The following is a 55,456-nucleotide window of genomic DNA, read 5'->3' on the forward strand; positions in this document are numbered from 1 at the left end:
CCCGTGACCACCGGTCAGGTGCTGCACGCGCCAGCCCGGGTCGTCCTGCACGTGGTAGGAACCGGTGCCGTTGTCGTCCTGGACCAGGTTGGAGGTGACGCCGTTGAAGTTGATGACGTAGACGGCCCCGTCCGGCTCCTTGGCCGAGTTGGGCGAGTCCCAGCACAGGTCGCCGACCCAGCCGGTGCCCGTGCCGTCGTTCTGGCAGCCCCGGTAGCGACGCTCGATGAAGCCGATGCCGCTCAGGTCCCAGCCGAGGCCGGTCCAGTTCGCCTGGGTGTTCTGGGCGGAGGTGAGGGCGTCCACCGACTGCGAGTTGTACGACAGGGCGAGCGACGGCGCCTGACCGGCGGGCGGCTTGGGCACGTCGAAGGGCAGGCTGTACGAGAAGGCGCCCGAACCGGTCGAGACGTTCCAGGAACCGGACGGCTTCAGCGAGGACGCCCGGTAGTCACCGGCGTCGGAGGACGACGTCGATGCCAGCGCGTACACCGTGGCACCCGAGGCCGTGGCGGCGCTCAGCGCCGAGGACGAGAGCGCGGACTTCGCCGTCCGGTCCGGCTGGATGACGGAGATGGACGGTTCGGGGTCGGCGTCGGCCTGGACGGTCGCGGTGATGGTGCCCTTGGCCAGGTCGTTGTGGACCGGCACGGGCCGCGGGTCGGCCGTCGAGCAGCCCTTCGCCTCCGGTGTCGTCAGCGCGCAGGCGGGCAGGGCGACCAGACGCAGCCGGGCGGCGAAGTCGCCGCCGTAGGCGTACCTGAACTTGGAGTAGTCGAAGGTGACGTTCACCGGGCCGGGCGTGCCGCGGCCGTCGCGCCGGGTGAGCTGGACGCCCATGCCGATGCCGTTCGTCCGCTTCAGCCCGGTCCGGTCCAGGACCTTGACGTCGACGTCCGTGGGGGCGGGGACCGCGATGGCGGACCGCTGCCTGGCCAGCGCCGACGCGGGAGCCGGCCCCACCTTCACTGCGGCCGTGTCCGGGGCGTCGCCGGCCGGTGCCACCGGCAGGGTCCTGCCCGGCTTCAGACCCGACAGGGCCAGGCGGGCGTGCGCCGCCTTGGGCCACACCGGCCGGACCGGCTTGGTCCGGGTCGGCTCAGCGCCGTCACGCGGCACACCCCCGGCCGCCCGCGCGGGCACGTCGACCGGCTGCTTGCGCCCGGCCGCGACCGCCTTGGCCGTACCCGCGGCCTGCGCAGCGGGCGCGGCCAGCAACGATGCCGCCAGCGCCATGGCCAACGCCCAGGAGGCGCCTCTTCCTTGTCTGTGCGCGCGTCGCACGGACCATCCCCAACCCGAAGAAGGCCGGGACCCGGGCCCCGGCACGTGTGCAAAGCAAAGGCCACGTGGCATCGGGCTGTCGATGAAGTGAAAGCCGCGTGAGGCCAGGCCAACGCTGCACGTTAGGCAGGACTCAGCGTCGGCGAACAGCCCCTCAAAACGGACCGATGAGCCACAACCCCCTCTTCACGTCACGTTTACAGTTGTGGTCTCGATCACGTTTGCTTTCGCGGTCCTGGCGAGGCCTCTGAGCTGGGCGGACGAGGCTGGCGCGAGGCCGGACGGCGTGGTTCAATCCACCGTCGCACACATCGTGCACACATCAAGGCCCCGATGGTGGGCCGACGCAACGTCCCGGAGATCACATGAAGCGCGAGACGTCCGGCGGTCCGAGCCGGCGCCAGATACTGCGGCGTGCCGGCGGGTTGACGGCGGCGGCCGTCGTCGGAGCCGTCGTCCTCGACCAGGCCGGCACCGCCTCCGCGGCCGTCGGCACCTCCAAGCGCTTCGACCTCACCGACGGATCCGACGAATGGTTCCGGGAGATCCCGCTCAACGAGACCCGGATCCTGCAGTCGTTCGCGTTCGACAACACCAACAAGCACCTGTACACGGCCCAGTTGGTCCAGGGCGGCCGCATCCTGCCCGGGGAGACACAGGCCTACAGCGGCACCGACCGGTCCAAGAACGGCGATCTGTGCATCACCCGCCTGGACTGGCAGGGCTACATCATCGGCCGGATGTACCTCAAGGGCTTCGGACACGGCGTGTCCATCGGGGTCGAGCCCTCCGGCAACAGCGCCTACCTGTGGACCGAGTGCGACTCCGTGCCCGACAGCGAGAACAACGGCTACGGCACGAAGATCGCCCGGTTCAAGTTCGCCAACGGCGCCGTCCTGCGGCCCGACTCCGCGCAGGTCACCCGGTTCACCCCGGTCCCCGGCTCCGACCACAACACCGTCGCCATCGACCCGGTCACCAACCGCATCGCCCACCGCCACCGCCTCAACGGCACCTGGAAGTACAGCCTGTACGACCTGGCCACGTTCAAGGCCGGCACGTTCACCCCGCTGGCCACCATCACCCAGCCCGCCGTGCTCACCGGGCCCACCTTCCAGGGCTACACCAGCATGGGCCAGTACCTGTACACCATCGACGGCACCGCCTACACCTACGACGCCGACGGCAACCGGACCAGCTCCAGCAACACCTACGTCACGTCGGTCGACTGGAACACCGGCACCGTCTACGAACGCCGGCTCAGCAAGGCGGGCGAGAGCCTGTTCTACCGGGAGCCGGAAGGACTGGCCGTCCAGATCCCCGACACGAGCACCCCGGCCGTCGCCCGCCTGCACCTCGGCTTCGGTTCCGAGGAATCCCTCACCCAGACCGACAAGAAGGCCAGCTTCTACTACAAGGACCTGCTCGTCTGACGCCCGGGAGGGGTACGCGTCAGTCCTTCAGCTCCGGCGGGCTGATACGGGACTCCTTGATCGCGGAACCCGTCGTGCCCCACTTCCTGAGGATCCTGTCGTAACTGCCGTCGGACAGCAGCCTGTTCACCGCCGCCTGGAACGCCGGCGCCAGTTTCGTGCCCTTCTTGAAGGCGAAACCGACGTCCAGGCGGTGGTACTCGTTGAGGAACTTCAGGCCCTGCTGGTGCGCCACGGCGTACCGCAGGCCGTTGATCGTGGACATCACGACGTCGCTGCGGCCCTGCTGGAGCGAGGACCAGATCGCGCTCGGCTCGGCGTACGTCTGCACCTGGTACGCCTTCTTGCCCGCGTCGGAGCACACGTGCTTGCCGGCCTCCAGCGTGGCCTCGAACGTCGTGCCGGCGCCGGTCGCGACGTTCAGGCCGCACAGCTGCCTCAGATCGGTGATCTTCCCGAGCTTGCTGTCCTTCCGGGTGGCGAAGCCCTGGCCGTCGTTGACGTAGGTGACGAAGTCGATGGTCTTGCGGCGCTCGTCCGTGACGCCGAAGTTGCTCGCGCCGAAGTCGTACTTGCCGCTGTCCAGGGCGGGCAGGATCGCCTCGAAGCTCGCCTGCTCGATCTTCAGTTTGATGCCGAGCACCCGGGCGACCGCCTTGGTGAAGTCGACGTCCTGACCGGTCAGGGTCGTGCCGTCGGCCAGGTACGTGGTGCCGGGCGGGGTGCCGCCGACGCTGACCGCGACGGTGAGGCCCGTGGTGCCGGCGGGCAGCAGCTTCGCCGCGGCGTCGTCCTTCCGCACGGCGGAGACGACGTCCGTGGTGGGCACCTCGTCGGACTTGGCCGCCACCCCGGAGGCGTCCGTGCCGCCCGGGTCACCGGAGCCGCAGGCGGTGAGGAGCAGCGCGGCCGAGGTGATGGCGACAAAGGGCATGAAATGGCGATAAGAGGGCGTGCGCATCGGGTAGCGGTCTCCTGAGGCGGAAGGGGTGCGGAACGCGAGGGGAGGGGTGCGCGTGTGAAGGCGGAGAACAAGCCGGGAACCGGCGGGAGAACGCGGGCAGGCCCGCCCGGAGGACGGGCGGGAGCAGGGGGTCAGCTCAACAGGAAGAGGACCACACGCGACCGAAGTCGATGTGGGAGCGGGTGACCAGCCACTGCTGTGGATGCATGGGCCAAGTGGAACAGGCATCCGGTTCCGCGTCAACCGACCTGAGACGTACTGCTCACAGTGCGGACAACCTTGACAGCATACGGAAACGCCCCCGTACTCTCGGTGTACGGCCCTGCTGAGGGGCTCGGCCGTGTCCGCGCCGCGCGGCGCGCCCCCGTGTGAAGGCACCACCCGTTCTGACGACTCGGCGCGTCCCCGGCGACGCGCGTCACGGAGCCTTCATGTCATCGGACACCCTCGCCAAGATCCCCACCGTCCCGGACACACCCGAGCCCGCCGACGTCCCGCGGATCGTCCCGCAGCGCCGGTACGGCCAGTGGGCGGCGGCCGTCGTCGTCCTCGCGCTGCTCGGGTTCGCCGTCGACTCCGTCGTGCGCAACAAGGCGTTCCAATGGGACGTGGTCGGCGACTACTTCACCTCCGACTCCGTCCTGCGCGGGCTGTGGCTCACGCTGTGGCTGACCGCGGTCGTGATGGTCCTCGGCTTCGCCCTCGGCACCCTGCTCGCCGCGTTCCGGCTCTCCGCCAACCCCGTGCTGCGGGCGGTCAGCTGGGGATACGTGTGGCTGTTCCGGTCCATCCCGATCCTGGTGCAGCTGCTGCTGTGGTTCAACATCGGCGCGCTGTACCCGCGGGTGTTCGGCGTGCGGACGGTCGACCTGCTCAGCCCGGTCGCCGTCGCGATCATCGGCCTCACCCTGCACGAGGCCGCCTACGCCGCCGAGGTCGTGCGCGGCGGCATCCTCTCGGTCGACCGCGGGCAGATCGAGGCCGCCCAGGCGCTCGGTCTGAGCCGGTGGCGGCGCTGGCGGCGGATCGTGCTGCCGCAGGCGATGCGCGCGATCGTGCCGCCCGCCGGCAACATGCTGATCGGCACCCTCAAGGGCACCTCGATCGTCAGCGTCATCGCCGTCAACGACCTGTTGTTCTCCGCCCAGTTGATCTACCACCGCACCTATCAGGTGATCCCGCTGCTGATGGTCGCCACCCTCTGGTACGCCCTCGTCACCACCCTGCTGGGCATCGCCCAGACGTTCGTCGAGAAGCACTACGCGCGCGGCACGGAGAACGCCCGATGAGGCAGCAACTGGTCATCGTCGGAGCCGGGCCGCGGGGGACCGGCCTCCTCGAACGCCTCGCCGCCAACGCGCCCGAGCTGTACGCCGGTCCGGGCCTCGACATCCACCTGGTCGACCCCCATCCGCCCGGCGGCGGGCGCATATGGCGGCAGGAGCAGTCGCCGCTGCTGTGGATGAACTCGCAGGCCGAGGACGTCACCATGTTCACCGACGACACGGTGGCCATGGCCGGCCCGGTGCGCGAGGGCCCCACCCTGCACGAGTGGGCCCGGCTGGACGGCCGTACCTTCCCCGACCGCCGCACCCAGGGCCGCTACCTGCGCTGGGTGTACGAACGGGCCGTCGCCGACCTGCCCCCGAACGTCACCGTCCACCACCACCCCCACCGCGCGGTCCGGGTCGACGGCCCCCGCGAGGGCCGCCAGCGGGTGTGGCTGGAAGGCCGCCCGCACCCGCTCCACGCCGACCTGGTGATCCTCACCCTGGGCCACCTGGACGGCGAACCCGACGCCGAGCAGGAGGAGCTGTCCGCCTACGCCCGTGAGCACGGCCTGGTGCACCTGCCGCCCGACTTCACCGCCGACAGCGACCTGACTGCCCTGGCGCCCGGCGAACCCGTCCTCGTCCGCGGCTTCGGGCTGGCCTTCGTCGACCTGATGGTGCTGCTCACCGAGGGGCGCGGCGGACGGTACGAGGGGGAGACGTACCGTCCCTCGGGGCGGGAGCCGGTGCTGTACGTCGGCTCGCGGCGCGGAGTGCCGTACCACTCGAAGATCGGCTACGACTGGACCGGCGACCGGCCCCCGCTGCCCCGCTTCCTCGGCCCCGCCGAGGTGGCGGAGCTGCTGGCCCGGCCCGCGGGCTTCGACTTCCGGCGCGATGTGTGGCCCCTGGTCGAGAAGGAGCTGGGCTTCGCCCACTACCACCGGCTGTTCACCGCCCACCCCGGGCGTACGGCGATGGCCTGGGCCGACTTCGAGGAGAAGTGGGCGGCGGCCGTGGACCCCGCCGAGACCCGGGCGCTCGTCGCCGCCGCCGTACCCGACCCGGCCGACCGGCTCGACCTCACCGCGCTCGACCACCCCCTGGAGGGTGTGCGGTACGCCTCGCACGAGGACTTCCAGGAAGGACTGCGGGGCTACATCGAGGACGACCTGCGACGCCGCCACGATCCCGCCCACAGCCCGGACCTCGGGGTGTTCCTCGGGCTGCTCTCCGTCTACGGGCAGCTGGTGCGGCTCGGGGACATCGGGTCCTGGTGGCACGGGTTCTTCAGCTACCTGGCGTCCGGGCCGCCCGGGCCCCGGCTGCGGCAGATGCTCGCGCTGTCCCGGGCCGGGCTGCTCCGGTTCGTCGGGGCCGGCATGACCGTCACCGCCGAGGACGGGGTGTTCCGGGCCACCAGCCCCACCGTGCCGGGCTTCTCCGTCGAGGCCCGGGCGCTGGTGGAGGCCCGGCTGCCCGCGCCCACCGTCCGGCGCGCCCGCGACAGCCTGCTGCGGGAACTGCACGCCGACGGCGCGGCCGAGACCCCCGACGGGCTGCTCCGGGTCGACCCCGGCGACGGCCGCGTCCTCGACCGTGCCGGACGCCCGCACCCCCGGCGCTTCGCGCTCGGCCCGTACACCGACACCCGCGCCCCCGGCGCCTTCACCCGTCCCCGCACCGGTGGGCCGGCGTTCCGGCAGAACGACGCGACCGCCCGGGCGGTGCTGGCCTTCCTCAGCGGCTCACTCGTAAAGGAACTCGCGCGATGAGCGTCATGGTCGACATCAGGTCGGTGCACAAGAGCTTCGGCCCGCTCGACGTGCTCCGGGGCATCGACCTCCAGGTGCGCGCCGGCGAGGTCACCGTCGTGCTCGGCCCCTCCGGCTCCGGCAAGTCCACGCTGCTGCGCGCCATCAACCACCTGGAGAAGGTGGACCGGGGCGAGATCAGCGTGGACGGCGCGCTGCTGGGGTACCGGCGGGCCGGTGACAGGCTGTACGAACTGCCCGAGCGCGAGGTGCTCCGCCAGCGCACCCGGATCGGGTTCGTCTTCCAGAACTTCAACCTCTTCCCGCACCTCACGGTCCTGGACAACGTCGTCGAGGCGCCGGTGTCCGCGCTGAAGCGGCCCCGGAAGGCGGCGGTGGAGAGCGCGCACCGGCTGTTGGAGCGGGTCGGGCTCGGGGACAAGGCCGACGCCTACCCGCGGCAGCTGTCCGGCGGGCAGCAGCAGCGGGTCGCCATCGCGCGGGCGCTCGCACTGGAGCCGAAGCTGTTGCTGTTCGACGAGCCGACGTCCGCGCTCGATCCCGAGCTGGTGGGGGAGGTGCTGGACGTCATCCGGGACCTGGCGGCGCGGGGGACGACGATGATCGTCGTCACGCACGAGATCGCGTTCGCCCGGGAGGTCGCCGACACGGTGGTGTTCATGGCCGACGGGCGGATCGTGGAGCGGGGTACGCCGGAGGAGGTGCTGGACGCTCCGCGGGAGGAGCGGACCCGGGCGTTCCTGGCGAAGGTGCTGTGAGGGCGGGGGCCGTCGTGGCGACACGGGGTCAGTTCCCTCTTGGGCCGGTCGGTGCCTCCGGCAGGAGAGACGTTTTTCATCGAGGAAAGGAACCGACGGCATGACGACGGACGCGTCCGACGCCTGGAAGCAGTGGCATGAGCAGCGCGTGGAGCGGGTCTCGGCGCCCTACGGGCCGCTCGCGCTGACCGCGACGCACTGGATCGAGGACTATCCGGATGGTCGAATTCCGGACATTCCCGGGAACTGGGTGGCGGACGAGGGCGGGGTGGTGCTCACGGCCGCCGGGACCGACGGCCTGACCGTGGACGGCCGGCCCCTCGCGGGCGAGGTCAGGCTGACCGCCGACCGTGGCCCGGAGGCGCGGGCTCGGGTCGCGCTCGGCGAGAAACGGCTGGTCGTGCTGGTGCGCGAGGGCGTCTGGGGAGTGCGGGTGTACGACCCCGGCTCGGCCGCCCGGCAGGCCTTCCGGGGCATCGAGGCCGGGCCCTACGACCCCCGCTGGTCGGTGCCGGGGCGGTTCACGCCCTACGAGGGCACGCGGACCGTCCGGCTCGGCAACGCGGACGGCCGCGAGCGCGGCTTCGACCTCGCCGGGGAACTCGCCTTCACCCTGGCCGGACAGGAACGGACGCTGAAGGTCGCGCGGCAGGGGGACGGACTGCTGTGGGCGGTGTTCGCCGACGCCACCAGCGGCGACACGAGCTTCCGGTTCCGCTTCCTCTTCTCGCCGGCCCCGGACGCCGAGGGGCGCACGACCGTCGACCTCAACCGCGCACAGCTCCCGCCGTGCGCCTTCGCCGACCACTTCATCTGCCCCTTCCCGCCCCCCGGCAACACGCTGGACGTGGCGGTCGAGGCGGGGGAGCGCCAGGTGAGCCGGTCCCGGTCGGCGTAGCCGGCCTCGGCCGAACGCGTGGGAGGGGGCCGACGGCCGAAAGGCACCCTTGTGCCGACCGGCCGTTCGGCCGAATACTCCCCCTCAGCGCTTGTCAGGGGCATGCATATTCGAATCCGGTCGAGCCCCTGGCTGCGCCTCACGGGCCCCGACCCCACGCGGGCCCCCGACTTCCCTTGGAGGGAACGACAAGTGAGGATCAAGCGCACCACTCCCCGTGGCGGTACGGCGAGACGGGTCCGGCTGACCGCCGTGGCCACCGGCTTCCTGGCCGCCGCCGCGTTCGCGGCCCCCACCGCGAACGCCAGCGACGTCCACACCTTCAGCGCCACCCAGCTCACCAAGGCGAGCGACTCCGTCCGCCAGGCCGACGTCCCCGGCACCGCCTGGGCGGTGGACAGCAAGACCGGCCGTGTCGTGGTCACCGTCGACAGCACGGTGTCCCAGGCCGAGATCGCCAAGATCAAGAAGCAGGCCGGCGCCAACGCCGACGCCCTGGTCGTCAAGCACACGCCGGGCAAGTTCAACAAGCTGATCTCCGGCGGCGACGCCATCTACGCGAGCAGCTGGCGCTGCTCGCTGGGCTTCAACGTCCAGGACTCCAGCGGGAACTACTACTTCCTCACCGCCGGGCACTGCACCGACGGCGCGGGCACCTGGTGGTCGAACTCCTCCCACAGCACCACGCTCGGCACCACGGCCGGTTCCAGCTTCCCCGGCAACGACTACGGCATCGTGCGGTACACCAACAGCTCGGTGACCAAGTCCGGCGCCGTGGGCAGCCAGGACATCACCAGCGCGGCCACGCCCTCCGTGGGCACGACCGTCTACCGCCGCGGGTCCACGACCGGTACGCACAGCGGCCGCGTCACCGCGCTCAACGCCACGGTCAACTACGGCGGCGGCGACATCGTCTCCGGCCTGATCCAGACCACCGTCTGCGCGGAGCCCGGCGACTCCGGCGGCCCGCTGTACGGCGGCACCACGGCCTACGGTCTGACCTCGGGCGGCAGCGGTGACTGCACCTCCGGCGGTACGACCTTCTTCCAGCCGGTCACCGAGGCGCTGAGCGCCTACGGGGTGCACGTCTACTGACGGCCCGCCTCCGCTGACGGACGACACCGGGAAGCCCTCGCGCGCGCACGGCGCACGGGGGCTTCCTGGTGCGTTTGCGCAGGTGAGAGACGCTCGAACGGATGTCGTACACATGTTCGGGAATGGGGGTATGGTGGGAGTGGGGAAACTGGGAACTGATGTTCGAGAACCGTTCGGGGCTCACGAGTGCGGGAGGTGTGCGTGCCGGGCTTCGCGCATCTGCGCACCGTCTCCGGGTTCTCCCTGCGGTACGGGGCGTCCCACCCGGAGCGGCTGGCCGAGCGTGCCTCCGAGCGGGGGATGGACGCCCTCGCCCTGACCGATCGCGACACCCTCGCCGGGGCGGTGCGCTTCGCCAAGGCCTGCGCCGGCACGGGCGTCCGTCCGCTGTTCGGAGTGGACCTGGCCGTGGCGACGGCGGAGTCCGTACGCCGTGACCGGCGGCGGACGCCGGTGCGCGGAGGCGCCTTCGTGGACGAGTCGGCCCCCCGCGTGACCTTCCTCGCCCGGGACGGCGCCCGCGGGTGGGCCGGGCTGTGCCGGCTCGTCACGGCGGCGCACGAGGGCGGGGGCACTCCGCTGCTGCCCTGGGCCGGCCAGCACGGCGACGGCCTGGTGGTGCTGCTCGGGCCCGGTTCGGACGTGGGGCGCGCGCTCGCCGCCGGGCGGCCCGACCGGGCGGCCGAACTGCTCGCGCCGTGGCGTGAGATCCACGGCGACGCGCTGCGCCTGGAGGCCGTCTGGCACGGCCGTACCGGCACGGGGGCCGGTTCCCTGCGGCTGGCGGCCCGCACCGTCGGGTTCGCCGCCGAGCAGGGGGTGCGGCCGGTGCTCAGCAACGCCGTCCGGTACGCCGATCCCGGGACGGGGCCGGTCGCCGATGTGCTGGACGCCGCGCGGCGGCTGGTGCCGATCGACCCCCGGGGGGAGCTGGACTCCGGCGAGGCGTGGCTGAAGGACCCGCAGACCATGCTGGGCGTCGCCGAGCGGGTCGTGGAGGCCGCCGGGTTCCGGCGGGAGACGGCCCACCGGCTGCTGGAACAGACCCTGGCGACGGCCGCCGAGTGCCGTGTCGACCCCGAGGACGACCTCGGCATCGGCACCGTCCACTTCCCCGAGGCGCACCTCGTCGGCGCCGGCCGGCGCACCGCGCAGCGCGCGCTCGCCTCGCGGGCGGCGGAGGGGATGCTGCGGCTCGGGTACGGGGGGCGGCGCGCGTACTGGGAGCGGATGCACCAGGAGCTGGACATCATCGCCCACCACGGCTTCGCCTCCTACTTCCTGACGGTGGCCCAGGTGGTCGACGACGTCCGGGACATGGGGATCCGGGTGGCCGCCCGCGGCTCCGGGGCCGGGTCGCTCGTCAACCACCTGCTCGGCATCGCGCACGCCGACCCGGTCGAGCACGGGCTGCTGATGGAGCGCTTCCTGTCCAAGGAGCGGGTGGTGCTGCCGGACATCGACATCGACGTGGAGTCCGCGCGCCGGCTGGAGGTCTACCGGGCGATCATCGGCCGGTTCGGCACCGAGCGGGTCGCCACCGTCTCCATGCCGGAGACCTACCGGGTCCGGCACGCGATCCGGGACGTGGGCGCCGCGCTGTCCATGGACCCGGCCGAGATCGACCGGATCGCCAAGTCCTTCCCGCACATCCGGGCGCGCGACGCCCGCGCGGCGCTGGAGGAACTGCCCGAGCTGAAGCGGCTGGCGGGGGAGAAGGAGAAGTACGGCAGGCTGTGGGAGCTGGTCGAGGCGCTCGACGCCCTGCCGCGCGGGACCGCCATGCACCCGTGCGGGGTGCTGCTGTCGGACGCCTCCCTGCTCGCCCGTACGCCCGTGGTGCCGACCAGCGGTGAGGGCCTGCCCATGTCGCAGTTCGACAAGGAGGACGTGGAGGACCTCGGGCTGCTCAAGCTGGACGTGCTGGGCGTGCGGATGCAGTCGGCGATGGCGCACGCGGTCGCCGAGGTGGAGCGGGTGAGCGGGGAGCGGATCGACCTGGACGCGGTGGAGCCGGGGGACCCGGAGACGTACCGGCTGATCCGGTCCGCCGAGACCCTCGGGTGCTTCCAGATCGAGTCGCCGGGGCAGCGGGACCTGGTGGGGCGGCTCCAGCCCGCCGGCTTCCACGACCTGGTCGTCGACATCTCGCTGTTCCGGCCCGGACCGGTCGCCGCCGACATGGTGCGGCCGTTCATCGAGGCGCGGCACGGGCGGGCGCCGGTGCGCTACCCGCACCCGGACCTGGAGGAGCCGCTGAAGGGGACGTACGGGGTCGTCGTCTTCCACGAGCAGATCATCGACATCGTCTCCATCATGACCGGCTGCGGGCGCGGCGAGGCCGACCGGGTGCGGCGCGGGCTGTCCGATCCCGAGTCGCAGGGGCGGATCAGGGTGTGGTTCGCCCAGCGGGCCGCGGCCAAGGGGTACGACGCGGAGACGATCGGGCGGACCTGGGAGATCGTGGAGGCCTTCGGGTCCTACGGCTTCTGCAAGGCGCACGCCGTCGCCTTCGCCGTACCCACCTACCAGTCGGCGTGGCTGAAGGCCCATCACCCGGCCGCCTTCTACGCCGGGCTGCTCACGCACGACCCCGGGATGTACCCGAAGCGGCTGCTGCTGGCCGACGCGCGGCGGCGCGGGGTGCCGATCCTGCCGCTGGACGTGAACGTGTCCGGGGTCGCACACAGGATCGAACTGGTGTCTGAATCACCGGCGGTGTGGGGGCTGCGGCTCGCGCTCTGCGACGTCCACGGCATCAGCGAGGCCGAGGCGGAGCGGATCGCGGACGGGCAGCCGTACTCCTCGCTGGTGGACTTCTGGGAGCGGGCCCGGCCCAGCCGGCCGCTCGCCGGGCGGCTCGCGCAGGTGGGCGCGCTGGACGCCTTCGGCGCCAACCGGCGCGATCTGCAACTGCACCTGACCGAGCTGCACCGTGGCGCCCGGGGTGGTGGCGGTGGCCAGCTCCCACTGGCCGGCGGACGGAAGACCGCGCCGGCCGGGCTGCCCGACCTGACCTCGGCGGAGCGGCTCAGCGCCGAACTGGGCGTGCTGTCGATGGACGCCTCGCGCAATCTGATGGACGACCACCGGGAGTTCCTCCAGGAGCTGGGCGTGGTCTCCGCGCGCCGGCTGCGCGAGGCCCGGCACGGCGAGACCGTGCTGGTCGCGGGCGCCAAGGCGGCCACCCAGACCCCGCCGATCCGCTCCGGCAAGCGGGTCATCTTCTCCACCCTGGACGACGGGACGGGACTGGTGGACCTGGCCTTCTTCGACGACTCGCACGACGCCTGCGCCCACACCGTCTTCCACTCCTGGCTGCTGCTGGTGCGCGGAGTGGTGCAGCGGCGCGGTCCGCGCAGCCTGAGCGTGGTGGGCTCCGCCGCCTGGAACCTCGCCGAACTGGTGGAGGTGCGCCGGGAGGAGGGACTCGACGGGGTCGCGGCCCGCCTGGCCGGACCGACCGGAGCGGACGGCTCGCCGGACGGGGACGAAGGCGGTCCGCTGCGGGCCCGGCTCGCCGGTTCCGAGGGGCTGCCCGCACCGGCCGGCTCCGCGGCCCGTGACCGGATGGCGGACCGGACGATCCGCATGCCCACGGGGTACGAGATGCACCCCTGGGCCGATCTGCGGCCCGCGGGCCAGGACGCCGCGCAAGGGCCGGCGTCGGTAAGGAAGTTGTGGCACCAGAGCCCGGGGAGTGCGGGATGACCATCCTCTGCGTACGTTTCCAGCTGCCGCCGGCGCACGAGGCCGTCCTGCCGGAACTGCTCGGGCTGCTGGAGGAGTTCACACCGGTCGTGGAGGCGCTGCCGCCGGACGGGGCGCTGGCCGATCTGCGCGGCGCCGAGCGGTACTTCGGGCGCGGCGCGGTGGAACTGGCCTCGGTGATCCGGGTGCGGGCCCTCGCGCGGTACGGCGTCGACTGCGCGATCGGCGCCGGGCCGGGCCCGATGCTGGCCCGCGTGGCGCTGCGCCACGCCCGGCCCGGGGTGACCCGCGCGGTGCCCGAGGACGCGGTCGCCGAGTTCCTCGCCGACAAGCCCGTCGCCGCGCTGCCCGGCGTCGGCGCGGCGACCGCCCGCACCCTGGACGAGTACGGCCTGGACACCCTGGGCCGGGTCGCCGCCGCGCCGCTGTCCACGCTCCAGCGGCTGATCGGCGCCAAGGCGGGCCGGGAACTGCGGGAGAAGGCGAGCGGCATCGACCGCGGCCGGGTCGTCCCGAACGCCGTCTCGCGGTCACTGGTGACGGAACGGGCCTTCGGCATCGACGAGCTGGATCCCGGCCGGCACCGCCGGGCACTGCTCTCGGCCGCCGAGGAGATCGGCTCCCGGCTGCGCGCGGTGGAGAAGGTCTGCCGCACCCTGACCCTCACCGTGCGCTACGCCGACCGCTCCTCGACCACCCGCAGCCGCACCCTGCGGGAGCCGACCGCGCACTCCGCGGACCTGACCAGGGCGGCCTACGGCATGTACGAGGCGCTCGGTCTGCAACGTGCCCGGGTCCGCGCGCTCGTCCTGCGCGCCGAGGGCCTGACCTCCGCCGACCAGGCCTCCCACCAGCTCACCTTCGATCCGGTGGACGAGAAGGTCCGCCGTGTCGAGGAGGTCGCGGACCGGGTGCGGGCGAAGTTCGGGCCGCGGGCGGTGGTGCCGGGGACGCTGGCCCTGGCGTGCGCCCTCAGTCGGCCCGCGGCGGCGTGAGGCGGGTGCCGTCGGCCAGCCGTGCCTCCAGGCCGATCGAGGTGGTGACCCAGGAGATCGCGGTGTGGCCGGTGGGATTCTCGACGGCGAGGGCCGCACCGGGGTGGACGATCACCGTGTCGCCCGCCGCGACCCGCTCGGTGTGACCGTCGAGGGTTGACGGTGCGGGCGGTTCCCTCGTCCCGGGCGGGATCTCGCCGCGCCAGGCGCACAGTTCCCTGCTCCCGGCGAGAGCCGATCCGTCCGGCCTGGTGACGCCGCGCCGGCGTCCCGGCGGGTCCCCGGTCGCCGCCGCGAGTTTTTACCGACGCGTAACTTCACACGTGCGCTACTCGCTCGTAACTTGACGAGTGAACAGCATCCCGTGATCCGGATCACAGGGTTAGGCCGTGCACCTCCCGTGAGCCGCAAGGAGATCACACGATGCTGCCCTGGAAACGCGTGCTCAGACCCCTCGCCGCCCTGCTCCTCACCGCCGCCGTCGCCGTCGTGCCGGCCGCCACCGCCGGCGCCGCGGACGCCCCCCACTCCGGCTGGAACGACTACACCTGCCGGCCCTCCGCCGCCCACCCCCGCCCCGTCGTCCTCGTCCACGGCACCCTGGGCAACTCGGTCGACAACTGGCTCGGTCTCGCCCCCTATCTGCAGAGCCGCGGATACTGCGTCTACTCCCTCGACTACGGCCAACTGCCCGGCGTCCCCCTCTTCCACGGCCTCGGCCCCATCGACGCGTCGGCCGGACAACTGGCCGCCTTCGTCGACAAGGTGCTCGCCGCGACCGGAGCCGCCGAGGCCGACCTGGTCGGCCACTCCCAGGGCGGCATGATGCCCCGCTACTACCTGAAGTTCCTCGGCGGAGCCGCCAAGGTGAACGCCCTCGTCGGCATCGCCCCCGACAACCACGGCACCGACCTCGACGGCCTCACCCACCTGCTGCCGTACTTCCCCGGCGCCGAGGACCTGCTCAAGGCCACCACCCCCGGCCTCGCCGACCAGATCACCGGCTCCGCCTTCCTCACCAAGCTCAACGCGGGCGGCGACACCGTCCCCGGGGTGCGCTACACGGTCATCGCCAGCCGGTACGACGAAGTGGTCACCCCGTGGCGCACCCAGTACCTGAGCGGGTCCGACGTCCGCAACGTGCTGCTCCAAGACCTGTGCCCGCTCGATCTCTCCGAGCACCTCGCGATCGGCCTGTTCGACCGGATCGCCTTCCACGAGGTGGCCAACGCGCTCGACCCGGCCCACGCCACCGCCACCACCTGCGCGTCCGCCTTCAGCTGAGGGGCCGCCGGGGTCTGTCCGGCCTGAGCCGCCGGACAGACTCCGGGACCCTCACCGGCGCCGACCACCGGACACGCGGCGCGCGGGCACGCCGAACTCCTCCGAACGGTCCGTGGGAAGGGCTCGGATCCCGTGGGGTGATCCGAAACTAACCCCGGGGAACCGTGGAATCACCCGCCGGGAGCGGGCGGAGGAGATTCTTATGGCCGGCTTAAGGAAGCGCTCAGACTGCGCTCAGGCAGACGGCGTGCCGGCATGACCGGCGTGATGCGGGAGCGGCTGCGCCGGGCCGGCTCCGTGTCAGCCGTCGGGCCACCAGGTGCGGGCGATGTCCTTGCGCACCTCGGGGCGCCCCGCCGGGCGCTCCTCCACCTCGTCGCGGATCCGGCGGCTGTCCGTCCTCTTCAGGGGCTTCTGCACGGTCGTACGGCGCATGGCTGCCTCCTTCAGTGCCTACCGGGTTCCGCGTTGTCACGGAGGTAGACGCTTTCGGCGAGAGTTCCTCATCGATGCCGGTTTGTCAGTGGCGGCTGTCACCTCCGCGCTGTCAGTGGCCTGTGTCACCCTCTGGGCATGACGAGCGAGAACGCGAACAGGGATGAGGCTGCCCCGGAAACGGACTGGGATGCGCAGGCCGCGGCCTTCGACGACGAACCCGACCACGGCCTGCGCGACCCCGAGGTGCGCGCGGCCTGGGCGGACCGGCTGCGCAGCTGGCTCCCCGGGCACTCCGCGGACGTCCTCGACCTCGGCTGCGGCACCGGCAGCCTGTCACTCCTCGCCTGCGAACAGGGGCACCGGGTGACCGGAGTCGACCGGTCCCCGGCGATGGCCGAGCGGGCCCGGGCCAAGCTCGCCGGGCGCCCCGCGACGATCCTGTGCGGGGACGCCGCGGCCCCGCCGGTGGGAGAGCGACGCTTCGACGTGGTCCTGGTACGGCATGTGCTGTGGGCGCTGCCGGACCCGGCCGGGGCGCTGCGGCACTGGCGGGAGCTGTTGCTCCCCGGAGGCCGGTTCGTGCTGGTCGAGGGCGTATGGGGGACCCTCAGCCCGGTCGGCATACCGGCCCTTCGGCTCACCGCCCTGCTCGAGCCGGTGAGCCGGGACGTGCGCGTGGAGCGACTGTCCGGTGACTCCCTGCTGTGGGGCAAGGACGTGGACGACGAGCGGTACGCCGTGGTGGCCACCGTGTGACCCCGGGCGGCCGGGCCGGCGGTCAGTCCAGCAGCTCCGCGAAGCCGTCGGGGCGGGCCGCCAGCGCCTCCAGCGCGTCGAGGGCGGCCACCGCGGCGGACGCGGCCTGCGGGTCCGTCTCCGCGAGACCGCTCGCGGCGAACTCGTCCTCGTCCAGACGCCGTACGTCCCGCCCGTCCGCGGAGCGCCACAGGTCCAGGTCGAGATCCTCCACGACCAGCTCCGTGCCGGAGCGGACCGCGGGACGCGTGATGTCGCAGTACCAGCCCTTCACCGAGCCGTCCGCGGCGCGGACCTCCTTCACCGAGTACCACCGGTCGCGCCAGTAGTACTCGGTGAACACGTCACCGGGTTCGAACCGCACGAACCCGAAGTCCCGCACCTCCGAGCCCGCCCACGGGGCGCGCACGGCGATCCGGTCGCCGTCGTCCCCCAGCAGTTCCGCCGGGTAACGGATCTTCGTACGGCCCGCCTTGACCAGGACGACCTCCAGCCGGGCCGGCTCAGCCGAGTTCGCGGACATAGCGCACCTCCGTCGCGCAGACCTGGTACCCGAGCCACTTGTTGACCGCGATCATGGGAGCATTGCCGGTGTCGTTGCCCGTGAAGGCCTCGGTGACACCGGCGGCGCGGGCCCGGTGCAGAGAGTGGACCTTGGTGAGCTTGGCCAGGCCGCGGCCACGGTGGGCGCGGGCGGTGCCGGTCATCGCCGTGGAGTAGCGGCCGTCGCCGTCGGTGTAGGCGACGGTGAAGGCGACCGGACGGCCGTCGACACAGGCGGCCGTGGTCAGCTCCCGGTCCAGCAGCGGGTGGTTCCAGTTCTGCGCGAGCCAGGCGTCGTAGTCCGTGAACTCGTAGTCCACGTCGCCCGGTTCGTCGAGCACCGTCTCCGCGTCCAGTGCGAACAGCGGCCGGGGGTCGTCCGCGAAGTCGGCGGCCGTGCGCAGTGCGACGCCGGGCGGCACTTCCAGGAGCGGCGGCAGCGTGCCGTGCGCCAGGTCCAGGCGGAGGAAGTGCGCGCGGCGGCCCCGCCGGTAGCCGCGCCGCTCGGCGAAGGCCTGGTTGGCCGGCTCGTCCAGGGCCCAGGCGAACAGCTTGGTCGCGCCCACCTCCGCCAGGTACTCCTCGGCGGCCCGGACCAGCAGCCGGCCGGCACCGCGGTGGGTCCGGTCCGGGCGGACGTAGACGTTGAGGGCGCCCTGGCCCGGGTCGGGGCTGTCGGGGATCAGGTGCACCTGTGCCGTGCCGATGATCTCGCCGTCCTCCTCCGCGACGAGCGGCCGGTAGCGGGCGTCCGGGTGCGTGTGGGCCGCCGTGTGCCTGACCGAGTCCGGCGTGAACAGGATGTACGGCAGGGCGAGGCGGCGGACGCGGGCGAAACCCTCGGCGTCCGCGGGGACGTCGGGGCGCAGGGGGCGCACGAGGACGGTCATGAGGAGGCACCGTACGGGCCGGGAGGACCGGGTGCCTCTCATTTTCCGGCGGGTGCGGGACAATCGCCCGTGTGAGCCTGAAGATCCGCATCGACGACAGCGCGCCCCCGTACGAGCAGGTGCGGGCGCAGATCAGTGAGCAGGCGCGGTCCGGCGCGCTCCCGGTGGGGTACCGGCTGCCGACCGTGCGGGGGCTGGCCGAGTCCCTCGGGCTCGCGGTGAACACGGTGGCGAAGGCGTACCGGGCGCTGGAGGGCGACGGGGTGATCGAGACGCGGGGGCGCAACGGCACGTTCGTGGCCGCCGCCGGCTCGGCCGCGGTACGGGAGGCCGCCCTGGCCGCCCAGGCGTACGTCGAGCGTGTGCGGCGGCTCGGGCTCGCCGAGGACGAGGCGCTGGGCGCGGTGCGGGATGCTCTGCGGGCGGCCTACGGGCAGGGCTGAGGCGCCCGGGGGAGGGACACGGACGGCGGGAGGGGTGAGCGGCGCGGACGTGCCGGCCGGACGGGGGATCAGCCCAGTCCCGCCGGCTCCGGTGTCCTCGTCACCGTCAGGCCCGCCCGGCGCGCCGTCCGGGCGAACGCCACCGCGTCCTGGACCGCCGCGCCTCCGGGGTCGTTGTTGAAGTACGCGTACACGTCCTCGGTGCCGGACCAGGTCGTCGCGACACGGTCCACCCAGGTCTCCAGCGAGCGGCGGCCGTAGCGCGGCCAGGGCCGGGCGCGGCCCTGGTGGAAGCGGACGTAGCCCCAGCCGGCGGTGCGCCACAGCGGGGTGACCGGGCGGGCCAGGACGTCCGCCCAGCACAGGGCCGCGCCGCGGGACGCCAGCACCTCGCGCACCTCGCCCGTCCACCAGGAGTCGTGGCGGGGTTCCACCGCCACCCTCGTACCGGCCGGGAAACGGGCCAGGCAGGCGTCCAGCAGCGGCGGATCGGCGCGCAGGGTGGGCGGGAGCTGGAGGAGGACCGGGCCCAGGCGGTCGCCGAGGCCCGCGGCGTGGCTCATCAGGCGGTGCACCGGCTCCTCGGGGTCCCTGAGCCGCTTGATGTGGGTGAGGAACCGGCTGGCCTTGACCGCGACCACGAAGTCCGGCGGGACCCGGACGCGCCAGGCGGCGAAGGTGTCGTACGACGGCAGCCGGTAGAACGCGTTGTTGATCTCCACGGTCGCGAACAGCCGGGTGTACTCCTCCAGCCACAGCCGTGTCGGCACCCCGGCCGGGTAGACCTGGTCCCGCCAGTCCTTGTACTGCCACCCCGACGTGCCGACGAACAGGGTCATACCCTCATCAAAGCACTACAGGTACAGGCCCGCGTCCGCGCCCTCCCGCGCCCCCGGCACCGAGGTCGGCGCGGTGCCCCGGCGCAGCGCGTACAGCTCGGCCAGGGTCGCGCCGTCCCGGCCGACGCCCTCCTCGGTGCCGAGCCACTTCACCGCCTCCGGACGGGTCAGCGGGCCGACCTCGATGCGGGCCAGGCAGCGGCCGGGGCGGACCACGGCCGGGTGCAGCCGCTCCAGGTCCTCGTTGGTGGTGACGCCGACCAGGACGTTGCGGCCCTGGCCGAGCAGGCCGTCGGTGAGGTTCAGCAGCCGGGACAGGGCCTGGCCCGCCGTGTGCCGGGCCTCGCCCCGGATCAGCTCGTCGCAGTCCTCCAGCAGCAGCAGGCGCCAGCGGCCCTTGCCCGCGCCGTCGTCCTCCCCGATGGCGATGTCCATCAGATAGCCGACGTCGGAGAAGAGCCGCTCCGGGTCCAGGACGCAGTCGACCTGGCACCAGTCCCGCCAGGACCGGGCGAGGGTGCGCAGGGCCGAGGTCTTGCCGGTGCCGGGCGGGCCGTGGAGCAGCAGCAGCCGGCCCGCGATGTCCTGCGGGGTCGTCTTCATCAGGTGGTCCATCGCGTCCGCCACCGGCGCCGTGTAGTTGGGCCGGACCTCGTCCCACGTGCCCGCGGAGATCTGCCGGGTGGTGCGGTGCGGACCGCGCCTGGGGGAGACGTACCAGAACCCCATCGTCACGTTCTCCGGCTGCGGTTCGGGCTCGTCGGCGGCGCCGTCCGTGGCCTGCCGGAGGATCCGCTCGGCCAGTTCGTCGCTGGTCGCGGTGACGGTGACGTCCGCACCCCGGTTCCAGCGGGAGACCAGCAGCGTCCAGCCGTCCCCCTCGGCGAGGGTCGCGCTGCGGTCGTCGTCGCGGGCCATCCGCAGCACGCGGGCGCCCTCCGGCAGGAGGGTCGCGCCCGAGCGCACCCGGTCGATGTTCGCGGCGTGCGAGTACGGCTGCTCGCCCGTCGCGAAGCGGCCGAGGAACAGCGCGTCGACGACGTCGGACGGCGAGTCGGAGTCGTCGACGTGGAGCCGGATCGGCAGAGCGTCGTGTGGGTTGGCAGACATGCCGCCATGATCCGTCACGGATGGGGCCCGCGCACGGTATTTCCCTCCCCTCGTCCCGGCGGTGACGGGTGGTCAGCAGACAGGGCATGCATGCGCAATAGATGAGCGGTGAACGTCCTGGGCCGATCCTGTTGAGATGGCGACAGTTTTGGCATGGACACTTCCTGTCAACACGCGTAGCTGCTACCACAGTTGCTGGCAGACATCCTGCTAAAGGGAGGTTCCATGAGACGTTCCCGACTTACCGGATTCGTGACCTCGCTCCTCCTCGCCGCCGGCCTCGGTCTCACCGGGGCCGCTTCGGCGCAGGCGTCCTCGACCGCCGCGACCGGCGGCTACGTCGCACTCGGTGACTCCTACTCCTCCGGGGTGGGCGCCGGCAGTTACATCAGCTCGAGCGGCGACTGCGACCGCAGCACGAAGGCCTACCCCTACCTGTGGAACGCCGCCCACAGCCCCTCCTCGTTCGCCTTCAACGCCTGTTCCGGGGCGAAGACGGACGACGTGCTGGCGGGCCAGCTCGGCTCGCTGAACTCCTCCACCTCACTGGTGTCCATCACCATAGGCGGCAACGACGCCGGTTTCGCCGACGTGATGACCACCTGCGTGACCAGCTCGGACAGCACGTGCCTGTCCCGCATCAACACCGCCAGGGCGTACGTCGCCAACACGCTCCCCGGCAAGCTGGACACCGTCTACAACACGATCAGCGCCAAAGCCCCGTCCGCCCGGGTGGTCGTCATCGGCTATCCCCGCTTCTACCTGCTCGGCCAGACCTGCCTCGGCCTCTCCGAGACCAAGCGCTCCGCGATCAACGACGCCGCCGACTACATGGACAACGCCATCAAGGCCCGCGCCACCGCCCACGGCTTCGTCTTCGGCGACGTCCGCACCACGTTCTCCGGCCACGAGATCTGCTCCGGCGACTCCTGGCTGCACAGCGTCAACTGGCTCGACATCGGCGAGTCGTACCACCCGACCGCGTCCGGCCAGTCCGGCGGCTACCTGCCGGTGCTGAACAACGCGGCATGACCCGTCCGGGCTCACCTGCTGTTCTCAGGGTGAGCCCGAGGGTGAGGCGGGGGTCCCGGACGACGGGGTCTCCGCCGCCGTCGTACGCCCGCCTCGGGAAAGGGGCTCAGCCCAGTGCGGACGCGGCCCCCTTGGCCACCAGTCCCACGCCCAGCGCCAGCACGACCAGGGCCGACCCGAGCGGCAGGGACCGGCGCGCCAGGACGGCCACCGGGTGGGCGCTCCAGCGCGGGCGCCGCTCCAGCACCCGCACCGCCCCCGCGCCCAGCCGTACGACGGCGAACCCGGCGGCGGTGAGCGTCAGCGCGAGACCGGCCCCGTACGCCACGACGAGCAACAGGCCGAACCAGGCCTTGCCGAGGGCGGCGGCACCGACCAGGACGACCACGGCAGACGGGCTGGGCACCAGCCCGCCGGCGAACCCGAGCAGGATCGTGCCGCGGAGTGTGGGCGCGGTGGGGTGGGTGTGGGTGTGGCCGCCGTGGGTGTGCGTGTGTCCGCCGTGGCCGTGCGAGTGTGTGTGTGCGTGGTCCCCATGGGCGTGTTCCACACCGTCGTGGTGGTGATGGTGGTGGGCGGCACTGTGTCCGCCGCCCACCGTGGCCAACTCCCGCTCCTCGGCCGCGTCCTGGGCCACAGTGACCGCCCGCACACGGTCGCGCCAGGCACGGCGGACGAGGGTGACGCCCGCAGTCAGCACCAGGACGCCACCGGCGAGGCCCAGCCAGGAGATCACCGCCGGTGTGGCCGCCGAGCCGGCCGTGACCAGGAGGCCCAGGGCGACCACACCGAGGGTGTGGGTCACGGTGACCGAGGCGGCCATCGGCAGCACGTCCCGTGGCCGGGCCCGGCCCCCGCGGGCCGCCGCCGTCGCGGCCATCAGGGTCTTGCCGTGGCCCGGCGCGAGCGCGTGCAGCGCGCCCAGGGCGACGGCGACGAGCAGGGCCAGACCGGCGAAGCCGACGGTGAGGTGCTGCCGGGCCACGAGGTCGTCAAGGGCCCGGGTCCAGCGGTCGGCGCCCCGGGGCAGCACCCCGGCACCCGGGGCCGCCTGCCGCTGCGCGTCCGCCGCGAGCGCCGGGCCGCCGGGCCGCACCCGCAGCGAGGCCGTCCCGGTGTCGGCGGGGGAGGACAGCAGGTCCTTGGGGTAGGAGGTCAGCTCCCGGGACACCGACTCCCGCGGCACGTCGCTTGAGGCGAGCGTCATGCGGTCGCCCCGCGCCGTGATCTCCCGCCAGCCGGGCCCGCCGGCGGCGCCCGCGCCCCGGAAGTCCAGGGTGACGGTGCTCGCGCGCGGCAGCGGGGCGGTCAGCCGGCACTCCACGCGCAGGGTGTCGAGGCCCGCCTGGCCGGGACGTGTGCGCGCGCTGCCACGGGCGGCGGTGAGGGCGGTCCTACGCCCGTCGACGCGCAGGCCGCTGTCGGCGGCGGCCCGTGCGCACCGCTGCCGGGCCCACGCGCCCAGTCCCAGCCGCTCGATGTCGGCCTTGGCCTGGGTCGCCGGGATCTCGGCGAGGTCCTCCACATGGTCGACGCGCAGCTGTCCGGGAGCGGCGACCAGGCCGTCGTAGCGGTTGACGGTGAAGTTGCCGAGGGGGTGCGCGTTCGCGGCGCCGGCCGGGAGGAGCGCCAGGGCGCAGACGGCGATCAGGACGCACAGGAGACGCGGTGCCACCCGGCGCGGACGCGGTTCGACGGGGCGTGGACGTGGGGTCACTCGGCTCCCTCCAGTGCGGCGCGGGCCCGCGCCGCACCCAGCGGTGAGAAGCCGGGGTTCAGTTCCAGGGCCGAGGCGAGCGAGGCCCGGCCGGCGGCCCGGTGGCCGGTGGCCAGCTCGATCACGCCCCGGTGGTAGCGGAAGGCGGCGCTGCGGTAGCCGGTGGCGGTGGCCCGGCGGGCGAAGGGCAGGGCTTCGGCGTCGCGGCCGTTGACGTGCAGCGCCCAGGCGAGGGCGTCGGCGGTGTGCACGGTGTGCCGGCGGGCCCATTCGGCGCGGGCCGCGCGCAGGGCGGCCCGCTTGTCGCCGTGGTCTGCCGCGGCCAGCGCGGTGTCCAGGTCGGCGTTGACGCCGTTGGCGCGGGCCAGCGCGCCCCAGGCGTCGACCAGCGCGTACTGCCGCCGGGCCCGCGCCCGGTCGCCGGCCGCGCCGCGCGCCTCGTACAGCTCGCCGAGTTCGACCAGGGGGCCGGGCAGCGGGGAGCGGGCGACCACCGTCTCCATGTCCGTGACCGCCCCGGCACGGTCACCGCTCGCCGCCCGCGCGCGGGCCCGGCCCTCCAGCGCCGGCAGGTAGCCGTCGTCGGCGGCCAGGGCGCGGGCGTAGAAGCTGAGTGCCGCTTCGTAGTCCCCCTGGTTCCAGGCGAGTTGGCCGAGCTGTGTGGCCACGTACGCCGTGTCGCCCGGCGAACCGGCGACGGACAGCGCCTGTTGCAGGACCCGGCGTGCCGTGGTCACGTCCCCGCGCAGCTCGTGCACGTACGCGTACCGGGTGAAGACCGGTACGCCCGGCTTGCGCGCGTCGGCGGTCCTCGCTGCCCCGGCGGCGTCGGCGTACCGGCCGAGTTCGACCAGGGCGTCGATCCGGGAGGACAGCGCGCGTTCGCTGTACGGGTTCCGGCGCAGGGCCGCGTCCGCGAAGGTCAGGGCGTCCTTGAAGTCGTGCCGGGCGGCGGCGAGGGCGGCGCGGCCGGCCAGGGCCTGGTCACCGCCCGGCGCCAGCGACAGGGACCGCCGCAGCGCCTGTTCCGCCCGCGGGTAGCGGGACGGGTCGCCCTTGGTCCGCGCCTGCTCGACGTAGGCCAGACCGAGGGTGGCCCAGCCGCCGGCGTCCTTCGGCTGGGCCCGCAGGTGCGTCTGGAGCGCAGTGACGCTCGCGTCCAGATCGCCGCCGCCGAGAACACCGGGGTCGACGGCGCCCGCGGACACCGGCGCCGTCGCCGGCACCCGGTCCGCACCGAGCGCGATCGCCCCACCGGTCAGCGCGACCGCCAGCAGGGCGGCGCTGAGCGTGAGCCGGGCCCTGCCCCGCCACAGCCGCCCGGCAGCACCGACCCGCCGCACGGCGGCGACCCGCTCGTCGCCGCTCGAGGAGGCCGCCCCGGAAGGCGAGGGCGCCGGTGCGGACGGTGTCGGCGACTCGGCCTCGGCCGTACCCGTGCCCGGCCCGTGCCCCTCGGCACCCTCCGTCCTCCGCCCGTCCTGCTCGTGGTCCTGCTCCACCACCCGCTGCCCGTCCTGCTCGTCGTCCTGCCCGCCCGGGCCCATGCCTTCTCCTCCGTCGGTCGTGTGGGAGGCGCGGCCCGCCGTGGGGGAGAGGAACACGGGCCGCGCCGGTCTAGGGCCTCTCGTTGGGATCATGCCGGGCTCGCGGGCCCTGGCACCGCGCCTCGCCGCGTTGTCGTCGGGGGGGGGGGGGGCGCCCAGGGGGCCCCCCCCCCCCGGGGGCCCCCCGGCCCCCCAGGGGACCGGCGGGGGGGGGGGCGGGGGGGCGCCTGGGCCCCGCCTGGCCCCCCTCCTCCGCCTTGCGACGCACGGCACCAGACCCCGCTCTGATCCGGCCTGATCCAAACGAAAGACCTGAGGTGGGTGCGGGTCAGTACGGGCGCTGCACGCGCCGGCGCCACCAGGCGACGGCGCTGCCGATCAGCAGGATCCCGGCCGCACCGGAGGCCGCCGACCCGGCGATCAGCACGGTGTCGCCGGAGCCGCCGGAGGCCCCGGCCGGCTGAAGGGCGTCCCCGAGCTGGCTGCGCACGTCCGTCCCCGCCGTCGTGCCCTTGGCGAGCGCGCCGCGCGAGCCGGACGTGGGCTGGGCGACGTAGGGGAAGTAGTTCTCGAGCTTCTTGTCGTTCTTGTCGACCGCGTCGCCCAGGTCGTTCTTGGAGCCGACCAGTTCGCCCTCCACCACCTGCAGGGCCGCGTCGATGACGTCGTCGGTGAGCCGGCGGCCGTTCGGGAAGCCCGCGTTGTCGCCGTCCAGCACCCCCAGCCGCTTCGGGTGCATGCTCGGCTTGACGGAGGTGTTCAGCCGCAGCTCCTCCGCGGGCCGCACGTTCGGCGGCTGGTTGAGGCCCTTGACGCCCTTGAGGAAGACGTCGACCAGGTCGTTGCGCGGCTCGGCGGGTGCCTTGATCTTGTAGATCGACTCGATGAGCTTCGGCAGCTCCGGGTTGGTGACGTTCTTCAGGAACTGCGCGTCGTACGCGGGCTGGGACGCGTTGAACCTGTCCTTGTCCTTCTGCGGGTTGACGACCTCGTTGACCAGCGGGTTCCCAAGGCGCGAGACCTGGCTGTAGTAGCCCTGCGCGTTGCGGCGCTGGGTGGTCGACCACAGGCCGACGACCGGCTGGTGGGCGGACTCGCGGATCAGCTCGTTCGGCACCTGGAGGGCGATGGTGTTGACGTTGTAGCCCTTGAGGGTGTCCCGGCCGACCTCGGTGAGGTTCCCGCCGTACAGCAGGTCGAAGACGCGCAGGTCCGCGAAGAACGGGTCGTCCGCCTGCCCGGCGAAGGTCGCCGCGCCGCCCGCCGTCCTGTACACCGCCTGCGCGCGCAGCTTGCCGTAGTCCGGCATGGACGCCTTGCCGACGTTCGACGGCGCCACCGGCACGTCGTCGGCCAGCTTGGTCCGCGCCATCTCGTGCCCGCCCCGGAGCCGGATGAGATCGATGTCGTAGGTCTGGGTGACGTTGAGGTCGGGGTCGTCCAGGCTGGTGACCGGACCGGTGTTGTACAGGAACGTGTTCCCGTTCTTCGTGCGGGTCCTGAAGGTGTAGCGGAAGACCAGGTCGCCCTGCGAGTCACCGTTGTTGTCGATGTGCAGGTCGTACTGGGCGTCGTCGGCGAACGTGTAGAAGTTCGGTCCGCCGGCCGGCTCCTCGAACGGGATCCAGTTCGCCACGATCGTCGTCGTGTCGGGCTTGTCCGGGCTGACGAACGCGTACAGGTCCGTGTTGTCGTACTGCGGGGTGCCCGAGATCAGCGGGGCCTCCCGGTGGGAGGAGGCGGCGGCCGTCCCGGGTTCCAGCGTCGCGACGCCGGCGGCCGTGAGCCCTCCGGCGGCCAGCGCCCCGCAGATGAGCGTGACCAGGCCCGTGCGTCCGGTGCCGCGCCCGGAGTGCGCCCTCGTGGCGAGGGCGCCCCTGGAGAAGAGAGGTGTCATGCCGTCCGTCCTCAGTGCCGACTTGCCTTTGACGGACGGGTATACGGAGCGGGGACGCCGATCGGATTGGTCGGACGGGAAAAACTTTTCACCGCTTCCGGACCCGCGTTTTCGGCCCGCTGATCCGTACCCCCTAGGGGAGGTGTGTCACGGTGCGGATGCGCGGTGCGCGAGGAAGAGCCGGCTGCGGCCACAAAGAGGGGGCCCGCACGCAGGCGGACGAGCTGCTGGTGCTCGTGGCCGGCGGCGACCACAGGGCGTTCGAGGAGCTGTACGGGCTGGTCTCCGGGCCGGTGTTCGGCCTGGTGCGACGGGTGGTGCGGGACCCCGCCCAGTCCGAGGAGGTCGCCCAGGAGGTGCTGCTCGAACTGTGGCGCTCCGCCGCCCGGTTCGACCCCGGCCGGGGCAGCGCCCTGTCCTGGATCCTCACCCTCGCCCATCGCCGCGCCGTGGACCGGGTGCGCAGTGCCCGCGCGGCCGGCGAACGCGAGCAGCGCGAGGCCCTGCGCGCCGGGGAGCCCGCGTTCGACCAGGTCGCCGAGGAGGTCGAGGCCGGTCTGGAACGCGAGTGGGTGCGCCGCTGCCTGAACCGGCTCACGGCCCTGCAACGCCAGTCGGTGACCCTGGCCTACTACGACGGGTACACCTACCGTGAGGTGGCCGAGCGGCTCTCGCTGCCGCTCGGCACGGTCAAGACGCGGATGCGCGACGGACTCACCCGGCTGCGCCAGTGCCTGGGAGGCGCCGCATGAGCATCCTCGGCAAGCTGCTGCGCCGCGAGGACCCGCACTCCCTCGCCGCGCCCTACGCGCTCGACGCGCTGGAACCGGGCGAGCGCCGCCGCTTCGAGAAGCACCTGGCGGGCTGCGACCGGTGCGCCGCCGAGGTGCGGGAGCTGGCCGAGGACGCGGTCCGCCTCGCCTGGTCGACGGCGGCCCCGGCGCCCCCCGCCCTGCGCGACCGGGTCCTGGCCGCCGTCCGTACCACCCCGCAGGAGCCGGCGCGCGGACGCGCGGGCACACGGGACCGGGCGCCGGCCCGGGAGCGCGCGCCCCAGCTCCCGCCGCACGTCTGGGGCGCCCAGCCCCCGCCGGGCCGCGCCCGTGCGTCCCGCACGCGCCGCCCCCTCCTCGCCCCGTTCGCCACGGTCACGGCCGCCGCGGCGCTCGTCGTCGCCTCCCTCTTCGCCCTCCAGGCCCACCGCACCGAGGACCGGCTGGCCGCCGAGCGGGTCCGGGCACGTGAGATCGCCCACGTTCTGGCCGCTCCGGACGCCCGCGCGGTGAGCAGCGGGGACGCGCGCGGCCGCAGTATCGGAGTAATCGCTTCCGCCTCCGAGCGGGAAGCCGTCGTCACCCTCAGCGGGTACGGCACCCCGTCCGGCGGGCGCGTGCACCAGCTGTGGCTCATGCGTCCCCGGGTGCGACCGCTCTCCCTGGGGCTTCTGGCGGGCGACACGCCCTTGGTCGCCAAGGGTCTCGACGCCGCTTCGACGTCACTCGCCGTGACCGTCGAGCCTGACGGTGGGTCAGCTCAACCCACTGGTCAGCCCATTGTCCAACTCACCCTGAAATCGGTCGGATTCGGAGAGTAGTCAAAGGTGGATGATCAACCACCTTACGGGGAAGGTGAATCCTGTGGCCGAGATACACGCGTGCCCCACCGGGGCGATAGGGTTACCCTGCCCGGGCCGGGTGGACTCGTACGGGTGGGGAGTGACATGGAGCAGATAACAGTGCGCAGCAGGGCGAGGGTCCCTGCGATCACCTGCGGGAGCAGTGCGACCAGTTCGCGGCTCGACCGCCATCTGTCGGTGCTGGCGGGTCCCGCCATACCGCAGCGGGAGACGGTCGAGGCGACGTCGCTGATGCGGGAACTGACGGCGCGTGACTCCGTGCGCCAGCGCAGTGACCGGGGCACGCGGATCGGCCGCGTCTCCCTCTTCGCGCCGCTGCGCCGGCTGCGCCGCTCGCTGTTCGGCGGTCACTGACCGCACCGCAGGGCCCCTGACCCGAGCAGGGGTGCCCGCGCTCAGGCCGCCACACCGTCCCGGCGCAGCGCTGCGATCTCGTCGTCCGTCATCCCCACGGCACGCAGCAGCGCCCCGGTGTGCTGTCCGAGAGCGGGCACGTCACCCATCCGTGCCTCGTTCCCGCCCGGCAGCGTGATCGGGGGCAGCAACGCCTTCAGCGGGCCGGCCGGCGACCCCACCTGACGCCACCGCTCCCGGGCCGCCAGCTGCGGGTGCTCCGCCAGCTCGTGCAGATCCCGCAGCCGGGCGCAGGCGATGCCCGCCTTCTCCAGCCGGGCCAGCGCCTCCTCGGTGTCCAGCACCGCCAGCGCCCCCGCCACCAGGGCGTCGGTCTCCTCGCGGTGCGCCACCCGCGCGGCATTGGTCGCGTACGCCGGATCGGCGGCCAGTTCCGGGCGCCCCATGACCTGTTCGGCCAGCCGCCGCCACTCCCGGTCGTTCTGCACCGACAGCAGCACCCGCCCGCCGTCCGCCGTCGGATAGGCGTCGTACGGCGCGATCACGGCGTGCGCGAGTCCGGTGCGGGCCGGCGGCTCGCCGCCGTGCAGCGCGTGGTGCAGCGGATGGCCCATCCACTCGGCGAGCGCCTCCAGCATGGACACCTCCACCGGCCCGCCCCGCCCGGTCGTCCCGCGCCGCACGAGCGCGGCCAGTACCCCGGAGAAGGCGTACATGGCCGCCGCGATGTCCGCCGCCGGGATGCCCGCCTTCACCGGCTGCTCGGGCGTCCCGGTCACCGACACCAGCCCCGCCTCGCACTGCACCAGCATGTCGTACGCCCGCTTGTCCGTGTACGGCCCCGAGCCGCCGTAGCCCGAGATGTCCACGGCGATCAGCCGCGGGTGCGCGGCGCACAGCGTGGCCGCGTCCAGGCCGAGCCGGGCCGCCGCGCCGTGCGCGAGGTTCTGCACGAACACGTCCGCGTCCGCGACCAGCCGCCGTACGACGTCCAGACCGCGCGGGTCCTTCAGGTCCAGCGCGATGGACTCCTTGCCCCGGTTGCACCATACGAAGTGCGAGGCGAGACCGCGGGCCGCGGTGTCGTAGCCGCGCGCGAAGTCGCCGCCGTCGACCCGCTCCACCTTGATGACCCTGGCCCCCAGGTCGGCGAGCTGCCGGGTCGCGAAGGGCGCGGACACGGCCTGTTCGACGGCGACGACGGTGATGCCGTCCAGCGGCAGCGGGAGATGGTCCATGGGGTGGATGATCTCCCCTGACCGCCGGCCCTGTCAGCAGTGCGGGCTCACTCGGTCCGTGCGTACCTGCGCACGGCGAGCGGCAGGAACACCGCGGTCAGGGCGAGGCTCCAGGCGAGTGACCCGGCGACCGGATGGGCCACCGGCCAGGCGGCGCCTTCCGGGACGGGCGCGTTGCCGAAGAGGTCCCGCAGGGCGGTGGTCACCGCGCTGATCGGGTTCCACTCGGCCAGGGCTCGCAGCCAGCCCGGCAGGTTGCCGGTCGGGATGTACGCGTTCGACAGCAGCGGCAGCACGAAGGAGGAGGCGCCGAGCTGCCCGGCGGCGTCCTCGCTGCGGGACAGCAGGCCCAGGAAGATCCCGGCGCAGGTGCACCCGAACCGGAAGAGCAGCAGCAGCCCCACCGCACCGGCCGCACCGGCCGCGGATCCCTCGATCCGCCAGCCCACCGCGAGCCCGGTCAGCAGCAGCGGCACCGTCCCGACCGTCGTGATGAGGAGGTCGGCGACGGCCTGCCCGAGGGGGACGGCGGCCCGGCTCACCGGCATGGTGCGGAACCGGTCCATCACGCCCCGGTGGGTGTCCTGGGCGGCCTGGAACATGCCGGTCATCAGCCCGCCGGCGGCGGTCGCGACGAGCAGCCCGGGCACCAGGAAGGAGCGGTACTCGCGGCCGGGCACCGCCAGGGCGCTGCCGAAGACGTAGCCGAAGAACAGCAGCATGTTGACCGGCATCAGCTGGGTCAGGACCGCCAGGCCGGGGTTGTTGCGGACCCGGCGCAGCTGCCGGCCCGCCATCGCCAGTCCGTCGTACGCCAACGCGCTCACGCGGCACGCTCCCCGGTGTCGGCGGACTCACCGGTGAGCCGCAGGAAGACGTCGTCGAGGGTGGGCGGCCGGATGCCGGCGTCCAGCAACGGCACACCGGCCGCGTCGAGTTCCCGCACCAGGCGGGGCAGCGTGAGCGTCGGATCGGTGGTGACCGCGCCGACCGCGCCGCGCTCCCGGTCGAACACGGGCTCGCTGCCGGTCAGCCGGTCGAGCACGGCCGCCGCCCGGGTCAGCGCGTCGGCGTCCGCGACCACCGCCTCCACCTGTGACCCGATGAGCGCCTTGAGCGCGGCGGGCGAGCCGGTGTGGGCGACCCGGCCCCGGTCGACCAGGGCGACGTCGTCGGCGAGTTGGTCGGCCTCCTCCAGGTACTGGGTGGTCAGCAGCACGGTCGTGCCGTCCGCCTTCAGCTCGCGCACCGCCTGCCAGATGCGGGCGCGGCTGGCCGGGTCCAGTCCGGTGGTCGGCTCGTCCAGGAAGAGCACGTCAGGACGGCGCAGCAGGCTCGCGGCGAGGTCCAGCCGGCGCCGTATGCCGCCCGAGTACACCGCCGCCTTCCGGTCCGCCGCCTCGGTCAGCCCGAAGCGCTCCAGCAGCTCGTCGGCGCGTGCGGCCGGCCCGCGCACCCGGTGCAGCCGGGCGAACAGCCGCAGGTTCTCCCGGCCGGTGAGGTCCCCGTCGACCGAGGCGTACTGGCCGGTGACCCCGATCCGGCGCCGCACGGCCGCGGCCTCCCGTACGAGGTCGTGCCCGGCGATCCGCGCCGAGCCCCCGTCCGGGCGCAGCAGCGTGGTCAGCAGCCGCACCGCCGTCGTCTTCCCCGCCCCGTTCGGGCCCAGCAGCCCGCAGACCGTGCCCTCGGCCACGGCGAGATCGAACCCGCGCACGGCCCGTACGGCACCGAAGCGCTTCTCCAGACCTTCACTAAGTACAGCGTACGTAGTCGTCATGCGGGGACCATACCGCACTCCGTACGGTGTACGTAACTAGGATGGTGGCCGAGGTGATGAGCGATGGCAGTCCGAGGGGCCGTTCCCGAAGTGATCTGGGCGCGCCCCGAGCGCGCCGGACGGGGTCCGAAACCGGCGTACACGCGCGACGACATCGCCGCCGCCGCCGTCCGGATCGCCGACGCGCGGGGGCTCGACGCGGTGTCGATGCGGCACGTGGCGGCCGAGCTGGGCTGCGGCACCATGTCGCTGTACAACTACGTCCCCCGCAAGGAGGACCTGCACGAGCTCATGGTGGATGCGGTGAGTGCGGAGCACGAGCTGTGGGAGCCGAGCGGCGACTGGCGCGACGACATGCGCCGGGTGGCCCGCCGGACGCGTGAGCTGATGCACCGGCACCCGTGGCTGCCGCGCCTGATGTCCCCCGTCCACGGCTTCAGCCCGCACGCCCTGCGCTACCTGGAGCACTGCCTGGCCTGCCTGGACCCGCTGGAGGCGGCGTACGGCACCAAGCTGGAGCTGATCGCGATGCTCAACGGCGTCGTGACGACGTACGTCCGCAACGAACTCGACACCGCGGAGCGGGCCCGCGCCCTGCCGTGGTCGCAGGACGAGGAGAACGCGGTCCGCATCGCCTACCTGGGCCGCCGGATCGCCTCCGGCGCCTACCCGCGCATGGCCGCGGCGTTCAGCGAGGACCCGGGCCCGGTCGACCTGGAGGCGGTGTTCGAGCGGACGGTGGAGCGGGTCCTCGACTCCTTCGACCACGAACGGCGGAGCCGGTGAACCACGAGCGCGCCCGGCGCCGACTGGACCATGTCGCAGCGGTTCGGAAGGCCGCCCGGGCCGTCGGCGTCCCGCTGTGGCCGCGCGGCGGCTGGACCATGGACTTCTGCCTGGAGAGGTCACCCGGGACCACGGGGACATCGACTGGTTCGCCTGGGCGAAGGACGCGGCGCCGCTCACGGGCGCCCTGGCCCGGCTCGGCCGCACCCCGGTACCCGGGCCGTCCGCCGACCTCCGGCCGGACTTCGTCAAGGACGGCCTGGACAGCAGCTTCACCCGCGTCCGCACGGACGCGGCGGGCCGGGTGACCGTCGCCGGCGGACCCTGGGCCGGCACGCCCTGGCCGGACGGGCTGCTCGGCGCGGAGCCGGGCCGCATCGGCGCGCTGGAGGCGCCGATCGTCGATCCGCGCGTCCAGATCGAGATCAAGCGCATGATGCCGGTCTGGGACCCCTCCCGGCCCCGCCGCGCCAAGGACGCCGAGGACATCGCCCGGCTGGAGGCCGCCCTGCGCCGGCGGCCTAGAGCAGCGCGAACTGCCCGTCCGGGCCCTCCTCGTGGTGGTCCAGGACCGAGGCGGGGCGGCGGGAGGAGTCCGGTACCGGCAGGACGCCCGCCTCGCGCAGCTCGGCCGCCGTGACCGGTGACGTCACCTTCATCTCGTCCCGCGTCGGGCGCACTTCCGCCAGCAGGGCGAGGACCGTGATCAGCTCCAGCAGTTCCGACGTCCACGTCTGCGGCCAGACCGCGGGGCGGATCGCGGCGAGCGTGCCCGGCTCCCCGAGCGCGGTGCGCGCCGCGAACCAGCTCTCCAGGACCCGCACCCCGGCCACCTCGTGGTCCCAGGCCTCGGGCGGGACGGGCGAGATCCGGCCCTCGTCCAGGTGCAGGGTCTCCTCGTCGCGGTCGTAGTGCAGGGTGAGCGGACGGCCCGGCAGGGGCGCGCGGACATACGGGCGCCGTCCGCCGGGCAGCCGGGGGCGCTCGCCGTCGCGGACCATGAGCCACAGCGTCCGGCGGCCCACCTCCACACCGGCCGCCCACATGCCGGGGTCCTCGGTGAGGGGGACCCTGAGGTCCGGGCGGGCCGTCGCCAGGATCCAGGCGAGCACGTCCGGTGCCGAGGGCCGCGTGCCCAGCCGGGCGGCCAGGTGGTCCAGCAGGCCGGGGGCGAGGTTCGGTTCCGTGCCGCCGGGACGGCGGTAGAGCGGGCGGACGCGGCCCGGGCGCAGGGTGGGCAGGAGCCCGGTCGCCAGCAGCGGGGCGCCGGCGTCGCCGGTCTCGACCGTGAACACCTGGTGCGCGTCCGCCACCCGCCACAGCTCCGGGCGGGCCGTGTCGATCAGCCGGTGGTCCGGGATCAGCCACTGCTCGTCGAAGGGAGCGGCCAGCACCCGCACCGGTTCCGGGCAGGGTCCCACGGCGCGCGCGAGCCGCTCGGTGCCGGCGGGGGAACCGGGCAGCTGGCCCACCGCCGACTGGAGCGTACGGGCGCGGGTGGGCTCGAACAGGGCCTCCCGGTCCGGGCCTGCCGCCTTCAGCAACGCGTCCCAGCGGGCCCTGAGCGAGGCCGGGTCCGGTGCCGTCGGCCAGGAGCGGCCCGGCCGCAGCGGTGCGACGGACCACGGCATGAGGTCCGCCAGCAGCGGAGCGTCGTCGTGCGTCACGCACGGCATGCTACGACAGCGGGTGGCGCCCCCGGAGGGGTGCGAGGAACCGCGGGACCCACCGTGAAGGGCCCCGCGGGTGACGGACGGCCCGACCAGGCCGGGCCGGCGGAGCGCTCACGCGTCGAGCGTGACGGTGAACGAGAAGCGGTCGCCCCGGTAGTGGATGACCGCCACGTCCAGCACCCGGCCCTCGCTGTCGTAGGTCACCCCGGTGTAGTGCAGGATCGGGCTGAGCAGCGGGACTTCGAGCAGCCGGGCCGTCTCGGGGTCGGCGAGCCGGGCCTCCACGGTGTCGGTGATCCGGCTGATGTCCGCTTTCACCACGTCCCGCAGCACCTTGGTCATCGGCCAGCGGGCCAGGTCCTCCGGGTCGATGCCCTCGGCCAGTTCGGGGCGGACGTGGTTGACGGCGTGGTTGGTGGGCTCACCGGTCTTCTCGTCGCTGCGCAGCCGGTGGTACGCGGCCACCTCCGCGAGATCCGGGAAGTACTCGGCGAGCCCGGCGGGCACCGGCACGCGGCCGTGGCCGAGCAGTTCCGTCGTCATCCCGGACTGCTGGGCCACGATCGCGTCCACCGAGCCCAGCAGCCGGACCGGGGCCCCGCGCCGCGCCGCGGGCTCGATGAACGTGCCGCGCCGCCGGTGCCGGCTGATCAGACCCTCGTCCTCCAGCTCCTTCAGCGCCTGCCGCATGGTCAGCACGCTCACCCCGTAGTGCTCCGCCAGCCGCTCCTCTGTGGGCAGGCGCAGCGGGTCCTCGGGGGAGCGGCCCAGTATCGAGGCGCGCAGCGACTGCGACACCTGGTACCACAGCGGCAGCTTGCGGTTCAGGACGATCGAATCCGGGGCGAAGGAGGTCACGCGGCTATCCGTACCTGGCGGAGAACGTTCGGCGCAACGGCGGGGGTCACCCCCGGAAGTGCCGCTCCAGTCCCCGCCACACGTCGTCGTAGCGCTGCTGGAGGTGGTCGGCGCCCGCCGCCTGCGGGGTGAGGGTCACCGGCCAGCGGGTCTCGAACATGAACGCCAGTCCGTCGTCGAGCTTCTGCGGCTTCAGTTCGGCCGCGCTCGCCCGGTCGAACGTGTCCCGGTCCGGCCCGTGCGCCGACATCATGTTGTGCAGCGAGCCGCCGCCGGGTACGAAGCCCTCCGCCTTGGCGTCGTAGGCGCCCTCGATCAGGCCCATGTACTCGCTCATCACGTTCCGGTGGAAGTACGGCGGCCGGAAGGTGTCCTCGCCCACCAGCCAGCGCGGCGCGAAGACCACGAAGTCGACGCCGGCCAGGCCCGGGGTGTCCGACGGGGAGGTCAGCACCGTGAAGACGGACGGGTCCGGGTGGTCGTAGGAGATGGTGCCGATCACATTGAAGCGGCGCAGGTCGTAGACGTACGGCACGTGGTTGCCGTGCCAGGCGACCACGTCCAGGGGACTGTGGTCGTAGGTCGCCGTCCAGAGGTTGCCGCAGAACTTGTTCACCACCTCCACCGGCCCTTCGACGTCCTCGTACGCCGCCACCGGCGCCCGGAAGTCGCGGGGATGGGCGAGCCCGTTGGCACCGATCGGGCCGAGGTCGGGCAGCCGGAAGGGTGCCCCATAGTTCTCGCACACATAGCCCCGGGCCGACTCATCGAGGAGCTCCACACGGAAGCGCACTCCACGGGGGATCAGCGCCACATGGCCCGGCTCCACATGGAGGCGGCCGAACTCGGTGTGGAGCAGCAGCCCGCCGCGCTCGGGCACGATCAGCAGCTCGCCGTCGGCGTCCGAGAAGACCCGTTCCATCGAGGCGTTGGCGTGGTACAGGTGCACGGCCATGCCGGTGCGCTGGGTCGCGTCGCCGTTGCCGCCCAGCGTCCAGAGCCCGGCCAGGAAGTCGGTGCCGGCGGGGGGCTCCGGCAGCGGGTTCCAGCGCAGCCGGTTGGGGTCGGGCACCGTCTCGGTGAAGGGCGCCGTGCGGATCGCGCCGTTGCCGGTGCGGGTGAACGCAGGATGCGCGGCCGAGGGGCGGATGCGGTAGAGCCAGGAGCGGCGGTTGTGCGCCCGCGGCTCGGTGAACGCCGTACCGCTCAGCTGCTCGGCGTACAGGCCCAGCGGCGCGCGCTGCGGCGAGTTGCGGCCCTCGGGCAGGGCGCCCGGCACCGCCTCCGAGGCGTGTTCGTTGCCGAACCCGGTCAGATACGACAGCCCCTCGGCGGTCTTCCGTCCTCCCTCACGCTCGAACACGCTCGCGCGGGAGGTGCCCCCATCGCTCATGATCGCTCCTTGTGCTCCCGATTCCTATGCATCACCGTAGGAATGAGTCAGGGTCCGCGCAAGAGGGTCGCCGTCCTCCTCGCGGGGTAGGGCGGGAACCAGACTTCAGGGGGATCCGGAGCGCCGCTGTGCTGTTCTACGCTCCCGGTCATGTCGTGGACGAAGTGGACGCGTGGAGCCCTCGCCGCGCTCGCGGTGGGCGTCCTGCTGCCGCTCGGAGCGGCGGCCTGCACCAGCGGTGAGGCGCGCGGCGGGTCGACCGTCTCGCCGTCGCCCGTGGGGAAGGTGCTGGACGACACCGACGAGACCGGCCGGAACCTGCGCGAGGTGGCCCAGCGCAACGCCCCCGAGGTCGCCTTCGAGATCATCCCGGACTCGGCGGGCGGCTGGGACGTGCGGCTGACCCTCCGTCACTTCCGGCTCTCCCCGCCCGGCACCCGGCCGGCGGCGGCCATCGGCCGCGGGCTCGCCCACCTGTTCGTCGACGGCCACCGGGTGGCACGGCTGCGCACACCCACGTACCACCTGGCAGCCGGCCGCGTCCCGCACGGCACCCACCAGATCACCGTCCGCCTGTACGCCGACGACGGCACGGTGTGGGCCGTCCGCGGCAAGCCGGTCCAGAGCACGGCCGACATCACGGTGTCCGGCGCGGAGACGGGCACGGGGTGAGCGCCCGCCGGCGCCGCCCTCACCGGCACCTCGCTCCCGTCGGCGCGGGAGCGGCACCGGCCCCCGCCCTCGCCGGCGAATGAGTGCAGGGGCCACCTGTCTCCGTACTGTGGGGGGAGGTTCACCGGACCCCGGCGGAAAGGCATCATGAAGCCCGTGCCCCACGCGACATCGCTCCGCCGCGCGCCCGTCCAGCGGCGCAGCGCCGAACGGCTGACCAGGATCCTGGACGCCTGCGCCGAACTCCTCGACGAGGTCGGCTACGACGCCCTGAGCACACGCGCGGTCGCCCAGCGCGCCGGCGTGCCCATCGGCTCGGTCTACCGCTTCTTCGGCAACAAGCGGCAGATGGCCGACGCCCTCGCCCAGCGCAACCTGGAGCGGTACGTCGAGCGGGTCACCGAGCGGCTGAAGAAGGCGGGCAAGGGGGACTGGCGGGCCGCCATGGACGCCGTCCTGGACGAGTACCTGGGCATGAAGCGCACGGCGCCCGGTTTCTCCCTGGTGGACTTCGGCAACCAGATCCCGGTCGGCTCCCGCCACACCGAGCCCAACACCCGGGTCGCCGACCGGCTCACCGACCTGCTCGCGGGTTATCTCGGCCGCACCCCGGACACGGACCTGCGGCGGGTGTTCCTGGTCGCCGTGGAGAGCGCCGACACCCTGGTCCAGCTGGCCTTCCGGGTCGATCCACAAGGGGACGAGGCGATCATCACGGAGACCCGGGAACTGCTCCGGTCGTACCTGGGACGCGTGCTGGACTGAGACGGGGCCGGCCGCGGTGCCGTCCGCCGGCCCGCGCGGGCCGCGTGGAGGCCCCCGAGGCCGGTGGGCCGGACGTGCCGCGCTCAGCGGCGGCGGCAACCGCCGGCATCGGCGGCCGGGGTGGGCCGGGGCCGGGCGTCTTCCGGCGGTCGGCGTGGGCCGGCCGCAGTGCCGCTGCCAGGGCCGGCGTGGGTCCACGGCGGGCCGGCTGATGCGGCACCCGGCGGCCGGTGCCGGGCTGCCGAAGCGGCCGCCCGGGCGGGCGGGAACGCACAGGGCCTCCCCTCCGTGCATACCGGTCGGTATGCTCGGCCCAGCCGGTCCGTCCGCTCGTGTGCGGGCGACCCCGTCGCCGACCCCTCCGGGAGGACATGTGTCCCGCACCGCCCTGCGAATCTGCCCCCTGTGCGAGGCCACCTGCGGGCTGACCCTCACCGTCGAGGGCACCCGCGTCACCGGTGCCCGCGGTGACCGGGACGACGTGTTCAGCAAGGGGTTCATCTGCCCCAAGGGCGCCGCCTTCGGTGCCGTCGACGGCGATCCCGACCGGCTGCGCACCCCGCTCGTCCGCGAGAACGGCAGTCTGCGCGAGGCCACCTGGGAGGAGGCCTTCGACGCGGTCGCCGCGGGCCTGCACCCGGTGGTGGAGCGGTACGGCCCCGACGCCGTGGGCGTGGTCCTCGGCAACCCCAACGTGCACACCATGGCCGGCGCCCTCTACCCGCAGGTCCTGCTCGGCGCCCTGCGCACCCGCAGCCTGTTCACCGCCTCCACGGTCGACCAGATGCCCAAGCACGTCTCCAGCGGGCTGCTGTTCGGCGATGCCAACGCCATCCCGGTGCCGGACCTCGACCACACCGGCCACCTGCTGCTCATCGGCGCCAACCCCCTGGAGTCCAACGGCAGTCTGTGCACCGCCCCCGACTTCCCCGGCCGGCTCAAGGCCCTCAAGGCGCGCGGCGGACGGCTCACCGTCGTGGACCCGCGCCGCACCCGCACCGCGAAGCTCGCCGACCGTCACCTGGCGATACGGCCCGGTACCGACGCGCTGCTGCTCGCCGCGATGGCCCACACCCTCTTCACGGAGGACCTCGTCGACCTGCGGCACCTGGCCCCGCACGTCCAGGGGCTGGGCGAACTCCGCGACGCGCTGGGCGACTTCACCCCCGAGGCCGTAGCCCCCGCCTGCGACCTGGACGCCGGCGTCATCCGCACCCTCGCCCGCGAACTGGCCGCCGCCCCGGCCGCCGCCGTCTACGCACGCATCGGCAGCTGCACCGTCCCGCACGGCACCCTGGCCAGCTGGCTGGTCGACGTCCTCAACATCCTCACCGGCAACCTGGACCGGCCCGGCGGCGCGCTCTTCCCGCAGGCCGCCACCGACAGGACGCCCCGCCCGGCCGGCCCCGGCCGCGGCTTCGCGCTCGGCCGCTGGCACTCCCGGGTGAGCGGACACCCGGAGGCGAAGGGGGAGTTGCCGCTCGCCGCGCTCGCCGAGGAGATCGACACCGCGACCGGCGAGGGGACGCCCGTGCGCGCGCTGATCGCCGTCGCCGCCAACCCCGTGCTCTCCGCGCCCGACGGCGACCGGCTCGACAAGGCCCTCGACTCGCTGGACTTCATGGTCAGCGTCGACCCGTACCTCAACGAGACCTCACGGCACGCGCACGTCGTGCTGCCCCCGCCCCCGCCCTCCCAGAGCCCGCACCACGACTTCGCCTTCAACACCCTGGCCGTGCGCAACCAGGTCCGCTACACCCGCCCCGCCGTCCCGCTGGAGCCCGGCCGCATGGCGGAGACCGAGATCCTCGCCCGGCTGGTCCTTGCGGCCACCGGGATGCACGGCGCCGACCCCGCCGCCGTCGACGCGATGGTGATCGACCAGACCCTCGGCAAGGCCGTCCAGGACGCGCACGGGCCGGTGCACGGACGCGATCCGCACGAGCTCGCCGCCCTGCTGACCGGTGACAACGGCCCCGAGCGGCGGCTCGACCTGATGCTGCGCCTCGGCCCGTACGGCGACGGCTTCGGTGCCCGCCCCGACGGGCTGACCCTGGAGAAGCTGCTCGCCCACCCGCACGGCATCGACCTCGGCCCGCTGCGCCCGCGCCTGCCGCAGCCGCTGAAGACCCGCAGCGGCAAGGTCGAACTGCTGCCCGGGCCCATCGCCGGCGACCTGCCCCGGCTCCGCGCCGCCCTGCGCGAGCGGCCCGCGGGCCTCGTCCTCGTCGGCCGCCGCCATCTGCGTTCCAACAACAGCTGGATGCACAACGTGCCCGCGCTCACCGGCGGCAGCAACCGCTGCACCGTGCACATCCACCCCGAGGACGCGGCCCGCCTCGGCGTCCGGGACGGCGCGGACGTCCGCGTCAAGGGCGCCGGGGGAGAGGTGGTGGCCCCCGCCGAGGTCACCGACGGCGTCCGGCCCGGTGTGGTGAGCCTGCCGCACGGCTGGGGCCACGACCGGCCCGGCACCCGGCTGCGCCACGCCTCCACCGACCCCGGCGTCAACGTCAACCAGCTGCTCGACGGCAGCCTGCTCGACCCGCTGTCGGGCAACGCGGTGCTCAACGGCGTACCCGTCGAGCTCGTCGCACTGCCGTGACCTGGACTTTCGCGCTTATTGCTCGCACGTCAACATCTTGTTAACGCCGTTCGCGCGGACCTAACGTCATCGCACCGCCGGCCCCCAGGTGGGATGTTCAAGGGCGAACGTTAGGTATCCATTCATGTTGACCATCCTCGGCTTCGCCATGATCGCGACCTTCCTGGTCCTGATCATGCTGAAGAAGATGTCGCCGATCGCGGCGCTCGTTCTCGTACCCGCGCTGTTCTGCGTGTGCGTGGGCAAGGGCGCGGGGCTCGGCGACTACGTCATCGACGGCGTCACCGGCCTCGCCCCCACCGCGGCGATGCTCATGTTCGCGATCGTCTACTTCGGAGTGATGATCGACGTCGGCCTCTTCGACCCGGTCGTGCGGGGCATCCTCAGGTTCTGCAAGGCCGACCCGCTGCGGATCGTGGTCGGCACGGCGGTCCTCGCCGCGATCGTCTCCCTGGACGGCGACGGCTCGACCACCTTCATGATCACCGTCTCGGCGATGTACCCGCTGTACAAGCGCCTGAAGATGTCCCTGGTCGTGATGACCGGCGTCGCCGCGATGGCCAACGGCGTGATGAACACGCTGCCGTGGGGCGGCCCCACCGCCCGTGCCGCCACCGCGCTGAAGCTCGACGCCGGTGACATCTTCGTGCCGATGATCCCGGCCCTCGCCATGGGGCTGCTGTTCGTCTTCGCCCTCGCCTACGTCCTCGGCCGCCGCGAGCGCAGGCGGCTCGGTGTGCTGACGCTGGACGAGGTGCTGGTGGAGGAGACCGAGACGGTGCTGGTCGGCTCCGCTGCCGGCAAGGACGTGAAGAGGGCCGGCGGGGGAGTCGAGAGGGCCGGCGGTTCCGGCCCGGGCGTGGACCTGCCCGACGAGCCCGAGGACGAGGCTTTCCAGGGCCTGGACCCGCACCGCCCCACCCTGCGCCCCAGGCTCTACTGGTTCAACGCGCTGCTCACGGTCGCCCTGCTCACCGCCATGATCATGGAGTGGCTGCCGATCCCGGTGCTGTTCCTGCTCGGCGCCGCCCTCGCCCTGACCGTCAACTTCCCGCACATGCCGGACCAGAAGGCCCGGATCGCCGCCCACGCCGAGAACGTCCTCAACGTCTCGGGCATGGTCTTCGCCGCCGCCGTCTTCACCGGCGTCCTCCAGGGCACCGGCATGGTCGACCACATGGCGAGGTGGCTGGTCGACAACGTCCCCGACGGCATGGGCCCGCACATGGCCCTCGTCACCGGCGTGCTGAGCATCCCGCTGACGTACTTCATGTCCAACGACGGCTTCTACTTCGGCATCCTGCCGGTGCTCGCCGAGGCGGGCCAGGCGCACGGCGTCTCCGCGGTGGAGATCGCCCGCGCCTCGATCGTCGGCCAGCCGCTGCACATGTCCAGCCCGCTCGTCCCGGCCGTGTACGTCCTGGTCGGCATGGCCAAGGTGGAGTTCGGCGACCACACCCGGTTCGTGGTCAAGTGGGCCGCGCTCACCTCGCTCGTCGTCCTCGGCGCGGGCGTCCTGTTCGGCATCGTCTGACCCCCTGGAGGACATCATGGGGCCCGGTGGGAACCGCGGCTGGCTGCTCCGCCTCGTCATCGCCTTCGGCTGCGCGCAGGGGGCGGTGTCGATGGCCCGGCCCGCCGTCTCCTACCGGGCCCTCGCGCTCGGCGCGGACGAACGGGCGGTCGGCGTCATCGCCGGTGTCTACGCGCTGCTGCCGCTGTTCGCCGCCGTACCGCTCGGCCGCCGTACCGACCACGGCCGCTGCGCGCCCCTGCTGCCGGCCGGTGTCGTCCTCATCGCGGCCGGCTGCGCGCTCAGCGGGCTCGCCGGCTCGCTGTGGGCGATGGCCCTGTGGAGCGGGGTGATGGGGCTCGGCCACCTGTGCTTCGTGATCGGCGCCCAGTCGCTGGTGGCCCGGCAGTCCGCGCCGCACGAACAGGACCGCAACTTCGGCCACTTCACCATCGGCGCCTCCCTCGGCCAGCTCGTCGGACCCGTCGCCGCGGGCGCCCTCGTCGGCGGCCCCGACCTGGCCCGCAGCAGCAGCCTCGCCCTCGTCGTGGCGGGCGCGGGCGCGGCGGTCGCGTTCACCTCGCTGTGGCGCATCGAGGACCGTACGGCCGGGGGCTCCCCCGCGCGCGGCGGCGGGCGGGTGCCGGTCGGCGGCATCCTGCGCGCCCGGGGCGTGCCCGCGGGCATGCTGATCAGCCTGTCGGTGCTGTCCGCGACCGACATCCTCACCGCCTACCTGCCGGTGGTCGGCGAACACCGGGGGATCGCGCCCTCGGTGATCGGCGTCCTGCTCAGTCTCCGGGCGGGTGCCACCATCGCCTGCCGGCTCGTCCTCACCCCCCTGCTGCGGCTGCTCGGCCGGCCCGCGCTGCTCACCGTGACCTGCCTGCTGGCGGCCCTGCTGTGCGCGGGGGCGGCGCTGCCGGTGCCGGTGTGGGCGCTCGGCGCGATGCTGACGGCGCTCGGCTTCTGCCTCGGTGTGGGCCAGCCGCTGTCGATGACGACGGTGGTGCAGGCCGCGCCGGCCGAGGCCCGCTCCACCGCGCTCGCGCTGCGGCTGACCGGCAACCGGCTGGGCCAGGTCGCCGCCCCGGCCGCCGCCGGTCTGGTCGCCGGTGTGGCGGGCGTGGCTGCGCCGTTCGTGATGCTGGGGGCGCTGCTGCTGGTGTCGTCGGCCGTGGCGCTGCGCTCGCCGGGCCCGCCCGAGGGGTCGCCCGGCCGGGTGACCGGGAAGCGGCCGGAGCGCCCGGGATTGCGCCGCACGAGCGATCTCTGACGGCGCGTCGGGCGTCAGTGCCCTGGGCCGCGCGGCCCATGAAGGAGAGTCCAGGCGAACGAGCGATTTGTATGAAAATCGTCTGAACTCGGAGGAGCGCGCATGCCCACCATGACCCCACGTGCCGTCGGCCCCCGCGCGGGCGCCACAGTCGTCCTCACCGCACTCGCCGCGGCGGGCGCGTCATGGGTGGCGGCGCCGAGCGCGGTGGCCCAGGGGGAGAACGGCGACATCAGGATCCACGACGAGCGCCACCTCCACGGAACGCCGCTCGTGGGGTCGGCCAAGGACGATCCCGTGGTCTGCCGGTTCTATCTGGAGGCCGTCAACTTCGACACGCTCACCAGCATCGCCTACACCATCACCCCGCAGCCCCCGCTCCCCACCGCCGCCACCGTCGCCGGCACCATCCAGCTCGCCGGGGGCGCCGGGCACACCGACCCGCTCGGCCTCGCGGACGGCCAGTACAAGATCAGCTGGATCGTGGGCACCCCCGCCGCCCTGAAGGAGAAGGTGTTCCGCGTCAACTGCAAGGACGGGCGCAACGAGGGGGAGCACGGGCCGGGCGGGCAGATCTCCGACGGCCGGCACGACTCCGGCGGCCAGCACGACAACGACGCGTCCTGGGGCAGGGGCGACGAGAACGGCCCCAGGGGCGGGGTGCACGCGGGCGGGGGCGGTCTCATCGACACGGCTGCCGCCTACTCCCCGGTGGCCGCCGCGGGCGCCGTGGGTCTGATCGCCGTCTGTGGTGTCGTGTACGTCCGGCTGGTCCGCCGGCGGCCCCATGGCGCCGCGTAGGTACCGGCGCAGGCCCTGGTACCGCACCCGCGCCTACCGCCTCGCCAGGACGGCCCTGCTGGTGTCCGTCCTGGTGACGGTGGGGTCGCGCTGCGGACCGGGCGGCGGAGCGGCAGGGCCGGGTCCGCACGCCGTCGCGGCCGGCACGGACTCCGCCCGCGCCGATCCGGCCGCCCCTCCGGCGCCGCCGCCCCGCCCCCTGCCCCGGTCCCGGCCGACCTCCTTCCGCGTCCCCTCCCTGGGCATCGACGCCCCGGTCACCCCGCTGCGCCTCGAACGGAACCGGGAGCTGGAGACTCCTCCCGTCGACAGACCGCAGCTGGTCGGCTGGTACCAGGGCGGCCCCACGCCCGGCGAGGCCGGCACCGCCGTCGCCGTCGGCCACCGCGACACGCGCACCGGGGCCGCCGTCTTCGCCGGCCTCGCCCAGGTCAGGCCCGGCAAGACCGTGGAGGTCCGGCGGGCGGACGGCCGCGTCGCCGTCTACTCCGTCGACCGGGTGAAGGTCTACGACAAGGCCGGCTTCCCCGACGAGGAGGTCTACGGCCCGACCGGGCGCCCTGAACTGCGGGTCCTCACCTGCGGCGGCCTGTTCAGCCGGCGGACCGGCTACACCAGCAACGTGGTGGTCTTCGCCCATCTGACGGCGACCAGGTGACCGGTTCACCGGCCGGTGCGGGCGCCGTTCCCGCACCGGCCGGCCCCCTCCGTGACGCTGTCCCCGGACGTCCGCCGGCCGGGAATGTCTGGCGCAAGAAAACTATCATCGCTAGTTTGTGTGCCGGACGACGCGGACCCGCGGGAGGACACAGCAATGAAGGCACACGACGGCCTGTACATCGACGGCGCCTGGCGCCCCGCCGAGAGCACGGACGAGATCGAGGTCGTCAACCCGGCCGACGAGCAGGTCATCGCCCGGGTCCCGGCCGCGTCGGCCCTGGACGTCGACACCGCCGTACGCGCCGCGCGGGCCGCGCTGCCCGGCTGGGCCGCCACGCCCCCGGCCGGACGCGCCGCGCGCCTGGCCGCCCTCCGGGACGCCCTGGTGGCCCGCAAGGACGAGATCGCCGAGACGGTCACCGCGGAACTCGGCTCGCCGCCGGCGTTCTCCCAGGCCGTGCACGCGGCCGTGCCGATCGCGGTCGCGGGCTCCTACGCCGAGCTGGCCGCCGCCCACTCCTTCGAGGAGAAGGTCGGCAACTCCACGGTGCTGCACGAGCCGATCGGCGTGGTCGGCGCCATCACCCCCTGGAACTACCCCCTGCACCAGATCGTCGCCAAGGTCGCCCCGGCCCTCGCCGCCGGCTGCGCGATCGTCGTCAAGCCGGCCGAGGACACCCCGCTCACCGCCCAGCTGTTCGCCGAGGCGGTGCACGAGGCCGGCGTGCCGGCCGGTGTGTTCAACCTGGTCACCGGTCTCGGCCCGGTCGCCGGACAGGCCCTCGTCGAGCACCCGGGCGTGGACCTGGTCTCCTTCACCGGCTCCACGGCGGTCGGCCGGCGGATCGGCGCGGTGGCCGGCGCGGCCGTGAAGAAGGTCGCCCTGGAACTCGGCGGCAAGTCCGCCAACGTCATCCTGCCGAGCGCCGACCTCGCCAGGGCGGTGAACGTCGGTGTCGCCAACGTGATGTCCAACTCCGGGCAGACGTGCAGCGCCTGGACCCGCATGCTCGTCCACCGCGACCGCTACGCCGAGGCCGTCGAACTCGCCGCCACCGCCGCCGCCAAGTACGGCGACCGCATCGGACCGCTGGTCAGCGCCAGGCAGCAGGAGCGGGTGCGCGGTTACATCGAGAAGGGCGTCGCCGAGGGCGCCCGCCTCGTCGCGGGCGGCCCCGAATCCCCGCGCGAGCGCGGCTGGTTCGTCAGCCCGACGGTCTTCGCCGACGTCACCCCCGACATGACCATCGCCCAGGAGGAGATCTTCGGCCCGGTCCTGTCGATCCTGCGGTACGACGACGAGGACGACGCCCTGCGCATCGCCAACGGCACGGTGTACGGCCTCGCGGGCGCCGTCTGGGCCGCCGAGGAGGCCGAGGCGGTGGCCTTCGCGCGCCGCATGGACACCGGCCAGGTCGACATCAACGGCGGCCGGTTCAACCCGCTGGCGCCCTTCGGCGGTTACAAGCAGTCCGGCGTCGGCCGGGAACTCGGCGCGCACGGGCTCGCCGAGTACCTCCAGACCAAGTCCCTCCAGTTCTGAGGAGTCGCGTCACCCATGGCCGTACGAGCCGCCGTCCTGCCCGCCATCGGCGCCCCGCTGGAGATCAAGGGGATCGAGCTGCCCGACCCGGGCCCCGGACAGGTCCGGGTCCGCCTCGCCGCCGCCGGCGTCTGCCACTCCGACCTCTCCCTGTCCGACGGCACCATGCGGGTGCCGGTCCCGGCCGTCCTCGGCCACGAGGGCGCGGGCACGGTCGTCGCCGTCGGGGAGGGCGTCACCCATGTCTCGCCCGGGTCTCCCGTCGTCCTCAACTGGGCGCCGTCCTGCGGCGGTTGCCACGCCTGCGCGCTGGGCGAGGTCTGGCTGTGCGCCAACGCGCTGAACGGCGCGGCCGACGTCCACGCCCGCACGACCGACGGCACCGACCTGCACCCCGGGCTGAACGTGGCCGCGTTCGCCGAGGAGACGGTGGTCGCCGCGTCCTGTGTGCTGCCGCTGCCGGACGGGGTGCCGCTGGTGGACGCCGCCCTGCTGGGCTGCGCCGTCCTCACCGGCTACGGCGCGGTGCACCACTCGGCGCGGGTCCGGCCCGGCGAGACGGTGGCCGTGTTCGGTGCCGGCGGAGTCGGTCTCGCCACGCTGCAGTCGGCCCGCATCGCGGGGGCGTCCCGGATCATCGCCGTCGACGTCTCCCCCGGCAAGGAGGAACTGGCCCGTGCCGCCGGCGCCACGGACTTCGTCCTCGCCTCCGACGGCACTGCCCGCGAGATCCGCGGCCTGACCGGCAAGCAGGGCGTCGACGTCGCCGTGGAGTGCGTGGGCCGCGCGGTCTCCATCCGCGCGGCCTGGGAGTCCACGCGCCGGGGCGGCCGTACGACGGTCGTCGGCATCGGCGGCAAGGACCAGCAGGTCACCTTCAACGCCCTGGAGCTCTTCCACTGGGGCCGCACCCTGTCCGGCTGCGTCTACGGCAACAGCGACCCGTCCCGTGACGTGCCGCTCCTCGCCGAGCACGTGCGCGAGGGCCGCCTGGACCTCTCCCTGCTGGTCACGGACCGGATCACCCTGGAGGAGATCCCGACGGCCTTCGGGAACATGCTGGCGGGCAAGGGGGGACGGGCGGTGGTCGTCTTCTGAGGGTGAGCGCCCCGAGGGGCGCGGGGGACCGCGCGGCCGGCCATGACGCACCGGCGCCCGGCCCGGTGCCGGAACCCCGGCCCCTCACCCGGTCTCCAGCCAAGGCCGCCCGGAGATGCCGAGCAGGTCGGAGAACACCCGCTCCCCGGACGGAGTCACCGCGACCGCCCGGCCCGTTCCGACCCGCACGCACCACCCCGCCTCCAGCGCCCGCCGGCACAAGGCCGCCCCCGCCGCACCGGCGAGATGCGGTCGCCGTTCCGTCCAGTCGAGGCACGCGCGGGCCAGGGGCCGCCGGCCACCGGGGTCCAGGGGCACACCCGCCGTGCCGAACCACTTAACCCCCGCGTCCGTCAGCGCGAACCCGGTGTCCTGCCGCAGCAGCCCCCGCCGGGTCAGCGCGTCGGTGAGCACGGTCCCGAGCCGCCCGGCGAGATGGTCGTAACAGGTCCGCCCCCGGGCCAGGGCGGCGCCGGCGCTCGCCTCGCGCAGGCTGCGCGCAGGGCGCCGTACCGCCGCCGCGGGCACCTGCGCGGCGAGGTCCTCGACCACCTGCGCCACCCGGGCGTCGGCCAGCCGCACATACCGGTGCCGCCCCTGCCGTTCCTCCGCGAGCAGTCCGCCGGCCACCAGCTTGCCGAGGTGCTCGCTCAGCGTGGAGGCCGCGACCCCGGCGTGCCGGGCCAGCTCACCGGCCGTCCACGCCCGCCCGTCCAGCAGTGCCAGCAGGCACGCGGCCCGGGTCCGGTCGGCGATCAGCCCGGCCAGCGCCGCCAGCCCGGCCGCCTGGGGATTCTCGGTGCTCATGCCCCCAGCATGCGGCAGGGACGCTTCGGCCGCCGCCGAAACGTCCCTGCCGCCGCGTCCTCACACCCGCACCTGCCGGTACTGCTGCGCCAGCCCGTCCAGCAGCGCGGCGAGCCCCGTCTCGAAGGCCCGTTCGTCGATCTTCTCCTGCTGTTCGGCGAGCAGATGGGCCTGGCCGAGGTGGGGGTAGTCGGCGGGGTCGTACGCGCTCGCGTCGTCCACGAAGCCGCCGGCGAAGGAGCCGAGCGCCGACCCCATGATGAAGTACCGCATCAGCGCCCCGATGGAGGTCGCCTGCGCGGGCGGCCAGCCCGCGTCGACCATCGCGCCGTAGACCGCGTCCGCCAGCCGCAGCGCGGCCGGGCGGCGGCCGGGGCCCCGGGCGAGGACGGGGACGATGTTCGGGTGGTCGCGCAGGGCGGCCCGGTAGGAGACGGCCCAGTCGTGCAGCGCGGTCCGCCAGTCCCGGCCGTCCTCGAACATCGACAGGTCGACCAGGGCGCTCACCGAGTCCGCGACCGCCTCCAGGATCTCGTCCTTGGTGCGGAAGTGGTTGTAGAGCGAGGGCCCGCTCACGCCCAGCTCGGCGGCGAGCCGGCGCGTGGAGACGGCCGCCAGACCCTCCCGGTCCACGAGGCCCCGGGCCGTCTCGACGATCCGGTCGGTGCTGAGGAGGGGCTTGCGCGGTCGGGCCATGGCGCACATAGTAGGGCTGCGAGCAGAAACTAGCAGTGCTAATTTAAATGTACGGCTTTCAAGATCCATCGGTGACAGAGGTGATCTCGTGGTGAACCTGGGGCTCGGCGAGGAGCAGACGGCCGTACGGCGGCTCGCCCGGGAGTTCGTGGAGCGCGAGATCGCCCCGCACGTGATCGCCTGGGACCGCGCCGAGGAGGTCGACCGGGGCATCGTGAAGAAGCTCGGCGAGGTCGGCTTCCTCGGTCTGACCGTGCCCGAGGAGTACGGCGGCTCCGGCGGCGACCACCTCTCCTACTGCCTGGTCACCGAGGAACTGGGGCGCGGCGACTCCTCGGTCCGCGGGATCGTCTCCGTCTCCCTGGGCCTCGTCGCCAAGACGATCGCCGCCTGGGGGAGCGAGGAGCAGAAGAGCCGCTGGCTGCCGGGGCTCGCCGCGGGCGAGTACGTCGGCTGCTTCGGCCTCACCGAGCCAGGCACCGGCTCCGACGCGGGCAACCTCACCACCCGGGCGGTGCGCGACGGCGACGACTACGTCGTGAACGGCACCAAGATGTTCATCACCAACGGCACCTGGGCCGACGTCGTCCTGCTCTTCGCCCGCTCCACCGACGCCCCCGGCCACAAGGGCGTGTCCGCCTTCCTCGTGCCCACCGACACCCCCGGCCTGACCCGCCGCACCGTCCACGGCAAGCTCGGTCTGCGCGGCCAGGCCACCGCCGAACTCGTCCTGGAGGACGTGCGGGTGCCCGCCTCCGCGATGCTCGGCGCGGAGGGCAAGGGCTTCTCCGTCGCCATGTCCGCCCTCGCCAAGGGGCGGATGTCGGTGGCCGCCGGCTGTGTCGGGATAGCCCAGGCCGCGCTCGACGCGGCCGTGCGGTACGCCGGTGAGCGGGAGCAGTTCGGCAAGCCGATCGCCCGTCACCAGCTGGTGCAGGAACTGATCAGCGACATCGCCGTCGACGTGGACGCGGCCCGGCTGCTGACCTGGCGGGTCGCCGACCTCGTCGACCGCGGCGAGCCGTTCGCCGTGGAGTCCTCCAAGGCCAAGCTGTTCGCCTCCGAGGCCGCGGTGCGCGCCGCGAACAACGCCCTGCAGGTCTTCGGCGGCTACGGCTACATCGACGAGTACCCCGTCGGCAAACTCCTGCGCGACGCCCGCGTGATGACCCTCTACGAGGGCACCAGCCAGATCCAGAAGCTGCTCATCGGCCGCTCCCTGACCGGGGTCTCGGCCTTCTGAGTACGTGCCGCACCCGGTTCTGAGTATCCCGGCGGATGTGGCGCGGGCCACGTCCGCCGATGCTGGGCGCCATGAGTGACACACCGGTCAAACAGCAGAGCACGGCCGCGTTCTACGGCCAGGCCGTCGCCTCGTTCGCGGTCGCCATGGCCGCCACCGCCATCGGCATCGCCCGGCTCGACGCCAGCGCCTGGGTCCGCGGCTTCCTGGCGATCGCCGTCCTGTACCTCGTCACCTCCGCCTTCACCCTCGCCAAGGTGATCCGGGACCGGCAGGAGGCCGGGCAGATCGTCAGCCGTGTCGACCAGGCCCGGCTGGAGAAGCTGCTCGCCGAGCACGACCCCTTCGAGAAGCTCTGAGCGGCCCTAAGCGCCCGCTCACCGTCGGCGGTATGGTGGTGCTCCTGTCACCGAGAGGGGCGAGCGAGCGATGAGTACGGCGCAGGAGACGACCGGCGGCGACGTGGAGCCGTGGGAAGAGGTCACCCCTGACGCGGCCCGGCGGCTGCTCGTGGCGGCCGTGGAGGCCTTCGCCGAGCGTGGCTACCACGCGACGACGACCCGTGACATCGCGGGCCGCGCCGGCATGAGCCCGGCCGCGCTCTACATCCACTACAAGACCAAGGAAGAGCTGCTCCACCGGATCAGCCGCATCGGCCACGACAAGGCCCTCGACATCCTGCGCACGGCGGCACGGCGGGAGGGCACCGCGGCCGAGCGGCTGGCCGACGCGGTCGGCTCCTTCGTCCGCTGGCACGCGGGCCGGCGCACCACCGCGCGGGTCGTGCAGTACGAACTCGACGCCCTCGGCCCCGAGGCCCGCGCGGAGATCGTCGCGCTGCGCCGCCAGGTGGACGCGGAGGTGCGCGGGATCATCGAGGACGGCGTGGCCTCGGGCGAGTTCGACGTGCCGGACGTCCAGGGCACCACGCTCGCCGTGCTGTCGCTGTGCATCGACGTCGCCCGCTGGTTCAACGTGAACGGCCCGCGCACCCCCGAGGAGGTCGGCGCGCTCTACGCCGACCTCGTGCTGCGCATGGTCGGGGCCGGGTAGCCGCCGGGGTCTACAGGTAGTAGCGCGACACCGACTCCGCGACGCACACCGGCTTGTCGCCGCCCTCGCGCTCCACGGTGAAGGCGACCGTCACCTGCACTCCGCCGGTGACGTCCTCGACCCCGGTGATCCTGCCGGTGGCGCGCAGCCGGGAGCCAACGGGGACCGGGGCGGGGAAACGGACCTTGTTCGTCCCGTAGTTGACGCCCATCTTCACGCCCTCGACCCGGATGAGCCGCGGACCGAACAGCGGCAGCAGGGACAGGGTGAGGTAGCCGTGGGCGATGGTCGTCCCGAACGGCCCGGCGGCGGCCTTCTCCGGGTCCACGTGGATCCACTGGTGGTCCCCGGTCGCCTCGGCGAACAGGTCGATCCGCTTCTGGTCGATCTCCACCCAGTCGGTGGGGCCCAGCTCCTCGCCCACGGCTGCCCTCAGCTCGTCGGGGGAGGTGAAGGTCCTCGGTTCTGCCATGTTCCCGGCCTCTCGCTCGCGTCTCTAAGCAACTGCTTAGCATGGTCGGGTGAGAGGGCGATGTCAACGGAGCGTGGACCGGCCGGGTGGGTAGTCTCTGGGGAGTGCCCCAGATTCCCGAGAAGATCCACGAGCTGACCGTCGGCCAGTTGTCCGCCCGCAGCGGAGCCGCGGTGTCCGCCCTGCACTTCTACGAGTCCAAGGGACTGATCACCAGCCGGCGGACCCCCGGCAACCAGCGCCGCTACAGCCGGGACACACTGCGCCGGGTCGCCTTCGTCCGCGCGGCCCAGCGGGTGGGCATCCCGCTCGCGACGATCCGGGAGGCCCTGGCCGAACTGCCGGAGGAGCGGACGCCGACCAGGGAGGACTGGGCACGCCTGTCCGAGAAGTGGCGCTCGGAACTGGACGAGCGCATCCAGCAGCTGAACCGACTGCGCGACCACCTCACCGACTGCATCGGATGCGGCTGCCTGTCGATGGAGACGTGCGTGCTGTCCAACCCGGACGATGTGTTCGGCGCACGGCTGACCGGATCACGGCTGATGGCGGAGCGGCGCTGAGGAGGAGCGGGCCGGCCGGTGCCCTGCGTGCCCGGCGGCGCGTGCGTCAGACCGTGCCGGCCGCCGCGGCCAGGACACGGGCCAGCTCGGCGGGCCGGGAGACCATCGGCCAGTGGCCCGCGTCGACGTCGGCGAAGCGGACGTGCCCGGACCGGGCCAGCTCCGGTACGTCACCGCCGTCGATCCACGTGCGCGCCTGCGCCGGCGTGAACTCCGGGCACACGACCACGACCGGGACGTCGAAGCGCCGTTCGTCCGTCAGCCGCACCACGCCCCTGGCCACGGCGGCGGGCACGGGGATCGCGGCGGCCGCCAGCCGGCGCCTGGCCTCGTCGTCGAGGTCGGCGGTCTCCGGCCCTTCGAAGGGGTCCCAGCCCGGGAAGGGCATGACACCGTCCCGCACCTCGAAGAAGTCGGCGTACGTGTGCCCGTCGGAGAACGGGAAGCCTCCGACGAAGGCGACCGCGGCCAGCCGCTCCGGCCGCCGGTCGGCGGCCAGCCAGGCCAGGGTGCAGGCGGCGGAGTGACCCACCACCATGGGCTTGCCCGGCGCCGCGTCCACCGCGGCCAGCACCGCCGCCACCTGGTCCTCCAGGGTGGCCGACGCGGACCCGTCGCCCTGGCCCGGCAGGGTGAGCGGCACCGGGCGGTGGCCGAGCGACTCCAGCGCGGAGGCCACGCGGTCCCACACCGATCCGTCCAGCCACAGTCCGCCGATGAGCAGGATGTCCATGGTCGGTTCCCCTTCTTCCAGGTCGCGTGCGTTCTTCCCGGCCGTGGTGGCCACCGTAGGAGCGGTTCCGGACGATCCACTGCCGGTTCGTCCCGAGAGCACCGTCGGACCGGTGAGCGGACTAGCCTGCACGGGTGCCGAACGATCTCAGCCCCACCGCGCGAGCACTGCGCGCCCTGGAGGTCCTCCAGGCCCGCCCTGGTACGACGGCCGGCGAACTCGCCGCGCGGCTGGGCGTCACGGAACGGGCCGCGCGCCGGTACGTCGGCATCCTCCGCGAGGCCGGCATCCCCGTGGAGTCGGCCCGGGGGCCGTACGGCGGGTACCGGCTGGGGCGCGGGACACGGCTGCCGCCCGTGCACTTCACGCAGTCCGAGGCCCTCGGACTGGTGATGGCGGTCCTCGCCGGCCGGCCCGCAGCGGCCGACGCCGACGACCTGGTCGGCACCGCCCTGGGCAAGGTCGTCAAGGCGCTGCCGGAGAGCGTCGGCCGGCAGGCGGCCCTGCTGCGGGAGTACGCGGCCGCCGCGCCGGACCCGTACGCGGTCCGCCCGGACCCGGCCGTCACCAGCGAACTCGTCGCCGCCGTCGCGGCCCGGCGCCGGGTGTCGGTCACCTACCGCGCCGAGGCCGGTGACGAGTGGGAGGCGGAGGTGGATCCCTGGTCCGTCGTCGTCCGGCACGGACGCTGGTACCTGCTGTGCCACTCGCACCGCGCGGGGGCGATCCGCACCTACCGGGTCGACCGGGTCCGCGCGGTCCGGCCGACCACGCACGGCTTCGCACCGCCCGACGACCTCGACCCGGTGGCGGTGCTGGAGGAGAACCTGGGCCTGGGATGGGTGTTCCCCACCCGCGTGGTGTTCGCCGCGCCCCTCGCCGAGGTGGCCCCCTGGATCCAGCCGCCCATGGGACGGCTCGAACCCTCGGAGGACGGCTGCGTGCTGGCCGGCAGCACGCGCAACCCGGCCGCGTACGCACGGGAGTGGCTGGCGCGGGTGCCGTTCGCCTTCCGTGTCGAGGGCGGTGAGGAACTGCGCGCCGCGGTCGCACAGCTGGCGGCGCAGTTCACCGCGGCCGCCCCGGAGCAGCCCTGACCGGGCCGGGGCGATGCCCCGCGCCGGGCACGCCGGGGCTCAAGCCGGGGCCGAACTCGCTTGTGTGCCACCGTCGTTGCCGTCGCCCGCACGGGCATCGGCACCGTCCTCGGCGGTTCCGTACCGGGCCCGTGCCTCCGTCACCAAGCGGGCGTTGGACCCGGCCCGTCGGCCGTCCGGGAGGAACAGGGTGTCCTCCAGGCCGATCCGTGTGGCGAGGCCCAGCCGGCCCGCGAGCCGCAGCACCGGCCAGGTCCCGCCCTCCTCGCCGTGCAGCAGTACCGGCCGGCCGTGCGCCGCGCCCAGCTCGGCCAGCAGCGCACGCGCCGACGCCTCGGCCGTCGCCGGGTCCGGGTCGGTCACCTCGGCCAGCACCCGCAGCACGGCGGGCCTGAGCGGCGAGTCGGCGAACCGGCGCGCGCCCTCGGTGCCGGACCAGATGCCCGCCTCCACGGCCACGCCCCTCGACAGGAGCTGCCCGGCGACCTCCTCGGCGCCCGGCTCGTGCCAGTTGACCGACGCGAAGTCGGGCAGCACCGACCAGGACCGCACCCGGGCGAGGCGCGCGGACGGATCCGGTTCGGCCCAGGCACCGGTGGTCACCCCGACCGGCACCCGCACCCGTGCCCGGATCGCCTCCAGGGCCGGGGCCAGGACGCGCGGGGAGAGACTGTCGTGGCCGCACGGCGTCTTCGGGTGGACGTGGACCGAGGTGGCGCCGGCCGCCACCGCCTCGGCGGCGGAACGCGCCAGATCCTGTGGGGACATCGGCACGGCGACACCGTCGGCGGCCGTACGACGCCCGTTGAGACACACCTGCACCATGACTCGATGGTGCCGCACACCGCGGCAGAGGGCGCGGCATCCCCTGCGCGCCCCCCGTCAGCACGCCCCTGGGAACGGCACCGGCTCAGGCCGACATCAGCACGCGTCCCCGGCGGGCGTGCTCAAGAGCCCGCGGGCTGAGGACCGGACGCGGCACCAGGATGCCGCAGTCCGCGCACACCGGGCCGGACGACGGCTCGTGGTCCAGGCCGTACTTCCACACCAGGCGCTCGCCGCCGCACACCGGGCACGACGAGCCCGGGTCCCGCTCCAGCGCGGCGATCAGCCGGCGCAGCACCACCGCCAGCGGCTCACCGGGGTGCACCCGCGGGTCGTCGCACCAGGCGACCCCGAAGCCGCCCCACGTCAGCCGGTGCCAGTCGTCCACGCTGCCCGGCCGGCGCAGCCCGTCGTGCTTCTCCTTCCTGCGTCGTTCGGTGAAGTCGGTCTCGTAGGCCAGCCAGACGTCCCGGGCCTCCTCCAGCTCCTCCAGTGCGGCCACGAGCCGCGCCGGATCGGGGGAGCGGTCCTCGGGGCCGAACCCCGCCCGGGAGCACAGATGGTCCCAGGTCGCCCGATGCCCGTAAGGGGCGAACTTCTCCAGGCACTTGCGCAGCGAGTACCGCCGCAGCGCCA

Annotated in this window: 52 protein-coding genes and 1 pseudogene (2 of these 53 only partly in view); 30 read left to right on the forward strand and 23 right to left on the reverse strand. The window is 73.5% G+C overall.

Annotated elements, in window-relative coordinates; all coding sequences use genetic code 11:
- Window positions 1-1,236, reverse strand: partial view of an RHS repeat-associated core domain-containing protein gene (locus AB0946_RS15660; RefSeq protein ID WP_366761151.1) — the start only. The gene continues 5,616 nt to the left of window position 1, outside the view; the window shows 1,236 of its 6,852 coding nt (coding positions 1-1,236); its start codon is at window positions 1,234-1,236; its stop codon lies beyond the left edge, outside the window.
- Window positions 1,237-1,649: 413 nt separating this feature from the next.
- Here AB0946_RS15660 and AB0946_RS15665 point away from each other — a divergent pair, with 413 nt between their 5' ends.
- Entirely contained in the window at window positions 1,650-2,717 is a 1,068-nt protein-coding gene (locus AB0946_RS15665; RefSeq protein WP_366761152.1) for a Tat pathway signal sequence domain protein, read from the forward strand.
- A gap of 19 nt (window positions 2,718-2,736) precedes the next feature.
- On the opposite strand, the gene AB0946_RS15670 is transcribed toward AB0946_RS15665, so the two are convergent.
- Complete coding sequence (locus tag AB0946_RS15670; protein WP_366761153.1) at window positions 2,737-3,651, reverse strand: ABC transporter substrate-binding protein; 915 nt, start codon at window positions 3,649-3,651, stop codon at window positions 2,737-2,739.
- A 461-nt stretch (window positions 3,652-4,112) separates the two neighbouring features.
- Between AB0946_RS15670 and AB0946_RS15675 the strand changes: the two genes are divergently transcribed.
- The 7 genes from AB0946_RS15675 to AB0946_RS15705 all read left to right on the forward strand — a co-directional run bounded on the left by AB0946_RS15675 (window position 4,113) and on the right by AB0946_RS15705 (window position 14,184).
- Window positions 4,113-4,970: an amino acid ABC transporter permease gene (locus AB0946_RS15675; protein WP_366761154.1), complete on the forward strand. Its 858-nt coding sequence runs from the start codon at window positions 4,113-4,115 to the stop codon at window positions 4,968-4,970.
- A complete protein-coding gene (locus AB0946_RS15680; RefSeq protein WP_366761155.1) occupies window positions 4,967-6,727 on the forward strand; it encodes an FAD/NAD(P)-binding protein in 1,761 nt (586 codons plus the stop codon). The genes AB0946_RS15675 and AB0946_RS15680 overlap by 4 nt, the downstream gene beginning before the upstream one ends.
- Window positions 6,724-7,485 (forward strand): amino acid ABC transporter ATP-binding protein, encoded by a 762-nt coding sequence (locus tag AB0946_RS15685; protein ID WP_366761156.1) that lies wholly within the window; start codon window positions 6,724-6,726, stop codon window positions 7,483-7,485. The genes AB0946_RS15680 and AB0946_RS15685 overlap by 4 nt, the downstream gene beginning before the upstream one ends.
- Window positions 7,486-7,585: 100 nt before the next feature.
- Complete coding sequence (locus AB0946_RS15690) at window positions 7,586-8,383, forward strand: DUF1684 domain-containing protein (protein ID WP_366761157.1); 798 nt, start codon at window positions 7,586-7,588, stop codon at window positions 8,381-8,383.
- 192 nt (window positions 8,384-8,575) lie between these two features.
- Window positions 8,576-9,478 carry a S1 family peptidase gene (locus AB0946_RS15695; protein WP_171157762.1) on the forward strand — a complete coding sequence of 301 codons (903 nt, stop codon included), beginning with the start codon at window positions 8,576-8,578 and terminating at the stop codon, window positions 9,476-9,478.
- A gap of 201 nt (window positions 9,479-9,679) precedes the next feature.
- Window positions 9,680-13,189 (forward strand): DNA polymerase III subunit alpha, encoded by a 3,510-nt coding sequence (locus AB0946_RS15700; protein WP_366761158.1) that lies wholly within the window; start codon window positions 9,680-9,682, stop codon window positions 13,187-13,189.
- Complete coding sequence (locus AB0946_RS15705) at window positions 13,186-14,184, forward strand: hypothetical protein (RefSeq protein ID WP_366761159.1); 999 nt, start codon at window positions 13,186-13,188, stop codon at window positions 14,182-14,184. The genes AB0946_RS15700 and AB0946_RS15705 overlap by 4 nt, the downstream gene beginning before the upstream one ends.
- Here the strand turns inward: AB0946_RS15705 and AB0946_RS15710 are convergent.
- A pseudogene (locus AB0946_RS15710) lies at window positions 14,162-14,410 on the reverse strand (cupin domain-containing protein); the annotation flags it as partial. The gene AB0946_RS15705 and the pseudogene AB0946_RS15710 overlap by 23 nt on opposite strands.
- A gap of 197 nt (window positions 14,411-14,607) precedes the next feature.
- Between AB0946_RS15710 and AB0946_RS15715 the strand changes: the two are divergent.
- Entirely contained in the window at window positions 14,608-15,468 is an 861-nt protein-coding gene (locus AB0946_RS15715; protein ID WP_366761160.1) for an alpha/beta fold hydrolase, read from the forward strand.
- 300 nt (window positions 15,469-15,768) lie between these two features.
- Here AB0946_RS15715 and AB0946_RS15720 read toward each other — a convergent pair whose 3' ends face one another.
- Entirely contained in the window at window positions 15,769-15,903 is a 135-nt protein-coding gene (locus tag AB0946_RS15720; RefSeq protein ID WP_366761161.1) for a hypothetical protein, read from the reverse strand.
- 138 nt (window positions 15,904-16,041) lie between these two features.
- Here AB0946_RS15720 and AB0946_RS15725 point away from each other — a divergent pair, with 138 nt between their 5' ends.
- Window positions 16,042-16,662 carry a class I SAM-dependent methyltransferase gene (locus AB0946_RS15725; protein ID WP_366761162.1) on the forward strand — a complete coding sequence of 207 codons (621 nt, stop codon included), beginning with the start codon at window positions 16,042-16,044 and terminating at the stop codon, window positions 16,660-16,662.
- Window positions 16,663-16,684: 22 nt separating this feature from the next.
- Here the strand turns inward: AB0946_RS15725 and AB0946_RS15730 are convergent, their stop codons facing one another.
- Together AB0946_RS15730 and AB0946_RS15735 are read right to left on the reverse strand one after the other, a co-directional pair.
- A complete protein-coding gene (locus tag AB0946_RS15730; protein WP_366761163.1) occupies window positions 16,685-17,185 on the reverse strand; it encodes a DUF402 domain-containing protein in 501 nt (166 codons plus the stop codon).
- Window positions 17,166-18,095: a GNAT family N-acetyltransferase gene (locus tag AB0946_RS15735; RefSeq protein WP_366761164.1), complete on the reverse strand. Its 930-nt coding sequence runs from the start codon at window positions 18,093-18,095 to the stop codon at window positions 17,166-17,168. Before AB0946_RS15735 ends, AB0946_RS15730 begins: the two co-directional genes overlap by 20 nt.
- Before the next feature lie 71 nt (window positions 18,096-18,166).
- On the opposite strand from AB0946_RS15735, the gene AB0946_RS15740 reads away from it, so the two are divergent.
- Window positions 18,167-18,538 (forward strand): GntR family transcriptional regulator, encoded by a 372-nt coding sequence (locus AB0946_RS15740; RefSeq protein WP_171157774.1) that lies wholly within the window; start codon window positions 18,167-18,169, stop codon window positions 18,536-18,538.
- Window positions 18,539-18,606: 68 nt separating this feature from the next.
- Here AB0946_RS15740 and AB0946_RS15745 read toward each other — a convergent pair whose 3' ends face one another.
- Complete coding sequence (locus AB0946_RS15745) at window positions 18,607-19,377, reverse strand: DUF72 domain-containing protein (RefSeq protein ID WP_366761165.1); 771 nt, start codon at window positions 19,375-19,377, stop codon at window positions 18,607-18,609.
- Window positions 19,378-19,392: 15 nt separating this feature from the next.
- Complete coding sequence (locus AB0946_RS15750) at window positions 19,393-20,487, reverse strand: DUF5925 domain-containing protein (protein ID WP_366761167.1); 1,095 nt, start codon at window positions 20,485-20,487, stop codon at window positions 19,393-19,395.
- A 225-nt stretch (window positions 20,488-20,712) separates the two neighbouring features.
- Here AB0946_RS15750 and AB0946_RS15755 point away from each other — a divergent pair, with 225 nt between their 5' ends.
- Window positions 20,713-21,519, forward strand: coding sequence for an SGNH/GDSL hydrolase family protein (locus AB0946_RS15755; RefSeq protein WP_366761168.1), 807 nt, complete (start codon window positions 20,713-20,715; stop codon window positions 21,517-21,519).
- Between the two features lie 106 nt (window positions 21,520-21,625).
- Here AB0946_RS15755 and AB0946_RS15760 read toward each other — a convergent pair whose 3' ends face one another.
- From AB0946_RS15760 to AB0946_RS15770, 3 genes are all read right to left on the reverse strand, one after another.
- Window positions 21,626-23,194 carry a nickel transporter gene (locus AB0946_RS15760; protein ID WP_366761459.1) on the reverse strand — a complete coding sequence of 523 codons (1,569 nt, stop codon included), beginning with the start codon at window positions 23,192-23,194 and terminating at the stop codon, window positions 21,626-21,628.
- Window positions 23,195-23,232: 38 nt separating this feature from the next.
- Entirely contained in the window at window positions 23,233-24,783 is a 1,551-nt protein-coding gene (locus AB0946_RS15765; RefSeq protein WP_366761169.1) for a tetratricopeptide repeat protein, read from the reverse strand.
- A gap of 328 nt (window positions 24,784-25,111) precedes the next feature.
- Entirely contained in the window at window positions 25,112-26,680 is a 1,569-nt protein-coding gene (locus tag AB0946_RS15770) for a DUF4331 domain-containing protein (RefSeq protein WP_366761170.1), read from the reverse strand.
- Between the two features lie 158 nt (window positions 26,681-26,838).
- On the opposite strand from AB0946_RS15770, the gene AB0946_RS15775 reads away from it, so the two are divergent.
- From AB0946_RS15775 to AB0946_RS15785, 3 genes are all read left to right on the forward strand, one after another.
- Window positions 26,839-27,432, forward strand: a complete 594-nt coding sequence (locus AB0946_RS15775; RefSeq protein WP_366761460.1) for a sigma-70 family RNA polymerase sigma factor — start codon at window positions 26,839-26,841, stop codon at window positions 27,430-27,432.
- Complete coding sequence (locus tag AB0946_RS15780) at window positions 27,429-28,274, forward strand: anti-sigma factor (RefSeq protein WP_366761171.1); 846 nt, start codon at window positions 27,429-27,431, stop codon at window positions 28,272-28,274. Before AB0946_RS15775 ends, AB0946_RS15780 begins: the two co-directional genes overlap by 4 nt.
- 126 nt (window positions 28,275-28,400) lie before the next feature.
- Window positions 28,401-28,670, forward strand: coding sequence for a hypothetical protein (locus tag AB0946_RS15785; protein ID WP_132786386.1), 270 nt, complete (start codon window positions 28,401-28,403; stop codon window positions 28,668-28,670).
- 41 nt (window positions 28,671-28,711) lie between these two features.
- On the opposite strand, the gene AB0946_RS15790 is transcribed toward AB0946_RS15785, so the two are convergent.
- Genes AB0946_RS15790 through AB0946_RS15800 form a run of 3 tightly spaced genes read right to left on the reverse strand, consistent with a single transcriptional unit; the run spans window position 28,712 to window position 31,688 of the window.
- Window positions 28,712-29,908 carry a CaiB/BaiF CoA-transferase family protein gene (locus AB0946_RS15790; RefSeq protein ID WP_366761172.1) on the reverse strand — a complete coding sequence of 399 codons (1,197 nt, stop codon included), beginning with the start codon at window positions 29,906-29,908 and terminating at the stop codon, window positions 28,712-28,714.
- Window positions 29,909-29,955: 47 nt separating this feature from the next.
- Window positions 29,956-30,735 (reverse strand): ABC transporter permease, encoded by a 780-nt coding sequence (locus AB0946_RS15795; protein ID WP_366761173.1) that lies wholly within the window; start codon window positions 30,733-30,735, stop codon window positions 29,956-29,958.
- Window positions 30,732-31,688, reverse strand: coding sequence for an ATP-binding cassette domain-containing protein (locus tag AB0946_RS15800; RefSeq protein WP_366761174.1), 957 nt, complete (start codon window positions 31,686-31,688; stop codon window positions 30,732-30,734). The genes AB0946_RS15795 and AB0946_RS15800 overlap by 4 nt, the downstream gene beginning before the upstream one ends.
- A gap of 63 nt (window positions 31,689-31,751) precedes the next feature.
- Between AB0946_RS15800 and AB0946_RS15805 the strand changes: the two genes are divergently transcribed.
- Complete coding sequence (locus tag AB0946_RS15805) at window positions 31,752-32,474, forward strand: TetR/AcrR family transcriptional regulator (protein WP_366761175.1); 723 nt, start codon at window positions 31,752-31,754, stop codon at window positions 32,472-32,474.
- Window positions 32,475-32,995: 521 nt separating this feature from the next.
- Here AB0946_RS15805 and AB0946_RS15810 read toward each other — a convergent pair.
- The 3 genes from AB0946_RS15810 to hmgA all read right to left on the reverse strand — a co-directional run bounded on the left by AB0946_RS15810 (window position 32,996) and on the right by hmgA (window position 36,398).
- A complete protein-coding gene (locus AB0946_RS15810; RefSeq protein ID WP_366761176.1) occupies window positions 32,996-34,150 on the reverse strand; it encodes a type ISP restriction/modification enzyme in 1,155 nt (384 codons plus the stop codon).
- Window positions 34,151-34,258: 108 nt separating this feature from the next.
- Entirely contained in the window at window positions 34,259-35,005 is a 747-nt protein-coding gene (locus AB0946_RS15815) for a GntR family transcriptional regulator (RefSeq protein WP_366761177.1), read from the reverse strand.
- Window positions 35,006-35,051: 46 nt separating this feature from the next.
- Window positions 35,052-36,398, reverse strand: a complete 1,347-nt coding sequence (gene hmgA, locus AB0946_RS15820) for a homogentisate 1,2-dioxygenase (protein ID WP_366761178.1) — start codon at window positions 36,396-36,398, stop codon at window positions 35,052-35,054.
- 150 nt (window positions 36,399-36,548) lie between these two features.
- Here hmgA and AB0946_RS15825 point away from each other — a divergent pair, with 150 nt between their 5' ends.
- The 9 genes from AB0946_RS15825 (at window position 36,549) to AB0946_RS15865 (ending at window position 47,331) form a co-directional block, all read left to right on the forward strand.
- Window positions 36,549-37,070, forward strand: a complete 522-nt coding sequence (locus AB0946_RS15825; RefSeq protein WP_366761179.1) for a hypothetical protein — start codon at window positions 36,549-36,551, stop codon at window positions 37,068-37,070.
- A 147-nt stretch (window positions 37,071-37,217) separates the two neighbouring features.
- The gene (locus AB0946_RS15830) at window positions 37,218-37,835 is read left to right on the forward strand and encodes a TetR/AcrR family transcriptional regulator (protein WP_366761180.1); all 618 of its coding nucleotides are present in this window, start codon (window positions 37,218-37,220) and stop codon (window positions 37,833-37,835) included.
- Window positions 37,836-38,208: 373 nt separating this feature from the next.
- Window positions 38,209-40,440 carry a molybdopterin oxidoreductase family protein gene (locus AB0946_RS15835; protein ID WP_366761181.1) on the forward strand — a complete coding sequence of 744 codons (2,232 nt, stop codon included), beginning with the start codon at window positions 38,209-38,211 and terminating at the stop codon, window positions 40,438-40,440.
- A gap of 124 nt (window positions 40,441-40,564) precedes the next feature.
- Window positions 40,565-41,974 carry a citrate:proton symporter gene (locus AB0946_RS15840; protein ID WP_366761182.1) on the forward strand — a complete coding sequence of 470 codons (1,410 nt, stop codon included), beginning with the start codon at window positions 40,565-40,567 and terminating at the stop codon, window positions 41,972-41,974.
- A gap of 16 nt (window positions 41,975-41,990) precedes the next feature.
- The gene (locus tag AB0946_RS15845) at window positions 41,991-43,229 is read left to right on the forward strand and encodes an MFS transporter (RefSeq protein ID WP_366761183.1); all 1,239 of its coding nucleotides are present in this window, start codon (window positions 41,991-41,993) and stop codon (window positions 43,227-43,229) included.
- 102 nt (window positions 43,230-43,331) lie between these two features.
- Entirely contained in the window at window positions 43,332-44,030 is a 699-nt protein-coding gene (locus tag AB0946_RS15850; RefSeq protein WP_366761184.1) for a hypothetical protein, read from the forward strand.
- Window positions 44,017-44,688: a class F sortase gene (locus AB0946_RS15855; protein WP_366761185.1), complete on the forward strand. Its 672-nt coding sequence runs from the start codon at window positions 44,017-44,019 to the stop codon at window positions 44,686-44,688. Before AB0946_RS15850 ends, AB0946_RS15855 begins: the two co-directional genes overlap by 14 nt.
- A gap of 156 nt (window positions 44,689-44,844) precedes the next feature.
- The gene (locus AB0946_RS15860) at window positions 44,845-46,233 is read left to right on the forward strand and encodes an aldehyde dehydrogenase family protein (protein WP_366761186.1); all 1,389 of its coding nucleotides are present in this window, start codon (window positions 44,845-44,847) and stop codon (window positions 46,231-46,233) included.
- 15 nt (window positions 46,234-46,248) lie between these two features.
- Entirely contained in the window at window positions 46,249-47,331 is a 1,083-nt protein-coding gene (locus tag AB0946_RS15865; RefSeq protein WP_366761187.1) for a Zn-dependent alcohol dehydrogenase, read from the forward strand.
- 84 nt (window positions 47,332-47,415) lie between these two features.
- Here the strand turns inward: AB0946_RS15865 and AB0946_RS15870 are convergent, their stop codons facing one another.
- Both AB0946_RS15870 and AB0946_RS15875 read right to left on the reverse strand, forming a co-directional pair.
- The gene (locus AB0946_RS15870) at window positions 47,416-48,138 is read right to left on the reverse strand and encodes a winged helix-turn-helix domain-containing protein (protein WP_366761188.1); all 723 of its coding nucleotides are present in this window, start codon (window positions 48,136-48,138) and stop codon (window positions 47,416-47,418) included.
- A 60-nt stretch (window positions 48,139-48,198) separates the two neighbouring features.
- Window positions 48,199-48,834, reverse strand: coding sequence for a TetR/AcrR family transcriptional regulator (locus AB0946_RS15875; RefSeq protein ID WP_366761189.1), 636 nt, complete (start codon window positions 48,832-48,834; stop codon window positions 48,199-48,201).
- A 91-nt stretch (window positions 48,835-48,925) separates the two neighbouring features.
- Between AB0946_RS15875 and AB0946_RS15880 the strand changes: the two genes are divergently transcribed.
- The 3 genes from AB0946_RS15880 to AB0946_RS15890 all read left to right on the forward strand — a co-directional run bounded on the left by AB0946_RS15880 (window position 48,926) and on the right by AB0946_RS15890 (window position 51,130).
- The gene (locus AB0946_RS15880; RefSeq protein WP_366761461.1) at window positions 48,926-50,077 is read left to right on the forward strand and encodes an acyl-CoA dehydrogenase family protein; all 1,152 of its coding nucleotides are present in this window, start codon (window positions 48,926-48,928) and stop codon (window positions 50,075-50,077) included.
- A 71-nt stretch (window positions 50,078-50,148) separates the two neighbouring features.
- Window positions 50,149-50,436, forward strand: coding sequence for a YiaA/YiaB family inner membrane protein (locus AB0946_RS15885; RefSeq protein ID WP_041665905.1), 288 nt, complete (start codon window positions 50,149-50,151; stop codon window positions 50,434-50,436).
- 70 nt (window positions 50,437-50,506) lie between these two features.
- Entirely contained in the window at window positions 50,507-51,130 is a 624-nt protein-coding gene (locus AB0946_RS15890; protein ID WP_171157817.1) for a TetR/AcrR family transcriptional regulator, read from the forward strand.
- Between the two features lie 10 nt (window positions 51,131-51,140).
- Here the strand turns inward: AB0946_RS15890 and AB0946_RS15895 are convergent, their stop codons facing one another.
- A complete protein-coding gene (locus AB0946_RS15895; protein ID WP_366761190.1) occupies window positions 51,141-51,602 on the reverse strand; it encodes a MaoC family dehydratase in 462 nt (153 codons plus the stop codon).
- A gap of 104 nt (window positions 51,603-51,706) precedes the next feature.
- On the opposite strand from AB0946_RS15895, the gene soxR reads away from it, so the two are divergent.
- Window positions 51,707-52,165 carry a redox-sensitive transcriptional activator SoxR gene (gene soxR, locus AB0946_RS15900; protein ID WP_132786405.1) on the forward strand — a complete coding sequence of 153 codons (459 nt, stop codon included), beginning with the start codon at window positions 51,707-51,709 and terminating at the stop codon, window positions 52,163-52,165.
- 46 nt (window positions 52,166-52,211) lie between these two features.
- Here soxR and AB0946_RS15905 read toward each other — a convergent pair whose 3' ends face one another.
- Window positions 52,212-52,898, reverse strand: a complete 687-nt coding sequence (locus tag AB0946_RS15905) for an alpha/beta hydrolase (protein ID WP_366761192.1) — start codon at window positions 52,896-52,898, stop codon at window positions 52,212-52,214.
- Window positions 52,899-53,032: 134 nt separating this feature from the next.
- Between AB0946_RS15905 and AB0946_RS15910 the strand changes: the two genes are divergently transcribed.
- Window positions 53,033-53,995 (forward strand): WYL domain-containing protein, encoded by a 963-nt coding sequence (locus AB0946_RS15910; RefSeq protein ID WP_366761193.1) that lies wholly within the window; start codon window positions 53,033-53,035, stop codon window positions 53,993-53,995.
- Between the two features lie 39 nt (window positions 53,996-54,034).
- On the opposite strand, the gene AB0946_RS15915 is transcribed toward AB0946_RS15910, so the two are convergent.
- Together AB0946_RS15915 and AB0946_RS15920 are read right to left on the reverse strand one after the other, a co-directional pair.
- Complete coding sequence (locus tag AB0946_RS15915) at window positions 54,035-54,820, reverse strand: 3-keto-5-aminohexanoate cleavage protein (RefSeq protein ID WP_366761194.1); 786 nt, start codon at window positions 54,818-54,820, stop codon at window positions 54,035-54,037.
- Between the two features lie 85 nt (window positions 54,821-54,905).
- A protein-coding gene (locus tag AB0946_RS15920; protein WP_366761195.1) for a hypothetical protein crosses the window boundary here: on the reverse strand, window positions 54,906-55,456 show its 3' portion. 52 nt of this gene lie beyond the right edge of the window; 551 of the gene's 603 nt are visible here — the last part of the coding sequence; its start codon lies beyond the right edge, outside the window; the stop codon is at window positions 54,906-54,908.

The organism is Streptomyces sp. NPDC046870 (assembly GCF_040704595.1).
Taxonomy (GTDB): domain Bacteria; phylum Actinomycetota; class Actinomycetes; order Streptomycetales; family Streptomycetaceae; genus Streptomyces; species Streptomyces argyrophylli.

Bases quoted from the DNA above. Each gene is read 5' to 3' on its own strand.
- AB0946_RS15665 (WP_366761152.1), top strand. From the start codon at position 1,650: ATGAAGCGCGAGACGTCCGGCGGTCCGAGCCGGCGCCAGATACTGCGG.
- AB0946_RS15670 (WP_366761153.1), bottom strand. From the start codon at position 3,651: ATGCCCTTTGTCGCCATCACCTCGGCCGCGCTGCTCCTCACCGCCTGC.
- AB0946_RS15675 (WP_366761154.1), top strand. From the start codon at position 4,113: ATGTCATCGGACACCCTCGCCAAGATCCCCACCGTCCCGGACACACCC.
- AB0946_RS15680 (WP_366761155.1), top strand. From the start codon at position 4,967: ATGAGGCAGCAACTGGTCATCGTCGGAGCCGGGCCGCGGGGGACCGGC.
- AB0946_RS15685 (WP_366761156.1), top strand. From the start codon at position 6,724: ATGAGCGTCATGGTCGACATCAGGTCGGTGCACAAGAGCTTCGGCCCG.
- AB0946_RS15690 (WP_366761157.1), top strand. From the start codon at position 7,586: ATGACGACGGACGCGTCCGACGCCTGGAAGCAGTGGCATGAGCAGCGC.
- AB0946_RS15705 (WP_366761159.1), top strand. From the start codon at position 13,186: ATGACCATCCTCTGCGTACGTTTCCAGCTGCCGCCGGCGCACGAGGCC.
- AB0946_RS15715 (WP_366761160.1), top strand. From the start codon at position 14,608: ATGCTGCCCTGGAAACGCGTGCTCAGACCCCTCGCCGCCCTGCTCCTC.
- AB0946_RS15720 (WP_366761161.1), bottom strand. From the start codon at position 15,903: ATGCGCCGTACGACCGTGCAGAAGCCCCTGAAGAGGACGGACAGCCGC.
- AB0946_RS15725 (WP_366761162.1), top strand. From the start codon at position 16,042: ATGACGAGCGAGAACGCGAACAGGGATGAGGCTGCCCCGGAAACGGAC.
- AB0946_RS15730 (WP_366761163.1), bottom strand. From the start codon at position 17,185: ATGTCCGCGAACTCGGCTGAGCCGGCCCGGCTGGAGGTCGTCCTGGTC.
- AB0946_RS15735 (WP_366761164.1), bottom strand. From the start codon at position 18,095: ATGACCGTCCTCGTGCGCCCCCTGCGCCCCGACGTCCCCGCGGACGCC.
- AB0946_RS15745 (WP_366761165.1), bottom strand. From the start codon at position 19,377: ATGACCCTGTTCGTCGGCACGTCGGGGTGGCAGTACAAGGACTGGCGG.
- AB0946_RS15750 (WP_366761167.1), bottom strand. From the start codon at position 20,487: ATGTCTGCCAACCCACACGACGCTCTGCCGATCCGGCTCCACGTCGAC.
- AB0946_RS15755 (WP_366761168.1), top strand. From the start codon at position 20,713: ATGAGACGTTCCCGACTTACCGGATTCGTGACCTCGCTCCTCCTCGCC.
- AB0946_RS15765 (WP_366761169.1), bottom strand. From the start codon at position 24,783: ATGGGCCCGGGCGGGCAGGACGACGAGCAGGACGGGCAGCGGGTGGTG.
- AB0946_RS15770 (WP_366761170.1), bottom strand. From the start codon at position 26,680: ATGACACCTCTCTTCTCCAGGGGCGCCCTCGCCACGAGGGCGCACTCC.
- AB0946_RS15775 (WP_366761460.1), top strand. From the start codon at position 26,839: ATGCGCGGTGCGCGAGGAAGAGCCGGCTGCGGCCACAAAGAGGGGGCC.
- AB0946_RS15780 (WP_366761171.1), top strand. From the start codon at position 27,429: ATGAGCATCCTCGGCAAGCTGCTGCGCCGCGAGGACCCGCACTCCCTC.
- AB0946_RS15785 (WP_132786386.1), top strand. From the start codon at position 28,401: ATGGAGCAGATAACAGTGCGCAGCAGGGCGAGGGTCCCTGCGATCACC.
- AB0946_RS15790 (WP_366761172.1), bottom strand. From the start codon at position 29,908: ATGGACCATCTCCCGCTGCCGCTGGACGGCATCACCGTCGTCGCCGTC.
- AB0946_RS15800 (WP_366761174.1), bottom strand. From the start codon at position 31,688: ATGACGACTACGTACGCTGTACTTAGTGAAGGTCTGGAGAAGCGCTTC.
- AB0946_RS15805 (WP_366761175.1), top strand. From the start codon at position 31,752: ATGGCAGTCCGAGGGGCCGTTCCCGAAGTGATCTGGGCGCGCCCCGAG.
- AB0946_RS15810 (WP_366761176.1), bottom strand. From the start codon at position 34,150: ATGCCGTGCGTGACGCACGACGACGCTCCGCTGCTGGCGGACCTCATG.
- hmgA (WP_366761178.1), bottom strand. From the start codon at position 36,398: ATGAGCGATGGGGGCACCTCCCGCGCGAGCGTGTTCGAGCGTGAGGGA.
- AB0946_RS15825 (WP_366761179.1), top strand. From the start codon at position 36,549: ATGTCGTGGACGAAGTGGACGCGTGGAGCCCTCGCCGCGCTCGCGGTG.
- AB0946_RS15830 (WP_366761180.1), top strand. From the start codon at position 37,218: ATGAAGCCCGTGCCCCACGCGACATCGCTCCGCCGCGCGCCCGTCCAG.
- AB0946_RS15840 (WP_366761182.1), top strand. From the start codon at position 40,565: ATGTTGACCATCCTCGGCTTCGCCATGATCGCGACCTTCCTGGTCCTG.
- AB0946_RS15845 (WP_366761183.1), top strand. From the start codon at position 41,991: ATGGGGCCCGGTGGGAACCGCGGCTGGCTGCTCCGCCTCGTCATCGCC.
- AB0946_RS15850 (WP_366761184.1), top strand. From the start codon at position 43,332: ATGCCCACCATGACCCCACGTGCCGTCGGCCCCCGCGCGGGCGCCACA.
- AB0946_RS15855 (WP_366761185.1), top strand. From the start codon at position 44,017: ATGGCGCCGCGTAGGTACCGGCGCAGGCCCTGGTACCGCACCCGCGCC.
- AB0946_RS15860 (WP_366761186.1), top strand. From the start codon at position 44,845: ATGAAGGCACACGACGGCCTGTACATCGACGGCGCCTGGCGCCCCGCC.
- AB0946_RS15865 (WP_366761187.1), top strand. From the start codon at position 46,249: ATGGCCGTACGAGCCGCCGTCCTGCCCGCCATCGGCGCCCCGCTGGAG.
- AB0946_RS15870 (WP_366761188.1), bottom strand. From the start codon at position 48,138: ATGAGCACCGAGAATCCCCAGGCGGCCGGGCTGGCGGCGCTGGCCGGG.
- AB0946_RS15875 (WP_366761189.1), bottom strand. From the start codon at position 48,834: ATGGCCCGACCGCGCAAGCCCCTCCTCAGCACCGACCGGATCGTCGAG.
- AB0946_RS15885 (WP_041665905.1), top strand. From the start codon at position 50,149: ATGAGTGACACACCGGTCAAACAGCAGAGCACGGCCGCGTTCTACGGC.
- AB0946_RS15890 (WP_171157817.1), top strand. From the start codon at position 50,507: ATGAGTACGGCGCAGGAGACGACCGGCGGCGACGTGGAGCCGTGGGAA.
- AB0946_RS15895 (WP_366761190.1), bottom strand. From the start codon at position 51,602: ATGGCAGAACCGAGGACCTTCACCTCCCCCGACGAGCTGAGGGCAGCC.
- AB0946_RS15905 (WP_366761192.1), bottom strand. From the start codon at position 52,898: ATGGACATCCTGCTCATCGGCGGACTGTGGCTGGACGGATCGGTGTGG.
- AB0946_RS15915 (WP_366761194.1), bottom strand. From the start codon at position 54,820: ATGGTGCAGGTGTGTCTCAACGGGCGTCGTACGGCCGCCGACGGTGTC.